Source organism: Kitasatospora sp. NPDC017646 (assembly GCF_044329365.1).
Classification (GTDB): Bacteria; Actinomycetota; Actinomycetes; order Streptomycetales; family Streptomycetaceae; genus Kitasatospora.
Map to the genome: position 1 here is coordinate 391,431 of NZ_JBIRJC010000002.1, position 56,361 is coordinate 447,791.

50 protein-coding genes, 1 pseudogene and 2 riboswitches (1 of these 53 cut by a window edge) are annotated in these 56,361 nt (G+C 72.6%); of the genes and pseudogenes, 25 read left to right on the forward strand and 26 right to left on the reverse strand.

The features are described from left to right. Window positions 1–238: 238 nt before the first annotated feature. Complete coding sequence (locus tag ACH4J0_RS04845; RefSeq protein ID WP_396236256.1) at window positions 239–1,000, reverse strand: 3-hydroxybutyrate dehydrogenase; 762 nt, start codon at window positions 998–1,000, stop codon at window positions 239–241. A 310-nt stretch (window positions 1,001–1,310) separates the two neighbouring features. Here ACH4J0_RS04845 and ACH4J0_RS04850 point away from each other — a divergent pair, with 310 nt between their 5' ends. Beyond that, window positions 1,311–3,218, forward strand: a complete 1,908-nt coding sequence (locus tag ACH4J0_RS04850) for a regulator (protein WP_396236257.1) — start codon at window positions 1,311–1,313, stop codon at window positions 3,216–3,218. A 215-nt stretch (window positions 3,219–3,433) separates the two neighbouring features. Here the strand turns inward: ACH4J0_RS04850 and ACH4J0_RS04855 are convergent, their stop codons facing one another. After that, window positions 3,434–4,765: an NAD(P)/FAD-dependent oxidoreductase gene (locus ACH4J0_RS04855; protein WP_396236258.1), complete on the reverse strand. Its 1,332-nt coding sequence runs from the start codon at window positions 4,763–4,765 to the stop codon at window positions 3,434–3,436. A gap of 429 nt (window positions 4,766–5,194) precedes the next feature. Further along, window positions 5,195–6,100, reverse strand: coding sequence for a TIGR01777 family oxidoreductase (locus tag ACH4J0_RS04860; RefSeq protein ID WP_396236259.1), 906 nt, complete (start codon window positions 6,098–6,100; stop codon window positions 5,195–5,197). A 65-nt stretch (window positions 6,101–6,165) separates the two neighbouring features. On the opposite strand from ACH4J0_RS04860, the gene ACH4J0_RS04865 reads away from it, so the two are divergent. Together ACH4J0_RS04865 and ACH4J0_RS04870 are read left to right on the forward strand one after the other, a co-directional pair. Continuing rightward, a complete protein-coding gene (locus ACH4J0_RS04865) occupies window positions 6,166–6,666 on the forward strand; it encodes a GNAT family N-acetyltransferase (protein ID WP_396236260.1) in 501 nt (166 codons plus the stop codon). A 145-nt stretch (window positions 6,667–6,811) separates the two neighbouring features. Further along, window positions 6,812–7,888, forward strand: a complete 1,077-nt coding sequence (locus tag ACH4J0_RS04870) for a DUF2510 domain-containing protein (protein ID WP_396236261.1) — start codon at window positions 6,812–6,814, stop codon at window positions 7,886–7,888. Window positions 7,889–7,892: 4 nt separating this feature from the next. Here ACH4J0_RS04870 and ACH4J0_RS04875 read toward each other — a convergent pair whose 3' ends face one another. From ACH4J0_RS04875 to cobU, 7 genes and pseudogenes are all read right to left on the reverse strand, one after another. After that, the gene (locus ACH4J0_RS04875; RefSeq protein WP_396236262.1) at window positions 7,893–8,411 is read right to left on the reverse strand and encodes a DUF4240 domain-containing protein; all 519 of its coding nucleotides are present in this window, start codon (window positions 8,409–8,411) and stop codon (window positions 7,893–7,895) included. Between the two features lie 134 nt (window positions 8,412–8,545). Further along, on the reverse strand, window positions 8,546–10,315 hold the full coding sequence (gene sucB / locus ACH4J0_RS04880; protein ID WP_396236263.1) for a 2-oxoglutarate dehydrogenase, E2 component, dihydrolipoamide succinyltransferase: 1,770 nt from the start codon (window positions 10,313–10,315) through the stop codon (window positions 8,546–8,548). Between the two features lie 66 nt (window positions 10,316–10,381). Next, window positions 10,382–11,770 carry a dihydrolipoyl dehydrogenase gene (gene lpdA / locus ACH4J0_RS04885; RefSeq protein WP_396236264.1) on the reverse strand — a complete coding sequence of 463 codons (1,389 nt, stop codon included), beginning with the start codon at window positions 11,768–11,770 and terminating at the stop codon, window positions 10,382–10,384. Between the two features lie 416 nt (window positions 11,771–12,186). Next, on the reverse strand, window positions 12,187–13,692 hold the full coding sequence (locus ACH4J0_RS04890; RefSeq protein WP_396236265.1) for a leucyl aminopeptidase: 1,506 nt from the start codon (window positions 13,690–13,692) through the stop codon (window positions 12,187–12,189). A gap of 258 nt (window positions 13,693–13,950) precedes the next feature. Beyond that, a complete protein-coding gene (locus tag ACH4J0_RS04895; protein WP_396236266.1) occupies window positions 13,951–14,742 on the reverse strand; it encodes an adenosylcobinamide-GDP ribazoletransferase in 792 nt (263 codons plus the stop codon). Between the two features lie 155 nt (window positions 14,743–14,897). Further along, entirely contained in the window at window positions 14,898–16,013 is a 1,116-nt protein-coding gene (locus tag ACH4J0_RS04900) for a nicotinate-nucleotide--dimethylbenzimidazole phosphoribosyltransferase (protein WP_396236267.1), read from the reverse strand. An 11-nt stretch (window positions 16,014–16,024) separates the two neighbouring features. Then, window positions 16,025–16,597 (reverse strand): annotated as a pseudogene (gene cobU, locus ACH4J0_RS04905) (bifunctional adenosylcobinamide kinase/adenosylcobinamide-phosphate guanylyltransferase); the annotation flags it as partial. 104 nt (window positions 16,598–16,701) lie between these two features. Here cobU and ACH4J0_RS04910 point away from each other — a divergent pair. Beyond that, window positions 16,702–16,902 (forward strand): hypothetical protein, encoded by a 201-nt coding sequence (locus ACH4J0_RS04910; protein ID WP_396236268.1) that lies wholly within the window; start codon window positions 16,702–16,704, stop codon window positions 16,900–16,902. A 40-nt stretch (window positions 16,903–16,942) separates the two neighbouring features. On the opposite strand, the gene ACH4J0_RS04915 is transcribed toward ACH4J0_RS04910, so the two are convergent. Beyond that, complete coding sequence (locus ACH4J0_RS04915; RefSeq protein ID WP_396236522.1) at window positions 16,943–17,683, reverse strand: class I SAM-dependent methyltransferase; 741 nt, start codon at window positions 17,681–17,683, stop codon at window positions 16,943–16,945. A 179-nt stretch (window positions 17,684–17,862) separates the two neighbouring features. After that, entirely contained in the window at window positions 17,863–18,462 is a 600-nt protein-coding gene (locus tag ACH4J0_RS04920; protein WP_396236269.1) for a DUF3043 domain-containing protein, read from the reverse strand. Window positions 18,463–18,776: 314 nt separating this feature from the next. On the opposite strand from ACH4J0_RS04920, the gene ACH4J0_RS04925 reads away from it, so the two are divergent. Beyond that, on the forward strand, window positions 18,777–19,571 hold the full coding sequence (locus tag ACH4J0_RS04925) for a PspA/IM30 family protein (protein ID WP_396236270.1): 795 nt from the start codon (window positions 18,777–18,779) through the stop codon (window positions 19,569–19,571). 40 nt (window positions 19,572–19,611) lie between these two features. Further along, window positions 19,612–19,911, forward strand: coding sequence for a hypothetical protein (locus ACH4J0_RS04930; RefSeq protein WP_396236271.1), 300 nt, complete (start codon window positions 19,612–19,614; stop codon window positions 19,909–19,911). Window positions 19,912–20,012: 101 nt separating this feature from the next. Here ACH4J0_RS04930 and nadA read toward each other — a convergent pair whose 3' ends face one another. Further along, window positions 20,013–21,197: a quinolinate synthase NadA gene (gene nadA, locus ACH4J0_RS04935; RefSeq protein WP_396236272.1), complete on the reverse strand. Its 1,185-nt coding sequence runs from the start codon at window positions 21,195–21,197 to the stop codon at window positions 20,013–20,015. A gap of 221 nt (window positions 21,198–21,418) precedes the next feature. Between nadA and ACH4J0_RS04940 the strand changes: the two genes are divergently transcribed. The 3 genes from ACH4J0_RS04940 to ACH4J0_RS04950 all read left to right on the forward strand — a co-directional run bounded on the left by ACH4J0_RS04940 (window position 21,419) and on the right by ACH4J0_RS04950 (window position 24,508). Then, window positions 21,419–22,342 carry an NADP-dependent oxidoreductase gene (locus ACH4J0_RS04940; RefSeq protein ID WP_396236273.1) on the forward strand — a complete coding sequence of 308 codons (924 nt, stop codon included), beginning with the start codon at window positions 21,419–21,421 and terminating at the stop codon, window positions 22,340–22,342. Window positions 22,343–22,491: 149 nt separating this feature from the next. Then, window positions 22,492–22,956 carry an Lrp/AsnC family transcriptional regulator gene (locus ACH4J0_RS04945; RefSeq protein ID WP_350749164.1) on the forward strand — a complete coding sequence of 155 codons (465 nt, stop codon included), beginning with the start codon at window positions 22,492–22,494 and terminating at the stop codon, window positions 22,954–22,956. 184 nt (window positions 22,957–23,140) lie between these two features. Further along, window positions 23,141–24,508: a pyridoxal phosphate-dependent decarboxylase family protein gene (locus tag ACH4J0_RS04950; protein WP_396236274.1), complete on the forward strand. Its 1,368-nt coding sequence runs from the start codon at window positions 23,141–23,143 to the stop codon at window positions 24,506–24,508. A gap of 59 nt (window positions 24,509–24,567) precedes the next feature. On the opposite strand, the gene ACH4J0_RS04955 is transcribed toward ACH4J0_RS04950, so the two are convergent. Then, window positions 24,568–25,431: a GNAT family N-acetyltransferase gene (locus ACH4J0_RS04955; RefSeq protein ID WP_396236275.1), complete on the reverse strand. Its 864-nt coding sequence runs from the start codon at window positions 25,429–25,431 to the stop codon at window positions 24,568–24,570. A 248-nt stretch (window positions 25,432–25,679) separates the two neighbouring features. Here ACH4J0_RS04955 and erpA point away from each other — a divergent pair, with 248 nt between their 5' ends. Beyond that, window positions 25,680–26,033: an iron-sulfur cluster insertion protein ErpA gene (erpA, locus tag ACH4J0_RS04960; RefSeq protein WP_030282750.1), complete on the forward strand. Its 354-nt coding sequence runs from the start codon at window positions 25,680–25,682 to the stop codon at window positions 26,031–26,033. 89 nt (window positions 26,034–26,122) lie between these two features. Here the strand turns inward: erpA and ACH4J0_RS04965 are convergent, their stop codons facing one another. Further along, window positions 26,123–26,818: a hypothetical protein gene (locus tag ACH4J0_RS04965; RefSeq protein ID WP_396236276.1), complete on the reverse strand. Its 696-nt coding sequence runs from the start codon at window positions 26,816–26,818 to the stop codon at window positions 26,123–26,125. Between the two features lie 90 nt (window positions 26,819–26,908). Next, complete coding sequence (locus tag ACH4J0_RS04970) at window positions 26,909–27,118, reverse strand: hypothetical protein (RefSeq protein ID WP_396236277.1); 210 nt, start codon at window positions 27,116–27,118, stop codon at window positions 26,909–26,911. A 285-nt stretch (window positions 27,119–27,403) separates the two neighbouring features. Here ACH4J0_RS04970 and ACH4J0_RS04975 point away from each other — a divergent pair, with 285 nt between their 5' ends. After that, window positions 27,404–28,381, forward strand: a complete 978-nt coding sequence (locus tag ACH4J0_RS04975) for a carbohydrate kinase family protein (RefSeq protein ID WP_396236278.1) — start codon at window positions 27,404–27,406, stop codon at window positions 28,379–28,381. Window positions 28,382–28,398: 17 nt separating this feature from the next. Here ACH4J0_RS04975 and ACH4J0_RS04980 read toward each other — a convergent pair whose 3' ends face one another. Further along, window positions 28,399–29,790, reverse strand: coding sequence for a cysteine desulfurase/sulfurtransferase TusA family protein (locus tag ACH4J0_RS04980; protein ID WP_396236279.1), 1,392 nt, complete (start codon window positions 29,788–29,790; stop codon window positions 28,399–28,401). A 383-nt stretch (window positions 29,791–30,173) separates the two neighbouring features. Between ACH4J0_RS04980 and coxB the strand changes: the two genes are divergently transcribed. The 4 genes from coxB (at window position 30,174) to ACH4J0_RS05000 (ending at window position 34,656) form a co-directional block, all read left to right on the forward strand. Further along, a complete protein-coding gene (coxB, locus tag ACH4J0_RS04985; RefSeq protein ID WP_396236280.1) occupies window positions 30,174–31,028 on the forward strand; it encodes a cytochrome c oxidase subunit II in 855 nt (284 codons plus the stop codon). Beyond that, complete coding sequence (gene ctaD, locus ACH4J0_RS04990; protein ID WP_396236281.1) at window positions 31,025–32,800, forward strand: cytochrome c oxidase subunit I; 1,776 nt, start codon at window positions 31,025–31,027, stop codon at window positions 32,798–32,800. Before coxB ends, ctaD begins: the two co-directional genes overlap by 4 nt. Then, window positions 32,800–33,219: a cytochrome c oxidase subunit 4 gene (locus ACH4J0_RS04995; protein WP_396236282.1), complete on the forward strand. Its 420-nt coding sequence runs from the start codon at window positions 32,800–32,802 to the stop codon at window positions 33,217–33,219. Before ctaD ends, ACH4J0_RS04995 begins: the two co-directional genes overlap by 1 nt. Window positions 33,220–33,426: 207 nt before the next feature. Continuing rightward, window positions 33,427–34,656: an Ig-like domain-containing protein gene (locus ACH4J0_RS05000; protein WP_396236283.1), complete on the forward strand. Its 1,230-nt coding sequence runs from the start codon at window positions 33,427–33,429 to the stop codon at window positions 34,654–34,656. Between the two features lie 51 nt (window positions 34,657–34,707). On the opposite strand, the gene ACH4J0_RS05005 is transcribed toward ACH4J0_RS05000, so the two are convergent. The 5 genes from ACH4J0_RS05005 to ACH4J0_RS05025 all read right to left on the reverse strand — a co-directional run bounded on the left by ACH4J0_RS05005 (window position 34,708) and on the right by ACH4J0_RS05025 (window position 39,515). Continuing rightward, window positions 34,708–35,079: a GntR family transcriptional regulator gene (locus ACH4J0_RS05005; RefSeq protein ID WP_396236284.1), complete on the reverse strand. Its 372-nt coding sequence runs from the start codon at window positions 35,077–35,079 to the stop codon at window positions 34,708–34,710. Between the two features lie 103 nt (window positions 35,080–35,182). Beyond that, window positions 35,183–36,841, reverse strand: coding sequence for a cytochrome bc complex cytochrome b subunit (locus ACH4J0_RS05010; RefSeq protein ID WP_396236285.1), 1,659 nt, complete (start codon window positions 36,839–36,841; stop codon window positions 35,183–35,185). Beyond that, window positions 36,838–37,890 (reverse strand): Rieske 2Fe-2S domain-containing protein, encoded by a 1,053-nt coding sequence (locus ACH4J0_RS05015; protein WP_396236286.1) that lies wholly within the window; start codon window positions 37,888–37,890, stop codon window positions 36,838–36,840. Before ACH4J0_RS05015 ends, ACH4J0_RS05010 begins: the two co-directional genes overlap by 4 nt. 8 nt (window positions 37,891–37,898) lie before the next feature. Continuing rightward, the gene (locus ACH4J0_RS05020; RefSeq protein ID WP_396236287.1) at window positions 37,899–38,708 is read right to left on the reverse strand and encodes a c-type cytochrome; all 810 of its coding nucleotides are present in this window, start codon (window positions 38,706–38,708) and stop codon (window positions 37,899–37,901) included. A 186-nt stretch (window positions 38,709–38,894) separates the two neighbouring features. Further along, entirely contained in the window at window positions 38,895–39,515 is a 621-nt protein-coding gene (locus ACH4J0_RS05025) for a heme-copper oxidase subunit III (protein ID WP_396236288.1), read from the reverse strand. 396 nt (window positions 39,516–39,911) lie between these two features. Here ACH4J0_RS05025 and ACH4J0_RS05030 point away from each other — a divergent pair, with 396 nt between their 5' ends. The 3 genes from ACH4J0_RS05030 to ACH4J0_RS05040 all read left to right on the forward strand — a co-directional run bounded on the left by ACH4J0_RS05030 (window position 39,912) and on the right by ACH4J0_RS05040 (window position 43,210). Beyond that, window positions 39,912–40,337 carry a hypothetical protein gene (locus tag ACH4J0_RS05030; protein ID WP_396236289.1) on the forward strand — a complete coding sequence of 142 codons (426 nt, stop codon included), beginning with the start codon at window positions 39,912–39,914 and terminating at the stop codon, window positions 40,335–40,337. 120 nt (window positions 40,338–40,457) lie between these two features. Next, window positions 40,458–41,534, forward strand: coding sequence for an anthranilate phosphoribosyltransferase (trpD, locus tag ACH4J0_RS05035; protein ID WP_396236290.1), 1,077 nt, complete (start codon window positions 40,458–40,460; stop codon window positions 41,532–41,534). Between the two features lie 132 nt (window positions 41,535–41,666). Continuing rightward, window positions 41,667–41,784: riboswitch (SAM riboswitch) on the forward strand. A gap of 52 nt (window positions 41,785–41,836) precedes the next feature. Continuing rightward, window positions 41,837–43,210, forward strand: coding sequence for an aminotransferase class V-fold PLP-dependent enzyme (locus tag ACH4J0_RS05040; protein ID WP_396236291.1), 1,374 nt, complete (start codon window positions 41,837–41,839; stop codon window positions 43,208–43,210). A gap of 23 nt (window positions 43,211–43,233) precedes the next feature. Here ACH4J0_RS05040 and ACH4J0_RS05045 read toward each other — a convergent pair whose 3' ends face one another. Beyond that, window positions 43,234–43,515, reverse strand: coding sequence for an Lrp/AsnC ligand binding domain-containing protein (locus ACH4J0_RS05045; RefSeq protein ID WP_030240061.1), 282 nt, complete (start codon window positions 43,513–43,515; stop codon window positions 43,234–43,236). 42 nt (window positions 43,516–43,557) lie between these two features. Continuing rightward, window positions 43,558–44,340, reverse strand: coding sequence for a rhomboid family intramembrane serine protease (locus ACH4J0_RS05050; RefSeq protein ID WP_396236292.1), 783 nt, complete (start codon window positions 44,338–44,340; stop codon window positions 43,558–43,560). A gap of 200 nt (window positions 44,341–44,540) precedes the next feature. Between ACH4J0_RS05050 and ACH4J0_RS05055 the strand changes: the two genes are divergently transcribed. From ACH4J0_RS05055 to ACH4J0_RS05080, 6 genes are all read left to right on the forward strand, one after another. After that, window positions 44,541–44,804, forward strand: a complete 264-nt coding sequence (locus ACH4J0_RS05055; RefSeq protein WP_396236293.1) for a hypothetical protein — start codon at window positions 44,541–44,543, stop codon at window positions 44,802–44,804. Between the two features lie 371 nt (window positions 44,805–45,175). After that, the gene (locus tag ACH4J0_RS05060; protein ID WP_396236524.1) at window positions 45,176–46,477 is read left to right on the forward strand and encodes an NYN domain-containing protein; all 1,302 of its coding nucleotides are present in this window, start codon (window positions 45,176–45,178) and stop codon (window positions 46,475–46,477) included. A 209-nt stretch (window positions 46,478–46,686) separates the two neighbouring features. Then, window positions 46,687–47,724: an NlpC/P60 family protein gene (locus tag ACH4J0_RS05065; protein WP_396236294.1), complete on the forward strand. Its 1,038-nt coding sequence runs from the start codon at window positions 46,687–46,689 to the stop codon at window positions 47,722–47,724. A gap of 337 nt (window positions 47,725–48,061) precedes the next feature. Next, window positions 48,062–48,213: riboswitch (cyclic di-AMP (ydaO/yuaA leader) on the forward strand. 10 nt (window positions 48,214–48,223) lie between these two features. Further along, complete coding sequence (locus ACH4J0_RS05070; RefSeq protein ID WP_396236295.1) at window positions 48,224–49,336, forward strand: NlpC/P60 family protein; 1,113 nt, start codon at window positions 48,224–48,226, stop codon at window positions 49,334–49,336. 226 nt (window positions 49,337–49,562) lie between these two features. Then, window positions 49,563–50,609 (forward strand): NlpC/P60 family protein, encoded by a 1,047-nt coding sequence (locus ACH4J0_RS05075; RefSeq protein ID WP_396236296.1) that lies wholly within the window; start codon window positions 49,563–49,565, stop codon window positions 50,607–50,609. Between the two features lie 35 nt (window positions 50,610–50,644). Next, on the forward strand, window positions 50,645–51,829 hold the full coding sequence (locus tag ACH4J0_RS05080; RefSeq protein ID WP_396236297.1) for a hypothetical protein: 1,185 nt from the start codon (window positions 50,645–50,647) through the stop codon (window positions 51,827–51,829). Between the two features lie 12 nt (window positions 51,830–51,841). On the opposite strand, the gene ACH4J0_RS05085 is transcribed toward ACH4J0_RS05080, so the two are convergent. After that, entirely contained in the window at window positions 51,842–53,197 is a 1,356-nt protein-coding gene (locus ACH4J0_RS05085; RefSeq protein WP_396236298.1) for a glycosyltransferase 87 family protein, read from the reverse strand. Window positions 53,198–53,429: 232 nt separating this feature from the next. Here ACH4J0_RS05085 and ACH4J0_RS05090 point away from each other — a divergent pair, with 232 nt between their 5' ends. Then, complete coding sequence (locus ACH4J0_RS05090; protein WP_396236299.1) at window positions 53,430–54,566, forward strand: glycosyltransferase family 4 protein; 1,137 nt, start codon at window positions 53,430–53,432, stop codon at window positions 54,564–54,566. Window positions 54,567–54,639: 73 nt separating this feature from the next. Here the strand turns inward: ACH4J0_RS05090 and ACH4J0_RS05095 are convergent, their stop codons facing one another. Further along, window positions 54,640–56,361: the 3' portion of an AMP-dependent synthetase/ligase gene (locus tag ACH4J0_RS05095; protein ID WP_396236300.1), read on the reverse strand. 72 nt of this gene lie beyond the right edge of the window; 1,722 of the gene's 1,794 nt are visible here — the last part of the coding sequence; its start codon lies off the right edge, out of view; its stop codon occupies window positions 54,640–54,642.

Sequence of the window (56,361 nt, forward strand, 5' to 3'; positions counted from 1 at the left end):
GTGCGGGTGGTGGGGCGTGGGGGGGCCGCCCTCCCCCCCCCCTGGTTTGGGGGGGGCTCCTCTCACCGGCCGCCCCGCGCCCCGCGGGGGCGCCGGCCCCCCGGGCCGAGGGGGCTCTTGTGCGCGGGAAACCGGCGGGTCCGACTTCCTGCGGCCCCTCGGATTCCCGAGGGGCCGCAGGGGCCGGCCCGCTCGTCGTCCTGTTTCCAGGTCGAATGCCCCAAGGACCGGCGGGAGATCAGTGCGCCGTCCAGCCGCCGTCGATGGGGAGGCTGGCGCCGGTGATGTAGGCGGCGGGTGGGGTGCAGAGCCAGAGGGCGAGTTGGGCGACTTCGGCGGGTTCGATGAGGCGCTTGACGGCGGTGCGGTCGAGCATGACGCGTTCGACGACCTCGTCCTCGGGGATGCCGTGGGCCAGCGCCTGGGCGGCGATCTGCTTCTCCACCAAGGGGGTTCGGACGTACCCCGGGTTGAGGCAGTTGCTGGTGACGCCGTGCGGGGCGCCCTCCAGGGCGACGGTCTTGCTGAGGCCCTCCAGGGCGTGCTTGGCGGTGACGTACGCGGACTTGAAGGCGCTGGCGCGCAGGCCGTGGACGGAGGAGACGTTGACGATCCGGCCCCACTGCCGCTCGTACATGTGGGGCAGCGTGCGGCGCAGGATGCGGAACGGGGCCTCGACCATGACGCGTTGGATGAGGGTGAAGCGCTCGACGGGGAACTCGTGCACGGGCGCGACGTGTTGGAGGCCGGCGTTGTTGACCACGATGTCGGCGTCGGCCGGCAGGGCGTCCACGGCCTCGGCGTCGGCGAGGTCCGCGACGATCGCGTGCCCGCCGATCCGGTCCGCGAGGTCCCGGGCCGGGCCTGCCGCGAGGTCGACGACGTAGACCCGGGCGCCGGCCCCGGCGAGGGCTTCGGCACAGGCCCGGCCGATGCCGGAGGCGGCCCCGGTGACCAGGGCCGTGCGGCCGTCGAGCGGGCGGGCGGAAGAGGTGTCCATGGCCGAGAACGGTAGGAATCCGGCGGCGCGGCTCCCATGTGGCGGACCGACACAGCAGGCCCGTCGGCCATGGCGGCAACCACTACGAGCCTCGATCGACGGTTCGACCCCGGAAGGCCAAACCCATCCTGACCTCGCTTCCCCACAATGGGCGCGGTTGCTTCACCCGTTCGGAGGATTGCTCGGTCAGATCCACCCATAGCGCCCGAATGCTCGCTACATTCACGCCGATTCCCGACAGGGGGCGCCGCCCCGGGCGAGCCGAAGTGCTGGTGGAGCCCGGTGCGACGTCCGAGAGGTGTTGACTGACATGCCCCAACGGCCTGCAACCGACAGCCCGGCGTACGGACCGCTCGACCCGCTCGGCCAGCGCCGAGGCCCGGTCGGCCGGGCCCTTCCGGACGCCCCCGACGCCCTGACCGCCGACACCCTGACCGGCGACACGCTGACCGCTGACAAGCTGACCGCGGACGCCCCGACCGCCGACGAACTGCGGCTGCCCGCGCAGGCCACACCCGCCCGGCACGAAGCCACCGCCGCCCCCGCGACCACCAGCGGCCACGGCAGCCACACCGGCCACTCCGGCCACTCCGGCCCGACGCCGCAGAACGGCCAGCTCGCCGCCCTGATCGAGGAGGCCGGCTTCTCGCACGCCGGACTGGCCCGCCGGGTCGACCAGCTCGGCCTGGAGCACGGCCTCGACCTGCGCTACGACAAGACCTCGGTCACCCGCTGGCTGCGCGGACAGCAGCCCCGCGGCGCCACCCCGGCGCTGATCGCCGAGGTCTTCACCCGCCGCCTCGGCCGCCGCCTCACCGCCCAGGACCTCGGTCTGGACGCCTGCGCCCCGGTCTACGCGGGCCTGGAGTTCGCCGAGACCCCGCAGGAGGCGGTGGACATCGTGGCGAGCATGTGGCGCAAGGACAACGGCCCCCAGTCCGAGCTGCGCCGGATCGCCTTCACCCCGGCCGGCCTGGTCGTCCCCAGCCGGGACTGGCTGATCGGCCGCACCGACGAGCGGGTCGCCCGGGACGGCTCCACCCTGGCCCGCCCGGACGCCGCCGGTCCACCCGGCACCGCCGCGGCACCGGCACCCACCGCCCCGGGCGCGCCCGTCCTGGGCCCGGCGCGAACCCAGCCCGTCGGCGGCCCGGGAGCCCTGGGAGCCCCGGGCACCCCCGGCGCCCGCAGCACCGCCGGAACCACCGGCACCGCCGCGACCATCGGCCGGGTGCCCACCCAGAGCCGCCGCCCGCCGGCCGTCGTCGAGCCGCCGTACACCGACCCGACCCGCGAGGCCCGCCCCGCCCTGCGGGTCGGCCGCGGCGACATCGCCGCCATCCGCGCCGTCGGCGACCTCTTCCGCGCGCTCGACCACGCCTACGGCGGCGGCCACGCCCGCCAGGCGCTGGTCCGCTACCTGGAGAGCGAGGCCGAGCCGATGCTGCGCGGCCGCTACGGCGAGCAGATCGGCCGGGCCCTGTTCGGAGCCGTCGCCGACCTGACCAGGCTGGCCGGCTGGACGTCCTTCGACATCGCCGCGCACGGCCTCGCCCAGCGCTACTTCGTCCAGGCGCTGCGCCTCTCCCAGGCTGCCGGGGACCGCGCGCTCGGCGGCTACGTCCTGGTGACGATGAGCCAGCAGGCCGTCCACCTGGGCCACGGCCGGGAGGCCGTCCAGCTCGCCCGGGTCGCCCAGCAGGGCGTCGGCACCGCCGTCCCGCCGGTGGTCCAGTCGCTGATGCACGCCGCCGAGGCGCGCGGGCACGGCCTGCTGGGCGACGTCCGCTCCTGCACCACCGCGCTGGTACGGGCCGAGCGCTCGCTCGCGGCCTCCCGGACGGGCGACGAACTGCCCTCCTGGGCGCGGTACTTCGACGAGGCCCAGCTCTCCGACGAGTTCGCCCACTGCTACCGCGACCTCCAGCAGTGGCGCACCTGCGCGCAGCACGCCGAGAAGTCGCTGCGGCTGCGCTCGCCCGCCTACGCGCGCAGCCGGATCTTCTGCCGGCTGGTGCTGGCCACCGCCCGGCTCGGCATGGGGGACCTCGACGAGGCCTGCACCACGGCCACCGACGCGCTGCGGGCGGCGGGGGAGATGCGCTCGGCCCGCTCGCTGGAGTACGTCCGGGACTTCCACCGCCGCCTCACCCCGTACCGGGGCAGCCAGGTGGCCCGCGCCTTCGAGGAGACGGCCCGCCAGGCGGGCGTGATCTGAACCGCGCCCTGCCGCCCGAAGGGCAACCGGGCCGGGAGCCCACCAGCTCTCGGCCCGGACCCCCGGGCGCCCCGGCACCCCGTCGGTCCGTCGCCGCGGCGGACCGCCCGCGTGCCCGCACCGGTCGGAGAAGTGCCCGGAGCACCGCCGGGAGCACCGGCCGGATCAGCGCGCGGAGCACCACCTGATGACCAGTCCGGTGAAACCGGCGCCCTTCAGGCCGCAGCCTCCGCCTCCCGCGAACCGGCCGGCAGCCCCAGGTCGCCCAGCACCGCCTGCGCCGCCCGCCGGCCGGAGACCAGCGCGCCCTGCACCGTGCTGGTGTCCCGGTGGTCCCCGGCGACGTACAGCCCGGCCAGCAGCCGCACCGGGCGGCGGGGGTTGTGCGGCGGCGGCATCGCGGGCAGGGCGTCCGGGACGTGCCGCACGCTGAGGAACTGCCAGTCCGCCGTCGAGGTGCCGTACAGCTCGGCGAGCCGGGCCCGGACGGCCGGTTCCAGCCCGGCCGGGCCGCCCGCGTCGAAGGAGCGCCGGCCGAGCACGGTGGTGGCGACCAGCGACTGTCCGGCCGGGGCGTAGGACGGGTGCAGCTCGCTGAGCACCAACGAGTGCGAGACCAGCGGTGGGTGCCCGTTCGGGCGGTCGGCGTCGAGCAGCAGGACGGCCTCGTTCAGTGGGGCGCGGTCGGCGGCGTGGAAGAAGGTGGTGACGGGGTGGAAGTCCGGCAGCCTTAGCCCTGGCAGCAGTTCGGCGGCGGAGCGGGAGTCGGTGGCGACCACCACGGCCTGGGCGCCGATCCGTCCGTGGGCGAGGGTCTCCACGCCGTCGGCGCCGATCGAGGTGACCTGCACCCCGGTCCGTACGGTGCCGGCGGGCAGTGCGGCGGCCAGTTGGGCAGGCACGGCCGCGATCCCGTCGGCGGGCAGACAGAGCCGGCCGCGCGCGTACGAGCGCAGCACCAGGCCGGCGATCCGGCTGCTGGTGCCGAGGGCCGGATCGCTGAGCAGGGCGCTGAGCAGCGGGCGCAGGAAGCCGTCGATGCTGCGCGGGGAGAGTCCGTGGCCGGTCAGCGCGCGGGCGGTGGTGGTCTCCGGGCGGCCCGGGAGCCGGCCGACCGGGGCGGTGGCGATCCGGCCGAGCCAGCTGCCGAGGCGGGCCTTGTCCAGCGGGCTGCCGAGCGGGGCCCGGAGTGCGGCCTGCCGGGCGGCGGTGAGCTGCGGGTCCCCGGCACGGTAGCGGCGGCCGGCGCTGTGCACGAGCACGCCGGGAGCGAGCGGGCGCAGGTCCAGGCGGTCGAGGTCGAGCGCCCGGCGCAGCTCGGGGAAGGCGGTGTTCAGCAGGTGGCTGCCGTCGTCGAGGCGGAAACCGTCCACTGCGCGGGTGGCCATGCGGCCGCCGATCCGGTCGGTGGTCTCCAGGACCTGAACGGTGAGGCCGCGGCCGGTGAGTGCGCGGGCGACGGCCAGGCCCGCGAGTCCGGCACCGACCACGACGACGTCCGGGTCGGACGGTCGCCGGGCGCGGCGGGTGAAGTCGTACGTGGGCACTGGGGTGCTCCCTCCCTGGTCCCGGGGCTCCGGCCGACGCAGGCAGCGGGGTGCCGGGACACGGTCCGAGGAAGGTGATGCCCAGTCAGTGTGACCATCAGACAAGCACGATGGGCTCGATGCGGGGGTCGGAAGGGGTTGTGCGGCACCGGGCGGGGGCGCGGTCACGGACAGTGCGCCGTGGCGGCCGGGTTGCCGGGCAGACGGGCGCGCACGGTCACCGGGGGCGTGCGACGCGCCCGCCGTGTGCTCCCGTGCGCCCCCTCCCGGAGACCCCTCCGGCTCCGCCCGGCATATGCCCCTGGCCAGGGCGAATGCCGTAGCGGGACTACGCAGGAAGGACCGTCACGGTGCCGCCCGGCAGCGCTTCGTGAAGCGACTCACGAAGCACTTCGCGCCGGGCCTGGCACGGTGCCGCCCGGAGTCGCCTCACAGCGCCGCCCGCACCGCCGAGTCCAGGTCGGGGTGCGCGAACCGGAAGCCCGCGTCCAACAGCCGCCGCGGCACCACCCGGTGGCTGCCGACCACCTCGACGGCCAGCTCCCCGAGCACCACCTCCAGCACGGCCTCCGGCACCGGGAACGGCGTCGGCCGCCGCAGCGCCCGGCCGATCGCCGCGGTCAGCTCCGCGTTGGTGGCCGGTTCCGGCGCGGTGAGGTTGAAGGCGCCGGAGAGGTCCTCCCGGTCGATCAGGAACCGCAACGCGGAGACCTCGTCGGCCAGCGAGATGTAGCTCCAGTACTGCCGGCCGCTGCCGAGCCGCCCGCCCAGACCCAGCTTGAACAGCGGGAACAGCCGTCCGCCCGCCCCGCCCGCGGCGGAGAGCACCATCCCGGTGCGCGGGTGGACGACCCGGATCCCGGCCCGTTCGGCCGGCCGCGCGGCGGCCTCCCACTCCAGGCAGACCTCGGCCAGGAAGTCGTCCCCGGCGGGGGAGTCCTCGTCGATCACCCGGTCGCCGGTCTGCCCGTACCAGCCGACCGCGGAGGCGCTGAGCAGGACCCGCGGCGGCTCCGCGAGCGCCGCCAGTGCCACCGCCAGCGTCTCGGTGCCGTACACCCGGCTCTCCCGGATCTCCCGCTTGTAGGAGTCCGACCAGCGGCGGTCGCCGACTCCGGCGCCGGCCAGGTGCACCACCGCCTCGACGCCGGCGAGCCCGTTCCGGTCGACCTCGCCGAGCAGCGGGTTCCAGCCGATCGCCGTGCTGCCGTCGGGCTGCGGTCCCGTCCTGGAACGGTGCCGGACCAGCCGCACCACCTCGTGGCCGTCCGCCAGCAGCGAGCGGACGAGCGCCGAACCGATCAATCCCGTGGAGCCTGTGACAGCGATGCGCATGGGCCCATCCTCGCAGTTCTCATCACCTGTCACCTTTAGCACGCGCCCCATTAGCATCACGCAGCATGACCCGCGATGACGATCTGACCATCCGCCCGGCCCGGCCCGAGGACGAGCACGGCCTCGCCGCGCTCAACCGCGCCTCCTGGTCCACCCTGTCCGACGTCTCCCCGCAGCCGGCCGCCGAGGACGGGGTCTTCGACGAGCGGCACACCCCCGAGCAGTACCTGCTCGCCGTCCTGGACGGCCGGATCGTCGGCTACGTCCGCCAGGTCCCGGCAACCCGGCTGGCCGCCAACCGGCACGTCCGGCAGATCCAGGGCCTGGCCGTCCACGACACGGTGCGCGGCCGGGGCATCGGCCGGCGGCTGGTCGAGGCGGCCTGCGCGCAGGCCCGGGCCGGGGGCGCCCGCAAGCTCGGCCTCCGGGTGCTCGGCTGGAACGCCCCGGCCCGTCGGCTGTACGAGAGCTGCGGCTTCGTGGTCGAGGGCGTGCTGGCCGAGGAGTTCCTGATCGACGGCCGCTATGTGGACGACGTCTGGATGGCCCGCCGGCTCACCGACTGAACCGGCGCCGAACCCGGACCGAAGCCGCGCCCGACCCGCACCGAACCCGCCCCGCAGAAGACTGACGCCGCATCAGGACGGGCGCTGCAGAGTCGTGACGTACCTGCCCTGTCTGGAGCGGCACGCCGCCGGGTACCGTACGCCCGTGAGCAACTCGACGCCTCCCGGGTGGTACCCGGTCCCCGGTGCGGACGGCGCGCCCGGTCACGAGCGCTGGTGGGACGGCAAGGCCTGGACCAACGACGTCCGGCCGCTCCAGGGCGGCGCCGGACAGGTCGCCGACGCGCCGACCCAGACCTGGCAGCCCCCCACGCCGCAGCACCAGCAGCAGCCCGGCCACGGCTACCCGGCGCAGAGCGGCTCACCCGCCCCCGGCTACGGCTACCCCGGCCAGGACGCGGCCCAGGGCCCCGGCTACGGCTACCCCGGCCAGGCGCCGTACCCGGGCCAGCCGCCGTACCCCGGCCAGGAGGCCTACCCGGGCGCGGCCTACGGCTACCCGCCGCCGACCGGCTCCGGGCGGAACAGGACCGGCGTGGTCGTCGGCATCACGGTCGCCGTGCTGGCGGTGGGCGGGATCATCGCCGGACTGGTGCTCAGCAACGGCGGCGACCCGAAGGCGGACCCCACCCCGAACCCCACGGTCACCGTCACCCAGAGCGACAGCCCCTCGCCGAGCCCCACCCCGACCCGGACCAGCCCGACGCCCAAGCCCGTCCCGTCCCTCAAGAGCACGGTCCCGGACCCGCAGCACGCGATCACCGTCCCGGTGTTCGACGGCTGGGACGCCGCGACCAACTCCGCCCACTCCACCGTCTACCTCGGCAGCGGCCGCTACTCCTGCGCCGACGGCAACTCCTGCATCCGCGGCCAGTTCTCGATCGAGAAGGACACCGTCCAGGGCGACACCCCCAAGGGGGCCGCCGACGCCGCGATGCCGGCCTACGCCGGGACGATCTTCAGCGGGATCACCTCCCATACCGACTCCGGCTCCGGCTACGTCAGCGTCGCCGGCGTGCTCGGCTACGCCACCCGCTGGCACGTCCGCACCTCGGACGGCACCCAGGGCTACGTGCTGCTGGCCGCCGTCCCGGCCAAGGGCGGCGGCTACGTGGTCTTCGAGGGCGGCGTGGACGACGATCCGGCCGCGCCGGACGTCTCGGTGCTGGACCAGATCCTCAAGGGCATCAAGCAGGACGGCTCCTCCGGCAGCAGCACCTGAACCGCTACTGGTCGCCGTAGCGCTCCCAGAGCTTGGGGAAGCGCTTCGCCATGACGTCCGGGTCCTCGAAGTCCAGTGGTGCCCCGGACGGCCGCCCCGCCTGCCGCCCGCCCACGTCCGGCAGCGGCAGGCCGGTCAGCTGCTCGTACGCCTCGTCGGCGGCGTAGCCGAGGTCCTCGGCCTCGCCGTCCTCCTCCTCGTCGAACTCCGGCAGCAGGTCCGCCAGGTCGTCCGGTTCGGCCAGCCCGCCCTCGAAGACCTCCCTGCCCTGGCCGATCAGCCAGCAGCGGAAGTAGTCGAAGGTCTCCTCGGAGGCGCCGTCCAGCAGCAGCTGGGCCGCGCCCCACAGGTCGTGGCGGTAGGCGCGCTGGAACCGGGCCTCGAACAGCCGGGCGAAGTCGATCACGTCGTCCGGGGTCAGCTGGACGAGGCGCTCCACCAGCCGCTCGGCCTGTTCGTCGGGATCGCCGTCGGCGGCCTCCCAGGTGTCGTCGATGATCTGCCAGAAGTCGGTCTCGTCCATCACCGCTCAAGCATCCCTGTTCCGCCGCCTCCACGCATGCCATGACCCGGCGGAAAGCGCACCCCGGAACGGCGGAACCCCGCGTCGTCCGGGGACGGCGCGGGGTTCCGTAGGCTGTGTCCAGCCGTGCTGCCCTACAGGCCGAGCTCGACCTCGAACTCGCCGGCCTCCAGGATCTCCTTGACCGCGACCAGGTAGCGGGCGGCGTCGGCGCCGTCCACCAGGCGGTGGTCGTAGGAGAGCGACAGGTAGGTCATGTCGCGGATGCCGATGGCGGTGCCGCCGTCGGCCTCGATGACCACCGGGCGCTTGACGGTGGCGCCGATGCCCAGGATGGCGGCCTGGTTCGGCGGCACGATCACGGTGTCGAACAGCGCACCGCGCGAGCCGGTGTTGCTGATGGTGAAGGTGGCGCCGGACAGCTCGTCCGGGGTGATCTTGCTGTCGCGGACCTTGGCGGCCAGCTCGGCGGTCTTCTTCGAGATGCCGGCGATGTTGAGGTCGCCCGCACCCTTGATGACCGGGGTCATCAGACCCTTCTCGGAGTCCACCGCGATGCCGATGTTCTCGGAGTCGAAGTAGGTGATGGTGCCCTCGGCCTCGTTGATCCGCGCGTTGACGACCGCGTGGACCTTCAGCGCCTGGGCGGCGGCCTTGACGAAGAACGGCATCGGGGAGAGCTTGACGCCCTCGCGGGCGAGGAAGCCGTCCTTGGCCTTGGCGCGCAGCGACATGATCTTGGTGACGTCCACCTCGACCACGCTGGTCAGCTGCGCCTGCTCGTGCAGGGCCTTCATCATGTTGTCGCCGATGACCTTGCGCATGCGGGTCATCTTGACCGTCTGACCGCGCAGGGCGGACGGCGCGGCGGCGGCCTTCGGCGCGGCGGCCGGGGCGGCAGCGGCGGCCGGGGCCGGAGCGGCCTTGGCGGCCTCCGCGGCGGCGATGACGTCCTGCTTGCGGATGCGGCCGCCGACGCCGGTGCCGGCGACGGAGGACAGCTCGACACCGTGCTCGGCGGCGAGCTTGCGCACCAGCGGGGTGACGTAGGCGTCCCCGCTGTCGGCCACCGGGGCGGCCGGAGCGGCCGGGGCGGCAACCGGGGTGGGCGCGGCCGGAGCAGCAGCCGGAGCCGGGGCCGGAGCAGCGGCGACCGGAGCCGGAGCCGGGGCGGCGGGGGCGGCCGGGGCCGGAGCGGCAACCGGAGCCGGGGCCGGAGCGGCAACCGGAGCCGGAGCCGGGGCGGCAGCCGGAGCCGGGGCAGCGGCCGGGGCGGCAGCGGCGGCACCCGGGGCACCGATCAGCGCGAGCTGGGCGCCGACCTCGGCGGTCTCGTCCTCGCCGACCAGGATCTTGACGACGACACCGGCGACCGGCGACGGGATCTCGGTGTCGACCTTGTCGGTCGAGACCTCGAGCAGCGGCTCGTCGACCTCGACCGTCTCACCCTCGGCCTTCAGCCAGCGGGTGACGGTGCCCTCGGTGACCGACTCGCCCAGCGCGGGCAGCAGCACCGGGGTGGCGTCGCCGGCCGGAGCAGCCGGAGCAGCCGGGGCCTCGGCGGCCGGAGCCGGAGCGGCGACCGGAGCCGGGGCGGCGACCGGAGCCGGGGCGGCCGGAGCGGCAGCCTCGGCAGCCGGGGCGGCGGCAGCGGCCGGGGCGCCCGAGCCGTCGTCGATGACCGCCAGCTCGGCGCCGACCTCGACGGTCTCGTCCTCGCCGACCTTGATCGAGGAGAGGATGCCGGAAGCCGGAGCCGGAATCTCGGTGTCGACCTTGTCGGTCGAGACCTCGAGTAGCGGCTCGTCGACCTCGACACGCTCACCCTCGGCCTTCAGCCAACGGGTGACGGTGCCCTCGGAAACGCTCTCGCCCAGCGCGGGCAGTGTTACTGAGACCGCCATGGTTTCAGCGACTCCTATCAAGTCTTGCGTACGGGAAGTACTGGAAACGGGGGGTGGTGGGCGCGATCAGTCGTGCGCGTGCAGCGGCTTGCCGGCCAGCGCCAGGTGCGCCTCGCCCAGGGCCTCGGACTGGGTCGGGTGGGCGTGGATGAGCTGCGCGACCTCGGCCGGCAGGGCCTCCCAGTTGTAGATCAGCTGGGCCTCGCCGACCTGCTCGCCCATGCGGGCGCCGACCATGTGGACGCCGACCACGGCGCCGTCCTTGACCTGGACGAGCTTGATCTCGCCGGCGGTCTTCAGGATCTTGCTCTTGCCGTTGCCGGCCAGGTTGTACTTCAGGGTGACGACCTTCTCCTTGCCGTACAGCTCGACGGCCTTCGCCTCGGAGATGCCGACGGAGGCGACCTCCGGGTTGGAGTAGGTCACGCGCGGGACGCCGTCGTAGTCGATCGGCACCGGCTTGAGGCCGGCCAGGCGCTCGGCGACCAGGATGCCCTCGGCGAAGCCGACGTGGGCGAGCTGCAGGGTCGGGGCGAGGTCGCCGACGGCCGAGATGGTGGGCACGTTGGTGCGCATGTACTCGTCGACCAGGACGTAGCCGCGGTCCATCGCGACGCCGTTCTCCTCGTATCCCAGGCCGGCCGAGACCGGGCCGCGGCCGATGGCGACGAGCAGCAGGTCGGCGTCGATCTGCTTGCCGTTCTCGGTGGAGACACGGACACCGGTCTCGGTGTACTCGACGCCCGAGAAGCGGGCCTTCAGCTCGAACTTGATGCCGCGCTTGCGGAAGGCGCGCTCAAGGAGCTTGGAGGAGTTCTCGTCCTCCAGCGGGACGAGGTGCGGCAGCGCCTCGACGATGGTGACGTCGACGCCGAAGGACTTCCAGACCGAGGCGAACTCGACGCCGATGACGCCGCCGCCCAGGATGACGGCCGACTTCGGGATCCGGTCGAGCTTGAGGGCGTGGTCCGAGGAGATCACGCGGTTGCCGTCGATCTCCAGGCCCGGGATCGAGCGCGGCACTGAACCGGTGGCCAGGACGATGTGGCGGCCTTCGATGCGCTGGCCGTTCACGTCAACCGAGGTCTGCGAGGAGAGCTTGCCCTCGCCCTGGATGAAGGTGACCTTGCGGGACGCCACCAGGCCCTGGAGACCCTTGTACAGGCCGGCGATGACGTCGTCCTTGTACTTGTGGACGCCGTTGATGTCGATGCCCTGGAAGGTGGCCAGAACGCCGAACTCGGCGGCCTCCTTCGTCTCGTCCGCGATCTCGGCGGCGTGCAGCAGGGCCTTGGTCGGGATGCAGCCGCGGTGCAGGCAGGTGCCGCCCAGCTCACCCTTCTCGACCAGGGCAACGCTCAGACCCAGCTGAGCGGCGCGGAGCGCCGCGGCGTAACCGCCGCTTCCGCCTCCGAGAATGACTACGTCGAAAACGGTGCTGGCGTCGTTCGCCACGTCACGTCCTCCATGCAATGGGGTGGGTCGCCGGGCCGGTCGCGGTCCGGTGGGTCGGAAGCCTTTGTGGGGCGCCCAGTCGTGCCGGAAATACATCTTCGCACTTGTTCGCGGTGGCTGATGTCCGGGCCCACCCCAGGGGTGTTCCAAGGAGCGGTCACCGGGGCGGGAACACCCTCGACGGAAGGGCATCATCGCAGCTCAAGGCCTTGTTGGCAGCCGCCGGACGGGCGTCTTCCGCGCGGTTGGCCACGGCCTCTTCCGCTGTGCGGAACAAAGTTTCGCCAGTGGCGAACAGAGGTGCGGTGGGCCGTCCCCGCCTACTCGCAGGTAACCCGCGGGAACGCCGACGGGGGCCCGGCGCGTGTGCACCGGGCCCCCGTCGGGGCTCAGGTCCGCGGGGACCGGGGCCGGGATCAGGCCTTGCCGTTGGCAGCGGTCTGCTCGGCGAAGCGGACCAGGGTGCGCACCGCGCTCGCGGTGCCGCCCTTCGGGGTGTAGCCGAACGGCGCGCTCTCGTGGAACGCCGGGCCGGCGATGTCCAGGTGCGCCCAGTCGATGCCCTCGGCCACGAACTCCTTGAGGAACAGGCCGGCCACCAGGCCGCCGCCCATCCGCTCGCCCATGTTGGCCAGGTCGGCGATGGTCGAGTCGGTCATGCCCTTCTTGAGCTCGGCCGGCAGCGGCATCGGCCAGGACTGCTCGCCGACCTCGCCCGCGAGGGCGTGCAGGTTCTCGCGCAGCTCGTCGTTGTTGGCCATCACGCCGAAGGTGCGGGTGCCCAGGGCCAGCACCATGGCGCCGGTCAGGGTCGCCACGTCGACGATGACGTCCGGGTTCTCCTCGCCGGCCTTGACGATCGCGTCGGCCAGCACCAGGCGGCCCTCGGCGTCCGTGTTCAGCACCTCGACGGTCTTGCCGCCGTACATGCGCAGCACGTCACCCGGGCGGGTGGCCGAGCCGGACGGCATGTTCTCGGCCAGCGCCAGCCAGGCGGTCACGTTGACGGCCAGGCCCAGGCGCTTGGCGGCCACCACGGCGGCGAACACGGCGGCGGCGCCGGCCATGTCGCACTTCATGGTCTCGTTGTGGCCGGCCGGCTTCAGCGAGATGCCGCCAGAGTCGTAGGTGATGCCCTTGCCGACGAAGGCCAGCGAGGCCTTCGCCTTCGGGTGGGTGTAGGCCACCTTCACCAGCCGCGGCGGGTTGGTCGAGCCGTTGCCGACGCCCAGCAGGCCGCCGAAGCCGCCCTTGGTCAGCGCCTTCTCGTCCAGCACCTCGACCTTGAGGCCGTGCTCCTTGCCGGCCGCCTGGGCGATCGCGGCGAAGCTCTTCGGGGTCAGGTCGTTCGGGGCGGTGTTGACCAGGTCGCGGGCGCGGTTCATCTCCTCGCCGATCGCGGCGGCCCGCTCCACGGCGGCCTTGGCGTCCTTGCTGCCCTTGCGGACGGTCAGCACGACCAGCTCGCCGACCGGCTCCTTGCCGTTGCCGTTGCCCTTGTAGGTGCCGAAGGCGTACGAGCCGAGCAGGGCGCCCAGCGCGACCGCCTCGACCTCCTCCGCGGACTCGGCCGGCAGGGTCAGCGCGGCCTTCTTCGCGCCGGCCAGGGTGCGGGCGGCGGCACCGGCGGCGCGGCGCAGCGCCTCCAGCTCGTAACCGTCCTCGGCCGCCTCGCCGAGGCCGACCGCGAGCACGAGTGCGGCCTTCAGGCCGGCGGGGGAGGCCACCTTGACGGTCTCGCCCTCGGCGCCGGTCGCGCCCAGGGTGCCGAGGACCTCGGCCAGCTTGCCCTCGAACGCCTCGTTCACGGCCTCGGCGCCGGGGGCCAGCACAATGCCCTTGGGGCCCTTAGCGACACCGACCACCAGGGCGTCCGCGCGCAGAGAGGCGGCGGAGGAGGTGCTCACAGACAATGCAGTCACGTAATGCGTCCTGTTCTTTCGCGGTCCACGGCCGGTCGCGGCGTGACTGCCGCACCGGCGCAACCCGCCGTCGCAGGCCGTCCGCCGGCGGCCCCCGCGGTTCCGGGCCCCCTGGCGCGCGCGTCCGCCGGCGGCGGCCGCGCACACCAGAGGCCCCGGCTCCTCGGTGCGCGCCGGGCGGGCAGGACCTGCCACGGTGCAGGGCTGCGGTGCTTCACGCATGGTAGTCCGCATGGTGGGATCACGCGCCGCCCGGTGTCAGCCGAGCAACGCCAGGGCGAACAGCGTCCCGGTCGCGGCGGTTTCCGCCATCGCGCCGAGCACGTCCCCGGTGATCCCGCCGAACCGGCGGACACACCGTCGGAGCAGCAGTCGGGCACAGCCCGCTCCGAACACAACGGCCAGAGGCAGGCGCAGGGCTGACCACCCGTCGAACGCTCCGCACGCGGCCAGGGCGAGCGCCGCGAGGGCCGTCCCGGCGGCGGCCCCGGCGGGCGGTACGGTGCCCGCGACCATCGCTCCGAGTCCGCCCGGACGGGCGGCCGGAACGGACCGCAGGCAGCCCCAGGCGAGCGCGCACCGGGCGGCCACCGCCGAGGCGAGCACCGCGAGCGCGCCGCGCGGCACCGAGTGCCCGAACTGCCCGGCCAGCGCGGCGACCTGCGCCAGCAGCACCAGGACCAGGGTCAGGACACCGAACGGCCCGATGTCGGACTGCTTCATGATTTTCAGCGCGTCCTCGGCGGGCTTGCCGCTGCCCAGCCCGTCGGCGACGTCCGCCAGGCCGTCCAGGTGCAGCCCCCTGGTCAGCGCGGCCAGTGCCCCCACCGCCGCCACCGCCCCGAGCGGCCCGCCCGCCCGCCAGGCCACCAGCGCCCCCGCCCCGGCGGCGATCGCGCCCAGGACGGCCCCGACCACCGGAGCCGCCGTCATCGCCCGGCCTCCCGCAGCCCGGTCCCACCGCTCCACCCGGACCCGCAGCACCGACAGAGTCCCGAACGCGAACCGCAGCCCCTCTCCCCACGTGACCCGCTCGCCGCCGTCGGCCATCGCTCCCACTCCTCCACCACACCGCACCGACCGACGCCCGAACAGACGGAATCCCCGCGCCCCGGAAGGGACGCGGGGACCGCGCGAAGCCGAAGCCACGGCCCCGGAGCCCGACCACCGAGTCGAGTACCGGAGCGTCCGACTCCCGCCCCGTGCTACAGCTTCCGCAGCAGGTCGGCCGCCGAGGGCAGCTTCGGCTGCTCCCTCGGCGCCGACGGCACGAACGGCTGCGGTGCCTCGTCGGCGAGCGCGTCGCCCGCCGCCTGGAGCAGCGGCAGCGCGAGTACCGCGCCGACGCCTTCGCCCACGGTGATCCCCTGGTCCTGCAGCGGCGTCAGGGTCAGCCGGTCGTACGCCTTCGCCTGGGCCGGCTCGCCGGTGGACTGTCCGGCCCGCCACCACTCCGGCGCACGGAAGGCGATCCGCTGGGCGACCAGCGCGCAGGCCGAGGAGACGACGCCGTCCAGCACCACCGGCAGCCGTCGGACGGCCGCCTGGAGCAGGAACCCGGTGATGGCGGCGAAGTCGGCACCGCCGGTGGCGCCGAGCAGCGCCAGCTGGTCGCCGAGCACCGGCCGGGCCCGCCGCAGCGAGTCCCGGATGGTGGCGCACTTGACCATCCACACCCGGTCGTCGATGCCCGAGCCGCGCCCGCAGACCGCGGCCGCGTCCGTGCCGCACAGCGCGCCGACCAGCACGGCGGCCACCGTGGTGGAGCCGACGCCGAGGTCGCCGAGCAGCACCAGGTCGGTGCCGGAGTCGGCCTCCTCGTCGGCCACGGCCATGCCGGCCCGGAAGGCCCGTACGGTCTCCTCCGGGGTGAGCGCGTCCTCGATGTCGATCCGGCCGGAGCCGCGCCGGATCCGGTGGGCGACCACGTCGTCCGGGAAGTCCGCGGGGTCGGCGTCCACCGCGACGTCGACCACCCGCAGGTCCGCGCCGTAGCGCGCGGCCAGCCGGGCGACAGGCGCGGAGCCGTCGAGCACCGCCCGCACCCGGGCCGCGGTGCCGCCCTGGGCGGGCAGCCGGGAGACGCCGAGCGCGGCCACGCCGTGGTCGGCGGCGAACAGCAGCACCTTGGGCGCCGAGACGGGCCGCACGGGGGAGCGCCCCTGTACGGACGAGAGCCAGCTGCCCAGCTCCTCCAGCTTGCCGAGGCCGCCGCGCGGCCGCCCGGCCTCCTGCCAGCGCTCCTCGGCGGCGCGCCGGGCGCTGTCGTCGGGGCGCTCGACGAGCGAGGAGAACGTATCGAGATCCACGGTCGTGTCCATCGTCGGGAAGGCTACACGCCACAGGTGTGCGGGCTGGGCTTGACCGTCAGAACCTGTCCGGCGACGACCAGGAGCACCTGCTCCGAGGCGTCCGCCACGGCCATGTTGAGCCGGCCCAGGGCGTCTCGGAACCGGCGGCCGGCGGCGGTCGCCGGGACGACGCCCATGCCGACCTCGTTGCTCACCGCGACGACCGCCCGCCCGGTGGCCGCCCAGGCCGCGGCCAGCGCCTGGCAGCGGCGCTGCACCGCCGCCTCGGCCCCGTTGGCCCACGCTTCGTCGTCCCAGGCGCCGCACTCGTCCATCACGGCGGTCAGCCACAGCGCCAGACAGTCGATCAGCACCGGGGCCGGGTCGTCGGTGTCGGCCAGTACGGCCTCCAGCTCGCAGGTCTCGACGGTGCGCCAGCTCGCCGGTCGGCGGTCCCGGTGCAGCGCGATCCGCTGGGACCACTCGGCGTCGCCGTCGCGGGTGCCGCCGGTGGCCACGTACAGGACGTCGGGGCGGTCCGCGAGCAGCTGCTCGGCGCGGGTGGACTTGCCTGAGCGCGCGCCGCCGAGCAGCAGCGTGCGGGGGAGCGGTGGGTGGGTCGCCATGGCGACCATCCTGCCGGACAGGCATACGGAAGATCGGGCCGGGCAAGCTATGGTGCGCAGCACATGGGCAGCGTCAGTGGGAGGAGCCGGGCATGGTCTGGACGTGGCGGTACGAGAAGGCGGACGGCAGCGCGGTGACGTCGAGCCTCGGCCAGGAGGAGTTCGCGGGCCAGGGCGACGCCGAGACCTGGATCGGGGAGACCTGGAAGCAGCTCGCCGAGGAGGGCGTGGACACCGCGGTCCTGCTGGAGGACGGCGCCAAGGTCTACGGGATGAGCCTGCACGAGGGCTGAGCCCCACCGCCACTGCTCGGAGGGGAGGGGCGGACTACCGCTACTTCGCCCCGATCACGTGCAGCAGCGCCGCGACCTGCCGGTACGGGTCGGTGCGGCAGGCCCGGTCCTCGGCCTCCAGCAGCTGGGCCAGCTGCCGCCCGTCCACCGGCGGGGCGGCGTCGTCGGGGGCGTTGTCGGTGAAGACCCGGACGCCGTACCAGTGCCGCAGCGGCACCGACACCTCGGAGAGGGTGACGGACAGGTCGGCGAGCCGGTCGGCGCGGGCGGCCAGCCCGAGCCGGTTGTAGTACCGGTCGCTCTCGAAGGCGTGCAGGGCGGCCCGCCAGTCCCCGGCGGCGGCGGGCCGCAGCGCGAGCGCGTCGCGGTTGCGGACCAGCAGCGAGAGCAGCCCGCCGGGCGCCAGCAGCCGGGCCAGCGAGGCGATCATCGGGTCCGGGTCGGGCAGGTACATCAGGACGCCGTGGCAGAGCACCACGTCGAAGCTGCGCGGGCCGAACCAGCGCCCGCACTGGTGGCCGTCGCCGCTGAGCAGCTGCATCCGGCCGCGCACCTCGGGCGGTTCCTCGGCGAGCGCCCCCTGGGCGACGCCGAGCGCGACCGGGTCGGAGTCGATCCCGGTGACGTAGTGGCCGGCCCGGGCCAGTCGCAGGGCCTGGGTGCCCTGCCCGCAGCCGATGTCGAGGACGCGCTGCGCGGTGCGGCCGGCCAGCTGCTCGGCGAGCTGCCGGGAGACCAGCTCCTGCCGGACGAAGTTGCGGAGCCCGCCGAGCCGGTCCAGCCAGGCGCCGGTGCCGCCGGCGAAGGAGCCGCTGCGGGAGGGCAGCCGGCGCTCCTGGCCGAGCCGGTCGTGGCCGCCGTCGCCCTGTCCGGGGAGCGTGCCGCCCTGCCCGGGAAGTGCGTAGAGGCCGGGCCCCTCCCAGGACGGCGGGGCCCAGCCGGAGTCCACCGGTTCGGCGGTCAGGGCTTCTCCCCGCGCCGCACCTGCGGCTTGGGCAGGCGCAGCCGGCGCATCTGCAGGGTGCGCATGATGCCGTACGCGACCACGCCGCGGGTGTTCTGCCCGGCGAAGCGCTCGCCCAGCTGCTTGCGCAGGCCGAAGCCGAGGCGCACGAAGTCCAGGATCACCAGGACGAAGAACAGCAGGAACAGCAGCGTGGACAGCAGCTGCAGGGCGGGCACCTTGATGATGCTCAGCACCAGGATGACCACGGCGGCCGGCAGGAAGAACTCGGCGAGCGACCAGCGGGAGTCCACGTAGTCGCGGGCGAACTTGCGCACCGGGCCCTTGTCACGGGCCGGCAGGTGGCGCTCGTCGCCGTCGATCAGCGCCTGGCGCTGCTTCTCGCGCTCGGTCCGCATCCGGTCGCGGGCCTGGCGGGAGGCCTCCTTGCGGTCCTTGGGCACCGTGACCCGGGTACGCCGGTTGGCCTCGGCCTCGCTGCGCTTGGGGGTGGGGCGGCCCTTCTTGGCCTGCGGGTGGCGGGCCTGGGGCGTCTCGTCCTGCTTCTCCAGCACGGTGGCGGAGGCAGCGGCATCATCTGAACGGCGTCGGAACACACCCCCAGCGTACGGGGTGCGGCGCCGCGACCACGGGTCCCCTCGGACCCAAACGCATATCGATCCGTCCGGCGCGTCCCGAACCGGGCTTCCCGGCCCCTTCCCGTAGGGGATCAGTCGGATGGAGTATGGGGAGGATGAGAGGCGGATCCACCCCGGGGATGAGGATCTGCCGCTGGTCGCTGTAGCAGTCTTGTTGCAGGCAGGTGCACTGCGGCGACGGGCTCGCTGCACATACACTCGTCGTGTCTGGTAACGAGATCAAAACCGCAGGCCGGAGAAGGGGGCACCCGAGGCCCATGAGCGACGGAATCATGAAGCGTATGGGGCTGATCTTCCGCTCCAAGGCGAACAAGGCCTTGGACCGGGCGGAGGATCCCCGTGAGACGCTCGACTACTCCTACCAGAAGCAGCTCGAACTGCTGCAGAAGGTACGGCGTGGCGTCGCGGATGTCGCGACCTCGCGCAAGCGCCTGGAACTCCAGCTGACCCAGCTCCAGCAGCAGTCCGCGAAGTACGAGGACCAGGGCCGCAAGGCGCTGTCCCTCGGCCGCGAGGACCTCGCGCGCGAGGCGCTGACCCGCAAGGCCAACATGCAGTCCCAGATCAACGACCTGGAGACGCAGTACCAGGCCCTGCAGGCCGAGGAGGAGAAGCTCACCCTCGCCTCCCAGCGCCTCCAGGCCAAGGTGGACGCCTTCCGCACCAAGAAGGAGACCATCAAGGCCACCTACACCGCGGCGCAGGCCCAGACCCGCATCGCCGAGTCCTTCTCCGGCATCTCGGAGGAGATGGGCGACGTCGGCCTGGCCATCCAGCGGGCCGAGGACAAGACGGCGCAGATGCAGGCCCGGGCCGGTGCGATCGACGAGCTGCTGGCCTCCGGCGCGCTCGACGACGCCAGCGGTCTCGGCCGCAAGGACGACATCGAGGCCGAGCTGGAGCGGGTGGCCGGCGGTTCCGACGTCGAGCTGGAGCTCGCCCGGATGAAGGCCGAGCTGTCGGGCGGCCCCGCCGCCGGTCCGGCCGCGATCGAGCAGGGCAAGCCGGCCCAGCAGCCGCAGGACGCGCACCCGCAGGACACCCCGCGCATCAACTACAACAAGTGACCTCAGCTCGACCCCCACGAGGACCAGGGAGACGCACGGCATGATCATGAGGGTCATGGGTGAGGGGCAGTACGAGGTGGGCGAGGACCACCTGAGCCTGCTCAACCAGCTCGACGACGAGCTGCTCACCGCGGTGGAGTCGGGCGACGAGGAGACCTTCCGCCAGGCCTACGGGAAGCTGCTGGATGCCGTGAAGCAGTACGGCACCCTGCTGCCGGACGACTCGCTGGAGCCGTCCGAGCTGATCCTGCCGAGTGCCGAGGCCACCCTCGACGAGGTCCGCGCCCTGCTGCTCTCCGAGGGCGAGGGCGTGGTCCCGGGGTTCCCCGAGTACGACTAGGCCCCGCGGCCGCTGCCAGACGAAAGGGCGGGTCCCCTCCACCGGAGGGGACCCGCCCTTCGTGTCCGCGGTGTGCGCGTCGTCCGCGCGGCGCGGCCGGACTACGGCAGGGCCAGCATCCGGTCCAGCGCGGCCTTGGCGTACTTCTCGGTCTCCGGGTCGACGGTGATCACGTTCGGCACCCGGCCCTCGACCAGCGACTCCAGCGCCCAGACCAGGTGCGGCAGGTCGATCCGGTTCATGGTCGAGCAGAAGCAGACCGTGCGGTCCAGGAAGACGATCTCCTTGTCCGGGTGGGCCTTGGCCAGCCGGCGGACCAGGTTCAGCTCGGTGCCGATGGCCCACTTGGAGCCGGGCTCGGCGGCGTCCAGGGCCTTGATGATGTACTCGGTCGAGCCCACCATGTCGGCGGCGGTGACGACCTCGTGCTTGCACTCGGGGTGCACCAGGACGGTCACGCCGGGGATCCGCTCGCGGACGTCGTTCACCGAGTCCAGGCTGAACCGGCCGTGCACCGAGCAGTGGCCGCGCCAGAGGATCATCTTGGCGTCCCGCAGCTGCTCGGCGGTCAGGCCGCCGTTCGGCTTGTGCGGGTTGTAGAGGACGCAGTCGTCCAGCGAGAGGCCCATGTCCCGCACCGCGGTGTTGCGGCCGAGGTGCTGGTCGGGCAGGAAGAGCACCTTCTGGCCCTGCTCGAAGGCCCACTCCAGGGCGCGCTGGGCGTTGGAGGAGGTGCAGATGGTGCCGCCGTGCTTGCCGGTGAAGGCCTTGATGTCGGCGGAGGAGTTCATGTACGAGACGGGGACGGTCACGTCGGCTATGCCGGCGTCGGTCAGCACGTCCCAGCACTCGGCGACCTGCTCGGCGGTGGCCATGTCGGCCATCGAGCAGCCGGCCGCGAGGTCGGGCAGCACGACCTGCTGCCGCTCGCCGGTCAGGATGTCGGCGGACTCGGCCATGAAGTGCACGCCGCAGAAGACGATGTACTCGGCCTCGGGGCGGGCCGCGGCGTCGCGGGCGAGCTTGAAGGAGTCGCCGGTGACGTCGGCGAACTCGATGACCTCGTCGCGCTGGTAGTGGTGGCCGAGGATGAAGACGCGGTCACCGAGCGCGGCCTTGGCCGCCCGGGCGCGCTCGACGAGGTCGGGGTCGGAGGCCGGGGGGAGGTCACCCGGGCACTCGACGCCGCGCTCGCTGTTCGGGTCGGCCTCCCGGCCGAGCAGCAGCAGAGCGAGCGGCGTCGGAGTGGGGTCGACGCCGTAGGTCTCGGTGATGGTGGTGGTCACGGGCGGGTGCCCTTCTGTGCGGCCGAGCTAGCGGTGGGGCCTTTTCGTCTATCTGACGCTATCTATTCTAACCGCTTAGCGTCAGAGTGACGATGGCCATCCTGTCGATGTGACGAGAACCGCTCTGTGAAACGGGTCCCCGGCGGAGCCGGATAGGCCATTTTGGGGGTGCCGGGCGTGGCCGAATCGATATTTCGAAGCCCCGGGGTATGGCTGGGCCCATGAAAGCAATCGCGATCAACCGCTACGGCGGCCCCGAGGTGGTCGAGTACACCGACCTGCCGGACCCCAAGGTCGGGCCCGACTCCGTGCTGGTGCAGGTCCGGGCGGCCGGGGTGAACCCGGTGGACTGGAAGGTCCGGGACGGCGCCCTGGACGGACTGCTGGACGTGCACTTCCCCCTGGTCATGGGCTGGGACGTGGCGGGAGTCGTCCGCGCGGTCGGCGGCGGGGTGACGGAGTTCGCCCCCGGCGACGAGGTGTACGGCTACGTCCGCAAGGACGCCGTCGAACACGGCACCTACGCCGAACTGGTCTCCGCCCCGGTCCGCACCCTGGCCCGCCGCCCCGCCGCGCTGGACTGGGCGCAGGCCGGCGGCCTGCCGCTGGCCGGGCTCACCGCGCTGCAGAGCCTGAAGGCCCTGCGGGTCGGGGCGGGCGACACGGTGCTGGTGCACGCCGCGGCCGGCGGGGTCGGCCACCTGGCCGTCCAGATCGCCCGGGCCCGCGGCGCCCGGGTGATCGGCACGGCGGGCGAGCGCAACCACGACTACCTGCGCGGTCTCGGCGCCGAGCCGGTGACGTACGGCGAGGGCCTGGCCGAGCGGGTCCGGGCGCTCGCCCCGGACGGCGTGGACGCGGCCCTCGACCTGGTCGGCCGCGGCGCCGTCCAGGTATCCGCGGGCCTGGTGGCCGACCCGGGCCGGATCGCCTCGATCACCGACTTCGGGGTCAAGGCGCTCGGCGGCCACTACGTCTGGGTCCGCCCGGACGCGGCGGGCCTGGCGGAACTCGCCGCCCTCGCCGACGACGGCCGACTCACCGTCACCGTCGCCTCCACCTTCCCGCTGGCCCAGGCCGCCTCGGCCCAGGCCCTCAGCGCCGAGGGTCGTACGAGGGGGAAGATCGTCCTCCTGGTCGACTGACCGCCGTCCTGCCGCCATCCGTCGGCGGTGAACTCGTTCAGGTCATCCGCCAGAATGGGTGGCGAACCGTTTGGGCAGCGGCGTGGCAGCACCGGCCGCCGCCGGAACGCCCCCTCGACCCCCCGCACGACCCGTGGAGCCCCGCACCGATGACCAGCAGCCGAGCGCACGAGGTGATCGGGGCCGACCTGGACGAGACCGACCGGCAGCTCCTCGCCCGCCTCGGCAGCGACGGCCGGGCCTCCTACGCCGAGATCGGTCTCCAGGTGAACCTCTCCGCCACCGCCGTGCGCCGCCGGATCGACCGGCTCCGGGCGCGCGGCGTGGTGCGGGGCTTCACCGTGGTGCTCGACCCGGCCGTGCTCGGCTGGCAGACCGAGGCCTTCGTCGAGGTCTACTGCCGCGAGCGCACCGCCCCCGAGGAGATCCTCGCCAGCCTGCGCCAGTTCCCCGAGGTGGTCGCCGCCTGGACGGTCACCGGCGACCCGGACGCCCTGGTCCACCTGCGGGCCGCCGACACGCGCCACCTGGAGGCCGTCATCGAGCGCATCCGGCGTGAGCCCGGCGTCCAGCGCAGCCGCTCCTCGGTGGTCCTCTCCCAGCTCATCGGCTGACCGGAACACGGCTACGCAGGAATCCTGCGCGGCCCCGCCCGAAGACGCTCGAATCCTGCCTGACCAGCCGCGATCGGACGCGCGGCGAAGCACCGCCGCTGCCTACGCTGATCACGTCCGGTCAGTGCGGTGAGGCGTCCCGCGGACCGGATCCCACCCGACACCCACAGCCGAGAGGACAGCCGTGTCCGCAGCACCCGACCGCATGCACCGGCCCGACAACGAACTGGTCGACCTGGTTTTCGACTACATGCGGGAGCGGCTGCAGTACGACCCCGTCCCGCTCGACCACCCCGGTGACGGCGAGCACCTGCGCACCCAGCTGGCCGGCCTGCTCAACCAGGACGGCAACGACCCGGCCGACGTCCTCAAGCTGTACGACCACGAGCTGTCCCGCGCGGTCATCTCCGCCGACAGCCCCCGCTACCTGTCCTTCATCCCGTGCGCCCCGACCAAGGCCGCGCTGCTGTTCGACATGGTCGTCTCCTGCGCCTCCCTCCAGGGCATCTCCTGGCTGGAGGCGGCCGGCGCCATCGCCGCCGAGAACCAGGTGCTGCGCCTGATCGCCGACCGGGCGGGGCTGCCCGCCTCGGCCGGCGGCTGCTTCGTCTCCGGCGGCTCGGCGGGCAACCTCTCCGCCCTGGTGGTCGCCCGCGACACCGCCCGCCGCCGCCTCGGCGTGGGACCGGAGGCCCGGCTGCGGATAGCCGTCGCCGACCAGGTGCACTCCTCGGTCAAGAACACCTTCAACATCATCGGCGTCGAGGCCTTCAAGGTCCCGACCGTCAACCGCCGGTTCACCGGCGAGGCGCTGCGCGCCGCCCTGGCCGCCGACCCCGACCCGGAGACGGTGATCGCCGTCGTCGGCACCGCCGGCACCACCAACGAGGGCATCGTCGACGACCTGGCCGGCCTGGCCGAGGTCGCCCGCGAGCGCGACCTGTGGTTCCACGTGGACGGCGCCTACGGCGGCGCGGGCCTGTTCGCCCCGTCGGTGCGCGAGCGCTACGACGGCATCGAGCACGCCGACTCGTTCGTGGTCGATCCGCACAAGTGGCTGTTCGCCCCCTTCGACTGCGCCGCGCTGATCTACCGCAACCCGCAGCTCGCCCGCGCCGTGCACACCCAGGACGCCTCCTACCTGGACGTCCTGCACACCGAGGGCGACGAGTGGAACCCCACCGACTACGCCTACCACCTGACCCGGCGCGCCCGCGGCCTGCCGCTCTGGTTCTCGCTGGCCGTCCACGGCGTGCAGGCCTACACCGACGCCATCGAGACCGGCCTCCAGCTGGCCCGGGACACCGCCCGGCTGATCCGCGACACCGAGCACCTGGAGCTGCTGTTCGACCCGCAGCTCTCCGCCGTCTGTTTCAAGCGCACGGGCTGGACCAACGACGACTACTACCGCTGGTCGCAGCAGCTGCTCGCGGACCAGATCGGCTTCGTCACCCCGACGGGCTGGGACGGCGAGACGGTCGCCCGCTTCGCCTTCCTGCACCCGGGCACGACCATGGAGATGGTCAGGGAGATCCTGGACACCATGGCCTGATCGAGGCCCCGTCGTCCGTGCGGCCCCCATCGGTCCTCCGACGGGGGCCGCACGCGTTCCTACAGGAACGCCCCGCTCGGCAGGTACGGGGTCGGCGGCCGCATCCCGCGGACCCCGACGAAGCCGCTGGTCTCCGGCGTCAGCCCGACCTCCAGCCCGACGTCCAGCGCCCACTCCTGCTCGGCGGTCAGGTACTCCACCCGCGCCTCGACCCCGTCCGGCACCCGGGCCAGCGCCTCGCGCAGCAGCCGGGCCGCGATCCGCTTGCTGGTCGCCGCCAGCAGCCGCACCACGCCGCCGTCCCGGTAGCAGTAGCCGCTGCCGGCCAGCGCGTCGGCGACCAGCAGCTCCTCGAAGTGCCCGAGCATCAGCTCGTGGTCCGGACCGTGTGCGGACCCGCGCAGCCGGCGGTCCACCGAGTCCAGCAGGTGCAGGTGGCGGGTGTTGCCGGGGTGCACCGGTATGTCGCCCGGGTCGATCAGTCCGTCCCGGTCCACCCGCCCGGTCAGCCGCATCGCGGGGTGCAGGGTGAACCCGGCCAGCCGGTAGCGGCGGGCCGCGGCCGGGGAGTCGGAGGCGCAGACCATCCCGCGCAGGCACCCCCGGGCGTGGGCCAGCGCCCGCTCGAACAGCAGCCGCCCGACCCCCCGGCCCCGGGCGGACGGCCGGACCGCGAACAGCGAGGGCATCCACAGGCCCTCGCGGCGCATCGACAGCACCACCCCGACCGCCTGCCCGCCGCTCTCCGCCAGCCAGCAGCCGCCGGGATCGGTGCGCGCCAGATGCCTGGTCCTGGCCAGGTGCAGCGGCGTCGGCACCGGTGGCCGCGCGGGGTCGTCGGACGGTGCGGCGAACGCGGTGAAGGACAGCTCCTGGACGGCCTCCGCGTCCGCTGCGGTGTCCCTGACCTGGCGAAGGATCATGCCGACCATCCTGGCGTCCGGGGCGCGGCCGTGGGGCCCGTTCACCCGGATCCATGACGCGGGCGGTGACCCGTCCTCCCCGGTTGTGCGAGCATGGGGAGCGTATGGGGACGCGGGTGGCACACCCGGCCCACGGAAGATCCGCCGTCGAACAGGCCGCAGAAATCCATCGCCGTCCGGGAAATGAAACCGGACGGTCGTTGGTTGGCACTGGCGGCAGACCGTCGTCAAAGACCGGGAGAAAGCAGATGACCGTCCAGGACGAGACCACTGTCGAGAGTGGCATCCTCCTCACCGATGCCGCCGCGGCCAAGGTCAAGGCCCTGCTGGAGCAGGAAGGCCGCGAGGACCTCGCGCTGCGCGTCGCCGTCCAGCCCGGTGGCTGCTCCGGCCTGCGCTACCAGCTGTTCTTCGACGAGCGCTCGCTCGACGGCGACGTGGTGAAGGACTTCGGCGGCGTCAAGGTGGTCACCGACCGCATGAGCGCCCCGTACCTGGGCGGCGCCACCGTCGACTTCGTCGACACCATCGAGAAGCAGGGCTTCACGATCGACAACCCGAACGCCACCGGCTCCTGCGCCTGCGGCGACTCCTTCAGCTGAGCCGAAGGCTCACTGAGCGAGACGCGGTGAGGCGGCCCCGGGGATCTCCCCCGGGGCCGCCTCTCGCGTTCCACCGGTAGGACAGGCCCTCACCGCGCCGCGCCGTCCGGCGTCACCGGGTCCGGTCCCGCGTGGGCGTCGCCCTCCAGTGGCACGTCCTGGCCGCTCGTCCGGTCCACCACCGTCCGCCCGGCCAGGGGCGAGCGCAGGTCCACGGACACGGCCTGCCGCTTGGCCATCGCCGTGCAGACGTGCCCCGGCTGGACCGTCGGCGGACCCGGCACGATCACGACGCCCACCTGACCTGGCTGGGACTCGTCCGCCTTCACCGCGTACGTGCTGCAGATCCCGCCGAAGAAGTAGACGGTCAGCTTGTTGGTGCCGTCCAGCCGGTAGCTGACCGGAGGCCGCACATTGGGGTTGGCCGCTCCGGTACCGGCCGGGTCCGGCTCGCCGGGCGCGATCCCGTTGACCGGGGGGGTGGCCGCCGCCGACGGCCGCCCGGGGGCGGGCTCGGCCGGGGTCGGGGACCAGCCGGTCGGCGCCTGGCCCGACGGGCTCGCGGTCGCGGCCCCCGCGGACGGCGAACCGGAGGCCGCCGGGGCCTGCGGGGAGGCGCTCGCCGCGGCCGGGGAACTCGCGGAGGCCGTCGCGCTGCTCGCCGCCGCGTCCCCGGAGCCCTTGCCGTCCCCGTTGCAGCCGGCCAGGGCCACCACCGCCGCCAGCGCGGCGACCGCCAGGGCAACCGCCCGCCGACCACGGCGGGGCATCGTCTGCAGATCCATGTGCACATCCTCCCGAGGGCTCAGCGGCGCCGCCTCCTCGGCCGCTCCGCGCGGATGTGACGTGCCCCGGTCGGATCCGGTTCCCCGCCCCTACATGCCGTACTCGGCCATCCCGGCGACCAGTCGCTGTGCCCCGGACGGCACCCGGACGCCGACGGGCGCGGGGGCGGTCGGCTCCGGACCGGCCGCCACCTGGGGCCAGAACCGGCGCAGCCGTCGGGAGGAGCTGACCAGCGCGTCGAGGGTCTCGCCGTCCGCGTCGGCCCGCAGGGCGGTCAGCGGGGAGTGCTTGGGCATCATCGGGCATCGCTCCGATCCAGGACCGTGGCCGCACCGCCGCCACGGTCGCCGACGGGCCCCGCCCGGTCCGGCGGAGCTCCTGCGGCCGACCCTAGGCCCGGCCCCGGGGGCCCACCAGTGCTACCCGTAGGTAGTACACGTTCGAGGGGCCGGGGTGCCACCATGGCCGGGAGGACGGTGGCGGCAGCTTGCGCACCTACTCTTGTTGGGGGGCCGTCCCGGACCGGTACCGTGGGTGGGTTCATCCGTGCCCGCTGGCCCTGTTGCCATCCTGAGGAGACCTCCGTGCGTATCGCCGTCGCCGGCTCGATCGCCACCGACCACCTGATGACGTTCCCCGGTCGGTTCGCCGACCAGCTCGTCGCCGAGCAGCTGCACACCGTGTCGCTGTCGTTCCTGGTCGACGCCCTGGACATCCGCCGCGGCGGGGTCGCTCCGAACATCTCCTTCGGCATGGGCGTGCTCGGTCTCCGACCGATCCTCGTCGGCGCCGCAGGTGCGGACTTCGCCGAGTACCGCAGCTGGCTGGAGCGCAACAACGTGGACTGCGAGTCCGTCCACATCTCCGAGACCCGGCACACCGCCCGCTTCATGTGCACCACGGACGAGGACCACAACCAGATCGCCTCGTTCTACACCGGTGCCATGGCCGAGGCACGCAGCATCGAGCTCAAGCCGATCGCCGACCGCGTCGGCGGCCTCGACCTCGTCCTGGTCGGCGCCGACGACCCCCAGGGCATGGTCCGCCACACCCAGGAGTGCCGCACCCGTGGCTACGCCTTCGCCGCCGACCCCTCCCAGCAGCTGGCCCGCCTGGACGGCGACGACATCCGCGAGCTGGTGGACGGCGCCTCGTACCTGTTCACCAACGAGTACGAGGCCGCGCTGATCGAGACCAAGACCGGCTGGGACGCCGAGGAGCTTCTCACCCGCGTCGGCACCCGGATCACCACCCTGGGCAGCAAGGGCGTCCGGATCGACCGCAAGGGCGAGGCCCCGATTCTGGTCGGCTGCCCGGTCGAGGACGCCAAGGTCGACCCGACCGGCGTCGGCGACGCCTTCCGGGCCGGCTTCCTGGCCGGTCTGTGCTGGGACCTCGACCTGGAGCGCGCCGCCCAGCTCGGCTGCATGCTCGCCACCCTGGTGATCGAGACCGTCGGCACCCAGGAGTACGAGCTGCGCCCGACCGCCTTCCTGAAGCGCTTCGAGGCCGCCTACGGCGCCGAGGCCGCCGCGGAGATCCGCGCGCACCTCGCCAAGTAGTCCTCCGCGCGCTCCGGTCAGGAGCGGCGCCTCACGAGGTAGGCCGAGCCCCGGTCGCCGCCGTAGTCGGCGGCCGGGACCTCGCCCGCGTACTCCTGCCCGCGCATCCAGCACCAGGCCGGCACGTCCAGCCGGGCCGCCTCGTCGTCCGACAGCACCGCGACCGTGCCGCCCACCGGCACCTCGCCGATCCGCTTCGCCAGCTCGATCACCGGCAGCGGACACCGCTTGCCCAGCGCGTCGACGACCAGCAGCGACTCCGTGGCGCCCGCGGGCGCGCGCAGGTCCAGCCCGAGCGGTGCCCGGACGCCGGCCACCAGCTCCGGGAGCACGGCGAGGAAGCGCTCCACGTCCGCCTCGGCCACCCCGTACGGCAGCGAGACCCGGACGTTCCCCTCGGTGAGCACCCCCATCGCGGCCAGCACATGGCTGGGCGTCAGGGTGGAGGAGGTGCAGGAGGAGCCGGAGGAGACCGCGAACCCCGCCCGGTCCAGCTCGGTCAGCAGCACCTCGCCGTCCACGTAGAGGCAGGAGAAGGTGACGATGTGCGGCAGCCGCCGCACCGGGTCGCCGACCACCTCCACCTCGGGCACCAACTGCGGCACCCTGCTGCGGATCCGCTCCACCAGCGCGTGCAGCCGGGCGTTCTCCCGCTCGGCCTCGGCCCGTACGGCGCGCAGCGAGGCGGCGGCGGCCACGATCGCCGGGACGTTGACGTAGCCGGGCACCCGCCCGCCCTCGCGCTCGTCGGCCGGCAGCGGCGACGCGTACCGGACGCCCTTGCGGACGGCGAGGATCCCGACGCCGGGCGGCCCGCCCCACTTGTGGGCGCTCGCGGTCAGCAGCGACCAGCCCGCCGGCACGTCCACCCGTCCGACGCTCTGGGCGGCGTCCACCAGCAGCGGCACCCCGGCCCCGGCGCAGAGCGCGGCCACCTCGCCGACCGGCTGGACGGTCCCCACCTCGTGGTTGGCGCTCTGCAGCGCGGCCAGCGCGGTGTCGGTGCGCAGCAGGGCGGCGAAGGCCGCCGGGTCGACCCGGCCGGCGCGGTCCACCGGGGCGACCGAGACCTCGCCGCCGCCCGCCTCGTGGCGTTCGGCGACGTGCAGCACGCTGGAGTGCTCCACCGCGGAGTGCACCAGGTGCCCGCCGCGCCGCCGGTTGCCGGTGAGGGCGCCCAGCAGGCCGAGTTGGACGGCCTGCGTCCCGCTGGCGGTGAAGGAGATCTCGTCGGGCCGCGCGCCCAGGACGGCGGCGACCGTCTCGCGGGCGGCGTCCAGCAGCATCCGGGCCTGCCGGCCGGAGCGGTACAACCGGGCCGGATCGGCCCAGCCCTCGTCCAGGGCGGCGGTCAGGGCCTGCCGTGCGACGGGGTGCAGAGGGGCCGTCGAGGCCACGTCGAAATACACGGTCACATTTAACGGCACGCATTCGACGACACACCCGGAAGCCCGCTGCTCCGCTCGGATTGCTCACCGGCCGTCAGTCGATCATCCCGAATGTCCGCTTCGTCCGGTGCGGACGGACCGTCACCCACCTTGTTCGAGGTCATCCCCCGATCGGGCGTACGGACCTCGAATGCCTACGATGACCTGCGGCGCAGCCCCTGTCGGGCCTGATCGGGCGACCGGGCGGCGCGTTACCGGGGGCTGCCCGTCAGGAGCGCATAAGGCTGGAGTAGGGTTTGGCCCGCATAAGCATTCAAACCGTGCCCGTGGACGGGTCGCCGGAGGGGCTCACACTCCCCTCCCGGTGCGACGCGAAGGCGGGCGAGACTTCGGGAAGGCGCTACGTGAGTCCCAACGGCTCCGACCGCTCGCCGCGGCGCACGATGCGGCGGAAGCTGCCTCAGGCGCTGGCACTGGGCCTCGTCATCGCGACCGCCACCGGCTGCTCGGCCAACGACCTCCCCAGGCTTGGCCTCCCGAGCCCCGTCACCAAGGAAGGGCCCATGGTCCTCCAGATGTGGCAGGGCTCCTGGATCGCGGCGCTGGTGGTCGGCGTACTGATGTGGGGTCTGATCATCTGGAGCGTGATCTTCCACCGGCGTAAGCGCACCGGTGTGGAGATCCCCCCGCAGACCCGGTACAACGTGCCCATCGAGGCGCTCTACACCGCGGTCCCCATCATCATCGTCTCGGTCCTCTTCTACTTCGTCGCCCGCGACGAGGCGAAGCTGACGCAGGTCTCCGCGAAGCCGCAGCACTACGTCAACGTGGTCGGCTTCCAGTGGAGCTGGGCGTTCAACTACGAGAACACCGAGACCCCCGACCCGGCCAACAAGGACGCCGCGTACGACGTCGGTACGCCCAAGGACGCTCCGACGCTCTGGCTGCCGGTCAACGAGACGGTGCAGTTCCGGCTCACCTCTCGTGACGTCATCCACGACTTCTGGCCCATCAACTTCATGATGAAGATGGACGTCGTGCCGGGCGTGGTGAACAAGTTCGAGGTCACCCCGACCGTCAAGGGCGAGTACAAGGGCAAGTGCGCCGAGCTCTGCGGCGTCGACCACTCTCGCATGCTGTTCAACGTCAAGGTCGTCGATCGCGCCGACTACGACAAGCACCTGGCCGACCTTCGTGCCAAGGGCCAGAACGGCGCGGTGCCCTCCGGCGTCATCACCATGGGAAGTGAAGCGAAGTGACCATCCTCAACGAGCCCGCCGCGGCCGGCGGGGGCGCCGAGGCCGTCACGGTCGGGGCGCAGCGGACCCGGAAGCCGGGTTCGACCATCATCAAGTGGCTGACCACCACTGACCACAAGACGATCGGCACCCTGTACCTGGGCACGTCGTTCGCCTTCTTCCTGATCGGTGGCATCCTCGCCCTGGTCATGCGTGCCGAGCTGGCTCGTCCCGGGACCCAGATCCTGTCGAACGAGCAGTTCAACCAGGCGTTCACGATGCACGGCACGATCATGCTGCTGATGTTCGCGACGCCGCTGTTCGCGGGCTTCGCGAACTGGATCATGCCGCTGCAGATCGGCTCCCCGGACGTGGCCTTCCCGCGTCTGAACATGTTCGCGTACTGGCTGTACCTCTTCGGTTCGAGCATCGCGGTCTGCGGCTTCCTGACCCCGAACGGCGCGGCCGACTTCGGCTGGTTCGCCTACTCCCCGCTGTCGGACGCGGTGCACTCGCCCGGCGTCGGCGGTGACATGTGGATCATGGGTCTGGCCTTCTCCGGCTTCGGCACGATCCTCGGTGCGGTCAACTTCATCACCACGATCATCTGCATGCGCGCCCCGGGCATGACGATGTTCCGGATGTCGATCTTCGTCTGGAACGTCCTGCTGACCTCGGTGCTGGTCCTGCTGGCCTTCCCGGTGCTGGCCGCCGCGCTGTTCGCCCTGGAGGCGGACCGCAAGTTCGGGGCGCACGTCTTCGATCCCGCCAACGGCGGGGCGATGCTGTGGCAGCACCTGTTCTGGTTCTTCGGCCACCCCGAGGTGTACATCATCGCGCTGCCGTTCTTCGGCATCGTGTCGGAGATCATCCCGGTCTTCAGCCGCAAGCCGATGTTCGGCTACTCCGGCCTGATCGCGGCCACCATCGCGATCGCCGGTCTGTCCGTGACGGTGTGGGCGCACCACATGTACGTCACCGGACAGGTGCTGCTGCCGTTCTTCTCCTTCATGACCTTCCTGATCGCGGTCCCGACCGGTGTGAAGTTCTTCAACTGGGTCGGCACCATGTGGAAGGGCTCGCTGAGCTTCGAGACGCCGATGCTCTGGACGGTCGGCTTCCTGGTCACCTTCCTCTTCGGTGGTCTGACCGGTGTCCTGCTGGCCTCGCCGCCGATCGACTTCCACGTCTCGGACTCGTACTTCGTCGTCGCCCACTTCCACTACGTGGTCTTCGGCACCGTCGTGTTCGCGATGTTCGCCGGCTTCCACTTCTGGTGGCCGAAGATGACCGGCAAGATGCTGGACGAGCGTCTGGGCAAGATCACCTTCTGGACGCTGTTCTTCGGCTTCCACACCACCTTCCTGGTGCAGCACTGGCTGGGTGCGGAGGGCATGCCCCGCCGTTACGCCGACTACCTGGCCTCGGACGGCTTCACCACCCTGAACACCGTCTCGACCATCGGCTCCTTCGTGCTCGGCCTGTCGATCCTGCCGTTCCTCTACAACGTCTGGAAGACCGCCAAGTACGGCGAGAAGGTCACCGTGGACGACCCGTGGGGCTTCGGCCGCTCCCTGGAGTGGGCGACCTCCTGCCCGCCGCCGCGGCACAACTTCCTCACCCTGCCCCGGATCCGCTCCGAATCCCCGGCCTTCGACCTCCACCACCCGGAGATCGCCGCGCTGGACTACCTGGAGAACCACGGCGAGCCGGCCAAGCACCTCGCCGGTGTGACCCCGGCGAAGTACGACGCCCCGAAGCTGGGCAAGGGCAAGCAGGAGGGTGACGCCTGATGAAGGAACAGGGAAAGATCTTCCTTGGCCTGTCGGTCTTCGTGCTGGCGATGGCCATCACCTACGGCCTGTGGACCAACAACGCGAGCGGCCCGGGCCTGGAGGCCGCCGGTACCACCGCGTTGTTCCTCGCCTTCGGTCTGTGCGCCTTCATCGGGTACTACCTCGCCTTCACCGCCCGTCGGGTGGACAGCGGCGCTGGTGACAACCCCGAGGCCGAGGTCGCGGACGACTCCGGCGAGCTGGGCTTCTTCGCCCCGCACAGCTGGCAGCCGCTGTCGCTGGCGCTCGGTGGCGCGCTCGCCTTCCTGGGCGTGATCTTCGGCTGGTGGCTGATGTTCTGGGCCGCCCCGATCATCCTGATCGGCATCTTCGGATGGGTCTTCGAGTTCTACCGGGGCGAGAACCAGAACCAGTAGGTTCCCGCTTCCCGACCACAGGGCCGGTCCTCCCGCACGGGGGGACCGGCCCTGCTGCGTCCCCGGGGTGAGGGCCTCACTCACCCGGGTGAACGGAGGGTCGCTCGGATGTCGCTCGATCCGGGCCGTTCCTACGATCTGATCAATCGTGCGAATAGTGCAGACCCCTCGGAGGCGGTCATGGCCGACAGGCGCGGAATCGCAGGTATGGGCAGCATCTCGCTGGCCCTGGCAGTGCTGGCCCCGCTGGCCGCCTGCACGTCGGGGGACGACGAATCCTCCGGACCGCACCGGATCGATGCGGCTCCACTCGTCCACCTCTCGGCCGAGGGCAAGGTCGACCCCTCGAAGCCGGTCACCGTGACCGCCAGGGAGGGCAGCCGGCTCACCGACGTCACCGTGGTCGGCCCGGACGGCCGGGTGGTGGCCGGCAAGCTCGCCGACGACCAGCGCAGCTGGCAGACCACCGGGCGGCTGAAGGCCGACACCGCGTACGCCGTGCGGATCTCCGCCGACGACGGGAAGAACGGCCGCGGCGACACCACCCAGAACTTCAGGACCCTCGCCGCCCAGCGCGTGCTCACCGCCAAGCTGGGCCCGGACTCCTCCGGCAGCGGCGTCTACGGCGTCGGCCAGCCGCTCACCGTGCAGCTCTCCGAGGCGGTGAAGGACCCGCACGCCCGTCAGGAGGTGGAGAGCGCGCTGACCGTGACCTCCCAGCCGGCCGTCACCGGCGCCTGGTACTGGGTGGACGACAAGAACCTGCACTTCCGCCCGCAGGAGTACTGGCCGGCCGGCACGACCGTGTCGCTGGCCTTCGACGACACCGGCAGCCGGATCGCCGACGGCCTCTACGGCGGCGACCGCAGCTCGCTGCGGCTGCGGATCGGCGCCCGGGTCGAGTCCGTGATCGACGCGGCCGCCCACGAACTCACCCTCAAGCGTGACGGCGAGGCGGTCAGGACCATCCCGGTCACCACCGGCAAGCCCGGCTTCGACACCCGCAACGGCATCAAGGTGGTGCTCGGCCAGGAGCGCTCGGTGCGGATGAGCGGCGAGACGATCGGCATAGCCGCCGGCAGCTCGGAGGCCTACGACCTGAACGTCGAGTGGGCCACCCGGGTGACCTGGAGCGGCGAGTACGTCCACGCGGCACCCTGGTCGGTCGACTGGCAGGGCGTGGACAACGTCAGCCACGGCTGCACCGGCATGAGCACCGACAACGCCAAGTGGTTCTACGAGAACACCCGGGTGGGGGACCTGGTGACGGTGGTGAACAGCCGTGGCGCCACCATGGAGTCCTTCGGCAACGGCTTCGGGGACTGGAACGTCTCCTGGGCCGACTGGGTGAAGCACAGCGCCCTCGGCAAGCCCGTCAGCACCACCGTCCCGGCCGCCCAGGCCCCCGCCGCCGGGATGATGCGCCCGGAGGTCTGATACCGGCTCCGGGCGCCCGAGACGGGCGGGCGCGCGCTACGGCTCGGGGGGTCAGGCCTCGGGGTAGGTCACGCCCAGGGCGGTGACGACGGCGGCCAGGGCGTCCGGGTGGGACAGGCCCAGTCGGCTCGCGCGCTCGGCGTACTCGGTGGCGGCCTCGGCCGCCAGCCGGTGGGCGGCGTCACCGGTGGCGGCGATCAGGGTGCCGCGCCGGCCGTGGGTCTCCACCACGCCGTCCGCCTCCAGCTCCTTGTAGGCCCGGGCGACCGTCCCGGCGGCCAGCCCCAGCTCCTCGGCCAGCGCCCGCACGGTGGGCAGCCGCAGCCCGGTTGCCAGGGCTCCGGAGCGGGCCTGCTCGGCGATCTGGGCGCGGATCTGCTCGTACGGGGGAGTGGCGGCGGCGGGGTCGACGGACAGCTGCACGGGTGGCTCCTGGAAGCGGTGCGGGGACGAGAAAGCCCGAGGGCCGCTGACCAGACGAACTCTGGTCAGCGGCCCTCGGGGTGACGCGGGGGTGCGTACGGGATCAGTGGTGGCCGTGGCCGCTGGTGATCTCGTGGTGCTCCTCGGCGGTGGGCTTGGGGATCTGGCTGCCCTCGCCGTAGAAGCCGCGGGAGAGCTTGGCCCGGGTGCGGGTGAGGGCGCCGGCCTTGCGGGCAACGCCGTTCTCGTCCGTCTGGGCCGGCAGCTCGATCGGCTGGTTCTGCTCGTGCGCCGTGAGCGTGTGCAGGTCCTTCTGCGGCAGCTGGGCGTGCACCTCGACGTACTCGCCGTGCGGCAGGCGCTTGATGACGCCGGTCTCGCGGCCGTGCAGCACCTTCTCCTTGTCGCGGCGCTGGAGGCCGAGGCACCAGCGCTTGGTGACGATGAAGGTGATGACCGGCACCACGAAGAAGCCGGTGCGCACGAAGTAGGTGATCGCGTTGAGCGACAGGTGGAAGTGCGTGGCGAACAGGTCGTTGCCACCACCCACCAGCAGGACCAGGTACAGGCTGATCCAGGCGGCACCCAGGGCGGTGCGGACCGGGGCGTTGCGCGGGCGGTCCAGGATGTGGTGCTCGCGCTTGTCGCCGGTGATCCAGCCCTCGATGAACGGGTAGACCGCGATCGCGACCAGCACCAGCGGGAAGATCATCAGCGGGATGAAGACACCCAGGTTCAGGGTGTGGCCCCACAGGCTGATCTCCCAGCCCGGCATGACGCGGATCAGGCCCTCGGAGAAGCCCATGTACCAGTCGGGCTGGGCGTCGGTCGACACCTGGTCCGGACGGTACGGGCCGTACGCCCAGATCGGGTTGATCGTGGCGATCGCCGAGACTGCGGCGATGATGCCGAAGACGAGGAAGAAGAAGCCACCGGCCTTGGCCATGTAGACCGGCATCAGCGGCATGCCGACGACGTTCTTCTCGGTCTTGCCCGGGCCCGCCCACTGGGTGTGCTTGTGGTAGAAGACCAGGATCAGGTGCGCCACCAGCAGGCCGAGCATGATGCCCGGGATCAGCAGGACGTGGATGGTGAAGAACCGCGGCACGATGTCGTGGCCGGGGAACTCGCCCCCGAACAGGAACATCTGGATGTAGGTGCCGACCAGCGGGACGGCGAGGATCGCGCCTTCCATGAAGCGGATACCGGTACCCGACAGCAGGTCGTCCGGCAGCGAGTAGCCGAAGAAGCCGTCGAACATGCCCAGGACCAGCAGCAGGAAGCCGAAGACCCAGTTGATCTCACGCGGCTTGCGGAACGCGCCGGTGAAGAACACGCGCATCATGTGCACGAGCATCGCGGCCACGAAGACCAGGGCGGCCCAGTGGTGGATCTGGCGGATCAGCAGACCGCCGCGGATCTCGAAGCTGATGTCCACCGTCGAGGCGTACGCCTCGGACATCCCGATGCCCTTGAGCGGCACGTACGAGCCGTTGTAGACGACCTCGGCCATCGACGGCTTGAAGAACAGCGTCAGGTAGACACCGGTCAGGATGATGATGACGAAGGTGTAGAGGCAGATCTCGCCCAGCATGAAGGACCAGTGGTCCGGGAAGATCTTCCGCAGGTTGGCCTTGGCGAGGGAGTAGATCCCCAGCCGGCCGTCCGTCCAGTCAGCCGCGGCCTCCCACTTGTTGGCGGGGTTGGCACGCGTGCTGGAGGGCTTGGCGGCACCGGTCGTGGTGCTGCTCGCGCTACTCATCGAGCACGCTCCCAGAAGCTCGGGCCGACAGGCTTCTCGAAGTCGCCGGTGGCGACCAGGTTGCCCTTGTCGTCAGTGGTGATCTTCAGCTGCGGCAGCGGGTGGCCGGCCGGGCCGAAGATGACGCGCGCGCCGTCCGACAGGTCGAAGGTCGACTGGTGGCAGGGGCAGAGCGCGTGGTGGGTCTGCTGCTCGTACAGGCTGATCGGGCAGCCGACGTGGGTGCAGATCTTGGAGTAGGCGAGGATGCCCTCGAATCCCAGCTCCTTGGACTTGTCGTCCTTGATGTCCTCCGGTGCGATGCGCACCAGCATCAGGGCGTCCTTGGCGATCTGCTGCTGGAAGTCCTCGCTGTGGGTGGACAGACCCTCCGGCATGGCGAAGGTCAGCGAGCCGACGCCGATGTCCTCGGGCTTCATCGGCTGCATGGTGTTCATGTTGATGAGCGCCAGCGGCTTGGCCGGGGTCGCCTCCTTCCAGCCCGTCTCCTGGAGCTTCTTCTCCGGCAGCGGGCCCAGGTCGCGGAGCAGGACCACGCCGGAGAGCGGGACCAGCGCCATCGACCCGATGAGGGTGTTGCGGATCATCTTGCGGCGACCGAAGCCGGACTCGGCGGCACCGGTCTTGAACTGCTCGATGACGTCAGCGCGGACCTCGTCGGAAGCCTCGATCGGGTGACGCTCGGACGGCATCTCGACGTCCGACATCAGGGTGCGGGCCCAGTGGACCGCGCCCGCGCCGATCAGGAACAGTGCGACGCCCAGGGTCAGGCCGAGCGCGAAGTTCAGCGCGCTGACGTGACCCAGCGGGAAGATGTAGACGATCTTGTCCGGGTCGATGGCCACGTACGAGGCGATGAAGCCGACGGTGGCGAGCATCGAGACCACGAACATCAGCGAGACCTGGCGCTCGGCCCGCTTGGCGGCCCGCTCGTCGATGTCGGTGCGACGGGGCTCGTGGGCCGGCAGGCCCGGGTCGGCGAACGGGTTGCCGTGGTCGGCCACCTCGCCGGCGGAGCCGTGCGGCTCCGGGAGCTTCTCTTCTGACATGTCGTGGCTCATGACTTCTTGGCCTTGGTGGTGTGGGCGGCGACCCAGATCGCGACCGCGATGAGCGTGCCGAGGCCGAAGATCCAGCCGAACAGGCCCTCGGTCACCGGACCGAGGCTGCCCAGGGTGAGACCGCCGGGGTTGGGCTCATCGTTGGTGGTGTGGCGGACGAAGGCCACGATCTGCTTCTTCTGCTCCTCGGGCATGGTGCTGTCCGGGAACGACGGCATGTTCTGCGGGCCGGTCTGCATGGCCTCGTAGATGTGCTTGGCGTCCACGCCCTCCAGCGACGGGGCGTACTTGCCCTTGGTCAGGGCACCGCCCTGGCCCGCGAAGTTGTGGCACTGGGCGCAGTTGGTGCGGAACAGCTCGCCACCCTTGGAGATGTCATCGGGGTTGGTCGAGTTGTACTGCTCCGGCTTCGGAGCGATCGGGCCGGGGCCGAGCGAACCGATGTACGCGGCGAGCTGGTCGATCTCGCCCTGGGTGTAGATCTTCGGCTTGCGCGGCACCTGGGCGCCGGGCTGCTGGGCCGGCATGCGGCCGGTGCCGACCTGGAAGTCGACGGCAGCCGAGCCGACGCCGACCAGGCTCGGACCCTCGCTGCTGCCCTGGCCGTTGATGCCGTGGCAGGAGGAGCAGCCGACGGCGAAGAGCCTCTTGCCCTCATCGATCGCGAGCGACTGCGCGGCGACGTCGGCCTGCGCCTTGTCGGCGGGCGCGAACGCGGCGTACAGCCCCCCGGTTGCCGCCAGGGCGAGAAGTAGGACGACCAGCGCCGCCAATGGGTGGCGCCGTCGTGCGGAGAGCTTTTTCACGGAATAACCCCGGTGTCAGGATCTGGTCGACTGGTGGGTGCACCCGCGGCCGGTCTGGCCGGCACGAGGCTGCCTGTCCAAGGCTGCGCGCGCGGTCGGTCGGTGGGAGCGTCGGCACCGGCAGAAGCGGCCCGTCGCCGGTGAGGGCGGGGGCCGCAGCCGGTGGCCAGCGACCTGATCAGCTGGTTACTTGATCAGGTAGATGGTCGCGAACAGGCCGATCCACACGACGTCGACGAAGTGCCAGTAGTAGGACACGACGATCGCGGCGGTGGCCTGCTCGTGCGTGAAGCGCTTGGCTGCGTACGTCCGTCCCAGGACCAGCAGGAAGGCGATCAGACCACCCGTCACGTGCAGACCGTGGAAGCCGGTGGTCAGGTAGAACACCGTGCCGTACGGGTCGGAGGACAGCGAGAGGCCGTCGTTCTTGACCAGCTCGGTGTACTCGTAGACCTGGCCGCCGATGAAGATCGCGCCCATGAAGAACGTGAGCATGAACCACCCGCGGAGCTTCTTCACGTCACCGCGCTCGGCGGCGAACACGCCGAGCTGGCAGGTGAGCGAGGAGAGCACCAGGATGGTGGTGTTGACCGAGGAGAACGTCACGTTGAGGGCGTGCGCCTTCTCGGCCCAGAACTCGGCTCCCTTGACGGAGCGGAGCGTGAAGTACATCGCGAAGAGGGCCGCGAAGAACATCAGCTCGGAACTGAGCCAGACGATCGTTCCGACGCTGACCATGTTCGGTCGATTGACCGATCCGTGCGCGTGCCCGGTTTCTGTTGCTGTTGCTGTCGCCACGACGGACATTATGTCGGTCCCTTATTCCGTCTTCACGTCGGGGGGTGTCCCTCGGAGTGTCCGGTGCGTGCGGTATGCCCGCTTGGCGGGCGGCGGGGTGCCCGTACGGGGGCTGAGCAGCGGCGTGTCCCTTTTCTGACGGTTCCTCGGAGGGCCCGCTACCCCGTTGCCCGGCGCGCCGTTGCACGGACGGCGCAGTGCCGGGGTGTAGGGGAGGGGGGAGCCGCGTCCGCCGTCCGGGTGGACCGGGAGGGTCCGGGTGACGGGCCGTCCTCCGGGTGGGTGAGCCACGGGCGGGGCGGCTCGGGGGGGAACGTGCGCGAGGGGGACCGGCGACGGGGGAAACGGGAGTAGCATCCGGATCAGGTGAACGTGGTCCGGATCACACTTGAGGGAGCAGGGTTCATGGCGTACACGACCGACGAGACGCTCACCGTCCTCGTCTACAGCGACGACCGCAACACCCGCGAGCAGGTGCTGACGGCGCTCGGCCGTCGGCCCGCCGAGGATCTTCCGGAGCTGTCCTACCTCGAGTGCGCGACCACCCCCGCGGTGATCAGGGCATTGGAGAAGGGGGGCATCGACCTCTGCGTGCTGGACGGCGAGGCGGTTCCGGCCGGCGGGCTGGGCCTCGGGCGCCAGCTCAAGGACGAGATCTACGGCTGCCCGCCGGTGCTGGTGCTGATCGGCCGGCCGCAGGACTCCTGGCTCGCCGCCTGGAGCCGGGCCGATGCCGCGATCTCCCACCCGGTGGACCCGGTGGCGCTGGCCGGGGCGGTCGCCACCCTGCTGCGGGCACGGCTGGCGAAGCGGGCCCCGGTCGCGCGCTGAGCGGTGCCGTCTCAGTACTGGAGATGACAGGGGTCCACGTACCCCGCCGCTCGATAGGCTGGCTCCATCCGTACGGACGTCCCTCGGCACCGGGGGAACCGACAACAGCTGGAGTCAGCCATGGTGAACGTGAACCCTGCGAACGGTGGTACCGACCCCGCGCAGGTGGTCCGCACCTGGCCGGACCTCCTGGCGGCGTTGTTGAAGGGGGAGGACCTCGACCGCTCGTCCACCGCGTGGGCGATGGACCGGATCATGAGCGGCGAGGCGTCCCCCGTCCAGGTGGCCGGGTTCATGGTGGCGCTGCGGGCCAAGGGCGAGACGGTGGACGAGATCGCCGGCCTGGTCGACGCGATGTACGAGCACGCCGAGCCGCTGGACATCCCCGGCCCGGCGGTCGACATCGTCGGCACCGGCGGCGACCGGGCGAAGACCGTCAACATCTCCACCATGTCGGCGATCGTCGCGGCGGCCGCCGGGGCCAAGGTGGTCAAGCACGGCAACCGGGCCGCCTCCTCCTCCAGCGGCTCCTCGGACGTGCTGGAGAAGCTGGGGGTGGCGCTGGACCTGTCGGCCCGGCGGGTGGCCGAGGTGGCCGAGGAGGTCGGGCTCACCTTCTGCTTCGCGGCGAAGTTCCACCCCTCGATGCGGCACGCCGCCACCGCGCGGCGGGACCTGGGGGTGCCGACCGCCTTCAACATCCTCGGCCCGCTGACCAACCCGGCGAAGGTCACCTCGCACGCGATCGGCTGCTTCGACACCCGGCTCTCCGGGCTGATCGCCGGTGTGCTGGCCCGGCGCGGGGCGACGGCGCTGGTGTTCCGCGGTGACGACGGGCTGGACGAACTGACCATCACCACCACCTCGCGGGTGTGGCTGGTGCGCGACGGGGTGGTCACCGAGACGACCTTCGACCCGCGGGACGTCGGCATCGAGCTGGTTGGCATCGAGGCGCTGCGCGGAGCCGACGCCGCGTACAACGCCGAGGTCGCGCGCCGGATGCTGGCCGGGGAGCGCGGGCCGGTGCGGGACGCCGTGCTGCTGAACACGGCGGCGGCGCTGGTCGCGATGGACCTCGGCGACGCGCCGCTGACGGAGCAGCTCGCGGCGGGCATGGCGCGGGCGGCCGAGGCGATCGACTCGGGCGCTGCGCAGGAGCTGCTGCGGCGGTGGTCGGAGGCCACCAGCCGGATCTGAGGCGGTGGTTGAGGGCCCGTGTCGCGTCGTCGGCACGGGCCCGAGCGCCTTGGAGGCGAGCGGGCGGGAACGCCGTCCGGATGGTGGATGCCTGTTTGACCGTCCGACGCACCCGACCTAGAGTCTTCGCCAGGTCATGAGTGACAGCGTCAAGCCCCAGCTGGCTGTCCGGCAACCCTCCGTCCGTGGCGGGGTGCCCTGGGTGAGGACCGGGTCGCCGGGCAAGCCGTCCGCGCGACAAGCGCGGACACCGGACGACGAGCACTCCCGGGGTCCCTTGCCCCCAGAAGGAGTGTGTCCCCATGTCCGTCTCCGTTGACCTCCACGCCCCGCTCGCCGTTCTCGGCCAGGACGTCCAGGTGCCGCTCGCCAGCGGCGAGAAGGTCGGTTACGCGGCACTCGACTACGCGGCCAGCGCGCCGGCGCTCCAGCGGGTGTGGGACGACGTCGCCGCCTACGCGCCGTACTACGGCAGCGTGCACCGCGGCGCGGGGTACCTGTCGCAGCTGTCCACCGACCTGTTCGAGCAGAGCCGCCGGACCGTCGCCGACTTCCTCGACCTGCGCGGCGGCGACCAGGTGGTCTTCACCCGCGCCACCACCGACTCGCTCAACCTGCTGGCCGCCGCCGTCCCGGCCGGCACCCGGGTGTTCGCCTTCGAGACCGAGCACCACGCCTCGCTGCTGCCCTGGGCGCACGCCGGACTGGAGGTCAGCTACCTGCGGGCGCCGCGCTCGCGGGCCGAGGCGGTGGCCGCGCTGGAGGCGGCGCTCGCCGCGGCGTCCGAGGGGCCGAAGCTGCTGTGCGTCACCGGCGCCTCCAACGTGACCGGCGAGCTGTGGCCGGTCGCCGAGCTGACCGCGACCGCGCACCGGCACGGCGCCCGGGTGGTGCTGGACGCCGCCCAGCTGGCCCCGCACCACCGGGTCTCGGTGCGCGAACTGGACGTCGACTGGATCGCCTTCTCCGGCCACAAGCTCTACGCGCCGTTCGGCGCCGGGGTGCTGGCCGGGCGGGCGGACTGGCTGGACGCGGCGGAGCCGTACCTGGCCGGTGGCGGGGCGACCCGGACGGTGGCCCGGGAACCGGACGGCTCGGTGGCGGTGCAGTGGAACACCGGGCCGGCCCGGCACGAGGCCGGCTCGCCGAACGTCATCGGCGCCTACGCGATCGCCTCGGCCTGCCGGGCGCTGACCGAGGCCGGCTTCGACGCGCTGGAGGCCCGGGAGCGGCAGCTGGTCGAGCGGCTGACGGCGGGGCTGGCGCAGATCCCGGAGGTCAGGGTGCTGAACCTGTTCGGCGAGGCCGGCGACATTCGGAGCAGCGCCCGGGTGGGCGTGCTGTCCTTCGTCGTCCGCGGCTGGAACAGCTCGCACTTCTCGGCCGCGCTGTCCGCCGAGTACGGCATCGGGGTGCGCGACGGGCTGTTCTGCGCCCACCCCCTGGTGCGGACGCTGCTCGGCGACGAGGAGGTGGCGCCGTCCGAGTGCGGGGCGCCGGAGCCCTCGCTCCCGGGGGAGCGCAGCCTGAACGCGATCCGGGTGAGCTTCGGGGCCGGGACGCCGGACGAGCACATCGAGCGCTTCCTGACCGCCGTCCGCGAGCTGGTCACCGACGGCGCGGCGTGGAACTACCGCAACGAGGGCGGCCGTTGCGTCGCCGACAGTCGGCGCTGAGGCACGGCCCGTGGGCCAGACGGCTACTCGTCCAGGCCGAGGGCGAAGGCCGCTTCCAGGTCGTGCTGGGAGTAGGTACGGAAGGCGATCTGGGTCTCGGTGTGGGCCACGCCCGGGACCTTGTTCAGCCGACCCGGGATGACCTCGGCCAGGTCGTCGTGGCGGCGCACCCGCACCATCGCCACCAGGTCGTAGCCGCCGGTCACCGAGTACACCTCGCTGACGCCCTCGATGGCGGCGATGGCCTCGGCGATCTCCGGGATGCGGTCGACACTGGTCTTGATCAGGACGATGGCGGTGATCACTGTTTCGGGCTCCTTCGTGGGGTGCGGCCAGCGTATCGGGCCTCAGCCGGGGCGTCTCGAGGGGTGTCCGACCACGGTGCAGGCGTACAGGAAGCCGGCCGAGAAGCCGATCACGTGCACCAGGTAGGCCACCCCGGGACCGGCCGAGTGCACCGACCACCACTGCAGCGCGAACCAGAGGCCGAGCACCAGCCAGGCGGGGAAGCGCAGCGGGAGGAAGAGGAGCAGCGGGACCAGGGCGGTCACCCGGGCCCTCGGGTGGAAGCGCAGGTAGGCGCCGAGCACGGCGGAGATCGCGCCCGAGGCGCCGATCAGGACGCGGGTGGAGTCGGGCGAGTGCGCCTCGGCGAGCGCGAAGCCGTACGAGGCGAGGCTGCCGGCGGCCAGGTAGAAGAGGAGGTACCTAACCCGGCCGACCCGCCGTTCGACGGTGGGGCCGAAGACGTGGAGGAAGAGCAGGTTGCCCAGCAGGTGCAGCCAGCCGGCGTGCAGGAAGAGCCCGGTGAGGGCGGAGACCGCCGGGCGCTTGCCCGGGGTGGGGGCGGCGGGGCAGCCGGGGACCGGGTCGGGGCCCTCGGCCAGCTGCTCGGCGGTGAGCGGGTGGCCGGTCAGCAGCTCGGCGGGGACGGCGCCCCAGCGCTGCTCGTACCGCTGCTCGGTACAGACCTGGGTCAGGCCGGTGCCGTACATCGGGTTGAGGCCGGCGGCCGGGCCGAGCAGGAAGACCAGCGTGTTGACCGCGATCAGGGCGTAGGTGACCGCCGGGGCGGGCACCGCCGGGCGGCCGCCCCGCGCTTCGGTCTGGCCGGGAGCCACGAGCGCCATGCGGCCAAGCATCCCTCCGCGCGCGGCGGGTGACACGGCGGTTTACGGCAGGTGGACTAGCCACCGTGTTCCGGCAACCGGTGGTCGGGGTGGTTGCCCCAGGCAATAGGCTTGGGGCGGGCAATCCCGTCTCCCGCCGCCGACGCCGGGGCTCCGGGGGGAGCGCCTAGCCACCCAGGGACCGGCCGAGAGGATCCCCGATGACTGTCCCCGCACTGACCGCCGAGACGCGCTGGCGCTGCACGCTGTGCGGCAACCTCACCCGCTTCGACGTGACCCGCACCGCGAGGGTGACCGAGTTCCTGCACTTCGACCTGGCCGGCGAGTCCGCGGTCGAGGAGACCGAGGTGCTCAGCGAGACGATCGAGTCGGTGCGCTGCCGCTGGTGCAACGCGGTGGACCAGGTCGAGCTGGTGGCCCGCCCGGGTGCCGAGGGCGCGGAGGCCCCCGCCGAGCAGGGCTGATCCCGCCGGTGCGGTGGGCGGTGCGCGACGCGGCCGTCCACCGCACGGGACAATACAGACAAGACGCACGGAGCGTGACGACAGGGACGGCCGTGGGCCGCACCCGCTGGACCAGGATCGGAGCCGAGGACGTGGTGGACGCAGCGAGGGAGCCCGGCGAAGCGCAGGGGCTTCAGCCCGCTGCGCAGGCACCGGAGCCGGCCGCCGGGACGGTCCCGTCCGAGAGCGCTGCGCCGGAGGGGACCGCGGCAGGGGCCGCTGCCTCCGGCGGCGGTGATTCCGCTGCCGCTGCTTCCGAGGCTGCTGCCTCCGAGGCTGCTGCTTCTGGCGCCGCTGCTTCGAACGCCGCCGCGGAGCGCGCCGCCGAGAAGCTGGACCGGCCGCTGCCGGAGGGCGTGCGCCGGCGCGTGGTCGGGCTGGCCTCGGACGCGCTGGGTGGCCTGGCGACCGCGGAGCTGCCGCAGAGCCTGCGCCAGTACGTCAAGTTCACCCCGGCGCGGCGGACCAAGTACGCGGCCACCGCGCTGGCGGCGGCGCTGGAGTCCGAGCCGGCCTTCCGGGTGCGGATAGCGGAGCGGCTGCGGCTGGGCCAGCCGGATCTGGTGAAGGCGTTGGAGTCGGGCACCGTCCCCGGCGCCGCCGATCCGATGGACGTCGCGGCCGCCGCCTACCTGGTGCGCTCGGCGGGTTGGAGCCGGCTGGTCGCCGAGGCCGGCGAGGAGGCCGAGCGGGCCGGCGCCGAGGACGCGGCGGCGGAGGCCACCCGGCTGGTGGAGAAGCTGCAGGCCGAGCTGGCCGAGGTCCGGGCCGCGGCGCGGGCGGACCTGGACCGTCAGCGCGCGGAGTTCGAGGGCGTCCGGCGGGAGGCCGAGTCGCTGCGCAAGAAGGTGCGGTCGCTGGAGAGCGACACCCGCCGGGCGCAGGCCGAGACCCGGCGGGTGACCGGGGAGCTGGAGGCCGCGAAGGCGCAGGCCGCGGCGGAGCGCAGTGCGGCCGAGGGCGAGGCCCGGCGGCTGCGGCACCGGGTGTCCGAGCTGGAGAACGCCGCCGAGCAGGGCCGCCGGTCGGCCCGCGAGGGGCGCAGCGTCGAGGACATGCGGCTGCGGCTGCTGCTGGACACCGTGCTGCAGTCGGCGCAGGGCCTGCAGCGCGAGCTGGCGCTGCCGGTCTCCCAGATCCGGCCGGCGGACACGGTGGAGGCGGTGGTGCCGGGGGCGGCCTCGCCGCACGACGTGGCCCGGCGCGGCCTGGCCGAGGACGATCCGGCGCTGCTGGACCAACTGCTGGCGATCCCGCAGGTGCACCTGGTGGTGGACGGCTACAACGTGACCAAGACCGGGTACCCGACGCTGCCGCTGGAGCAGCAGCGGATCCGGCTGCTGGGCGGGCTGGCGATGCTGGCCCAGCGCACCCAGGCGGAGGTCACCTGTGTGTTCGACGGGCAGGACCTGGACGTGCCGGTCATCATGGCGCCACCGCGCGGGGTGCGGGTACGGTTCAGTCGGACCGGGGAGACCGCGGACGAGCTGATCCGCCGTCTGGTCCGGGCCGAACCGCAGGGCCGTCCGGTGGTGGTGGTGTCCACCGACCGGGAGGTCGCGGAGGGCGTGCGGAAGGCGGGCGCGCGCCCGGTGGCCTCGGTGCTGCTGCTGAACCGGCTGGCCCGGCCCTGACCGCTCCGGCGGACGTGACGCCTGGTCAGTGCCCGTTTCGGGTGCTTTTCGCGGGGGTGTGCGGATCCGGTGAAGTGAGGGTGGGAACCGGCGTTCACACCTTCGGGGGAGTGGCAAAACGGATAGATCTTCACTAGGGTCTGGCGTCAAACCTATTTTCCGGAATCTCACCCGAACAGGTGAGTCCGATGGAAGAAGGAGCCGGTCCCTTGGCCTCCCACCGCCGTCCCAAGCAGCCGAGCCGCGCGCGGGTCTCCGTGCTCACCGCTGCCGCTGCGACTGCGGTCGCCCTCTCCGCCCAGGTGGCCGCGCACGCCGCGCCGCAGCCGAACACGTCCGACGTCAAGGCGCAGATCGACCAGCTCCAACAGGAGCAGGAGCAGGCGGCGGAGAAGTACAACGGTGCCAAGGAGCGCGCCGACCAGCTCCGCAAGCAGGCCGACCAGCTGCAGGACCAGGTGGCCCGCAGCCAGGACCAGATGAGCCAGCTGCAGACCGGCCTGTCCCAGGTCGCGGGCGAGCAGTACCGCACCGGTGGCATCGACCCGTCCGTCCAGCTGATGCTCTCCTCCGACCCGTCCGGCTACCTGGACAAGGCGTCGAGCGTCCAGCAGGCCAGCGAGAGCCAGACCGAGGCGCTCAAGGGCCTGCTCGACCAGCAGCGCCGGCTGGACCAGGAGAAGGCCGAGGCGGCCGCCGTGCTGGCCTCGCTGGACTCCACCACCAAGGACCTCAACCAGGCCAAGGCGGACGTCAACACCAAGCTGAAGGCCGCGCAGGACCTGCTGAACTCGCTCAGCGCCGCCGACCGGGCCGCGCTGAAGGCCCAGCAGCAGCAGGACGACCGCGCCTCGCGCGCCGCCGCCCGGGTCGACCTCAGCAGCCTGCCGCCGGCCAGCGGCTACGCGGCCGTGGCCGTGGCCAAGGCGATGAGCAAGCAGGGCTCGCCGTACGTGTGGGGCTCCACCGGGCCGAACACCTTCGACTGCTCGGGCCTGATGGTCTGGTCGTACGCCCAGGCCGGGGTCTCGCTGCCGCGCACCTCGCAGGAGCAGGGCAACGTCGGTACCCGGGTGCCGTCGCTGGACCAGGCCCAGCCCGGCGACCTGGTGATCTACGGCAGCGACCGGCACCACGTCGGGATGTACATCGGCAACGGCATGGTGGTCCACGCGCCGCACACCGGCGACGTGGTGAAGGTGATGAAGGCCGACGCGATGCCGATCAACACGATCCGCCGGGTCTGACGGCCCGACACGCCGGGCGGTCGACCCCGGCCCTGTGATCCGCGCCACCTCCCGATCCGGGGGGTGGCGCTTCGGGTTCGCCCGCTCCTCGTCCGCCCGGTGAGCGTCGATCAGCTTTGTGTGCAGCGGCGATCACGATCAGTCATTTTCACAAAAGAACATGGGCACTCTTCCATCTTTTTTCTGACAAGGATTTGAACGGATCACGGTTCAGTTACTAGGGTCGTGCCCCGAACCACCGCACTGTCGATCACCCAGCCCGGGTGGCGGCGGTGGTTTCCGTCGAGTTCGCGAAACAGCGGGGCGGTCGAAGCGACTGCCCGACAGGGGAGCCCAGTGGTCGGGGGCGCTGCGGAGCGGAGCCGGGGAACCACGTTCCTCCGGGGTGAATCGGCGCCAGGTCGGCCGTTGGTGGGCCGTGAGGCGTCGTAGGGCATGCTTCCGGCCCGAACCCGTCAGCTCACCCGGTAGGCGGAGTAGGAAGAAGGAGTCCGCCTTCGTGGCGTCCCATCGTCGTCCCAAGCCCGCCAGCCGCGCTCGCGTCTCGATCCTGACCGGGTTCGCCGCCGCGGCCGTCGCCCTCTCCGCGCAGACCGGCGCGCACGCCGACCCGCAGCCGACCAAGGACCAGGTCAAGGAGCAGGTCGACCAGCTCAACGAGCAGGCCGAGCAGGCGACCGAGAAGTACAACGCGGCGCAGGAGAAGCAGCAGGAGCTGGAGAAGCAGGTCTCCGGCATGCAGGACCAGGTGGCCCGCCAGCAGGCGCAGGTGACCGACCTCCAGGGCGGTCTCGCCGAGATCGCGGGCGAGCAGTACCGCAACGGCGGCATATCCCCGACCGTCCAGCTGATGTTCTCCTCCAGCCCGGACAACTTCCTCAACCAGGCCGGGGCGCTGAACCAGGCCGGTGACACCCAGAAGAACCAGCTGAAGCAGCTCCAGGACCAGCAGCGCAAGCTGGACCAGGACCGCACCGAGGCGCAGGGCAAGCTCGCCGAGCTGGAGTCCACCACCCAGCAGCTGAAGTCCTCCAAGGAGGACGTCCAGAACAAGCTGAAGGCCGCCCAGGACCTGCTCAACACGCTGACCGAGCAGGAGCGCCAGGCGATCAAGGCGGCTGAGGACAAGGCCGCCGCCGACGCCAAGGCCAAGGCGGACGCCGCCGCGAAGGCCTCCCAGTCGTCCGGCTCCGACCGTGCCTCGCGCGACAGCGGCCGCACCGACCTCGGCTCCTCGCCGGTCACGATCGCCCCCGGTAGCTCGCACGGCGCCGCCGCACTGGCCGCCGCCGCGACCAAGGTCGGCAGCCCGTACGTCTGGGGTGCCACCGGCCCGGGCTCCTTCGACTGCTCCGGCCTGATGGTCTGGGCGTTCAACCAGGCCGGCGTGTCGCTGCCGCGCACCTCGCAGGAGCAGGCCGGCGCCGGCACCCGGATCGGCACGGACCTCTCCCAGGCCCAGCCCGGCGACCTGCTGATCTTCTACGGCGACGCCCACCACGTCGGCATCTACGCGGGCAACGGCCAGGTGCTGCACGCCCCCAAGCCGGGCGCCTCGGTCCGCTACGAGGCCGTTTCCAACATGCCGCTGGCTTCCATCGTGCGGGTCTGATCGCACATCGGCGTTCACGGGCCCGGCCCTCCGTCACGGAGGGCCGGGCCTGCGGCTTTTCCGGGGACTCGCTCCGATGTCCGAATAGGGCTCAAATATTCGGGTCCGGAGGGGTTTGGACTCACTTGCCCGGACTCGCTAACGTCTGCCACCGGACTCCCGCTCGACGGCCGCCCACCGGGGCGCGGCCGCGGGGCCGTGCCGCAGGACTGGAGCCGCTGCCGCCATGCCCGTGCACCGCCCTTCCCAACTGCTCGCCCGTGCGCTGGTACTGACCGCGGCCGCCACCACGGCCCTGGGCGTGGCGACCGCCGGAAGCGCCCAGGCCGCTCCCCGGGCGCCGGACGCGTCCGAACGCAAGGACGTCAAGGCGCAGGTCGAGCAGCTGTACGACGAGGCCGAGCAGGCGTCGGAGAAGTACAACGCCGCGCAGGAGGCGCAGAAGCGGCTCCTGGCCGAGACCGCGAACCTCCAGGGCGAGGTCGCCGCCGCCCAGGAACAGTTCAACCAGCTGCGCGGGGACCTGGCCACGGTGGCCGGGGCCCAGTACCGCGGCGGCGGGATGACCCAGACCGTCCAGCTGATGCTCGCCACCGATCCCGGGGCCTACCTCGACCGCGCCCGCACCCTCGGCCAGGCCGCCGAGCGGCAGCAGGAGACGCTGCACGAGCTGGTCACCCGTCAGCGCCGGCTCGACCAGCGTCGCGCCGAGACCGCGGCCAAACTCGCCGAACTGGACCAGGCCCGCCGGTCGCTGGCCGAGAACAAGCAGCAGATCCAGCAGCGGCTGGCCGCGGCGCAGAAGCTGCTCAACGGCCTGGGCGCCGCCGAGCGGGCCAGGATGGCCGCCCAGGACGCCCGGGAGGCCGAGCAGCGCGCCACGCGCGGCACCGACCGGCTGGACCTCGGCACCGCCCCGCCGGCCTCCGAGCGCGGGGCGGCCGCGCTGGCCGCCGCGGTGCGGATGATCGGCTCGCCGTACGTCTACGGAGCCACCGGACCCCGTGCCTTCGACTGTTCCGGTCTGATGTACTACAGCTGGCGGCAGGCCGGAGTGACCCTGCCGCGGACCTCGCAGGCCCAGGCGTACGCCGGGCAGCGGATCAGCCTCTCCGAAGCACGGCCGGGAGACCTGGTGATCTTCTACCGGGACATGCACCACGTCGGGATGTACGCCGGCGGCGGGGTGATGGTGCACGCCCCGTACCCGGGTGCCAAGGTCCGGTACGAGAGCGTCAACTCGATGCCGGTCTCGGGGGTGGTCCGGCTCTGAGTGCGACGACTCCGGGCCCGGCGGACACACACCCGATGGACGCGGCCGGTCGCGTGCTGTCCCGGCGCGGTGCGCTGCTGCTGGCGGCGGGTGGGCTGGCCCAGCTGTCCCTGCCCCCGGCCGCCCCGACGGCGCCGCCGGACGGGCGGGCGGCCGACCGGCGCGCGGAGGTGGCCGGGCTGCTGGCGGAGCGGGCGCGCTCGCTGCCCGTCTGGTCCGGGCTCACCGGGGCCGGGGCGACGTACCGCAACCTGGTGCTGTCGCCCGAGCAGGGGGCCCCGGCGGCAGGCGGGCCGGACCGGCTGACCGCGTCCGTCGAGCTGGCGGTGCGGATCGCCGGGTACGACGAGTACCCCGTGGTGTACCCGCGCCGGATCGAGCTGGTCCGGGACGGGGGCGGCTGGCGGGTCGATCACGAGGAGGGCACCGACGGACCCCCGGCGCCGTGGGACCTCGGCCCCGCCCGGACCGCCCCGGGCGCCCGGTGCCTGGTGCTCGGCCTGGCCGGCGGGCCCGACCCGGCCGGTCTGGTCGCGGTGGGGGACCAGGCGGTGCCGGCCGTCAGCGCGGTCTGGGGCGACGGCTGGGCCGGCCGGCTGCTGTTCGAACTGCCCGCCACCGAAGCGCAGTTCGCCCGGCTGCTGGAGGCCGACCCGGCGGGTTGGACGGGCATGGCGGCGGTCACGGTGGCCGCCCCCGGCGCGCCCTGGCACACCCCGGCGGACCGGGTGGTGATCAACCCCGAGGCGTTCGGGCGGCTCAGCGACTTCGGCCGGCAGGTGGTGGTCACCCACGAGGCCACCCATGTCGCGACCCGGGCCGACACCCGGGCCTGGACCCCGCTCTGGCTCTCCGAGGGCGTCGCCGACTGGACCGCCTACCGCGAGTCCGGCCGCCGCCCGCAGCAGATCGCCCCCGAGCTCACCCGGGACGTCGTCGCGGGGAGGCTGCCCACCGCGCTGCCCGACGACGGGGACTTCGCGGCCGGCGCCACCGGCATCGCCCAGGCCTACGAGCAGGCCTGGCTCGCCTGCGACCTGATCGCCCGCCGGTACGGGACCGAACGGCTGGTCGCCTTCTACCGGGCGGTCGGCGCGGCCGACGGCCAGGGCGAGGACCGGGAGCGCCGGACCGACCGGCTGCTGCGCGGGGAACTGGGCGTCGGCCTGGCCGAGTTCACCGGGCTCTGGCTGGCCGAGGTGCAGGCGTTGAAGAGCTAGCCGGGGCCCGTCTCAGCGCCCGGCCGGGTGGTCGATGCCGTCCAGCAGGTCCTGCTCGTACGCGATGCCCGGACGGACCGGGTAGGCGGGGGCGGGCGGCAGTGCGGCGGGTTCGGACAGCACCACGGTGGGCGGCAGGGGCGCGGCGGCCCGGGTGGAGCGCCAGAGCCGGATGGCGGAGAGCACGGTGGCGGTCAGCAGCAGCAGGTTGCGCAGGCCCAGCACGGTGATCGCCAGCGGCTCGCTGTTCAGGACCTGGGTGAACATGGTCGGGAACTCGAGCAGGGTGAGCGGGCAGGCGAGCAGGATCAGCAGCGCCACCGGCCGCTGGCTGGTGCCGCGCACGGTCAGGCAGACCGCCGCCACGCCGATCAGCCAGACCAGGTACTGCGGGCTGATCACCCGACTGGTCACCACGAAGACCAGCAGCGTGCACAGCGCCGCGTCGTACATGGTGGCCGCGTTGCGGCGGCGGGCGGTGAAGCGCCACAGCAGCAGCCAGAGGAAGCCCAGCACGGTGCCGGCCATCATCACCTTGCTGACCACGCTGACCCACGGCCCGAGCATCTCGGGGGAGCCGTAGTTCATGGTGACCCTGCCGTTCCAGCCCCCGGCGATCCGGGCCAGGTGCAGCGGCAGGGCGCCGACCGACTCGACCTCGATGCCGCGGTCCTTCTGGAAGGCCAGGAAGCCGAAGGCGCCGTTCATCCCGGCCGCGAGCAGGAAGCCCACCGAGACGGCGGTGGCCGCGGCCAGCGTCCAGGAGCGGCGGGTGCGGCGGCCGGACGGGGTGCCGATCAGGCCGAGCAGCGGCCAGACCTTGACGATGCCGCCCAGGCCCAGCAGCAGTCCGCCGACCGCCGGGCGGCGGATCAGGGCGAGCAGGCCGGCCAGGGCGAGCGCGGTGACCAGGAGGTCGAAGCGGTTGTAGATCATCGGGCCGAGCAGCGGCACGCCGACCACCCACATCCAGGCGCCGGTCAGCGCCCGGCCCCGGCGCAGGCCGGTGCGGACCAGCAGTGCGGCCGCGGCGGCGTCGGCGATGCCGCAGATCACCCAGAACGAGGTCAGGTACGACCAGGGCAGCAGGCCCGGCAGCAGGATCACCAGGGCGGCGCCGGGCGGGTACTGCCAGGTCACGTCGTCGAACGGGAAGGTGCCGGTCTGCAGCACGCCGTACCAGGCGTGGTAGATCATCCAGACGTCGGCCGTGACGTCGCCGCCGGGCGACTTCAGCACGCCGGTCATCAGCAGCACCAGCACGGTGCGGGTGGCCACCCAGGTCGCCCCGAGGGCGGCGAGTGCCCCGAGCGGGCGGCCGAGGCGGCCGCGCGAAGTACCGGACTCGGTGGCCGGGGCCAACTCCACTGCGCTCCCTCGTTCGTCTCGACGTCCTCACCGGAGGCGTCGTGCTGACGGACGCCCGGGCCGCCGCGTCCGCGGCCCTGGGGCCGGTCTCCGGACCCACGTACTAGGACTGGCCCGGGGGTCAAACGGTTGCCGTGTGCGGTTCCGTTCCCGGCGGCTCATGGTGTTGACCTATCGTACGGATCACCCAGCGGTACACCGAGCACCCCCCGACCGAGCGAGCCGTGGCCTGATGCACAGAACCTTGATCGTCACCAATGACTTCCCGCCCCGCCCGGGAGGCATCCAGGCCTTCGTGCACAACATGGCGGTCCGTCAGCCCGCCGGGAGCGTCGTGGTGTACGCCTCGACCTGGCGGGACGGCACCGAGGTGCGGCGCTTCGACGCCGAGCAGCCGTTCCCGGTGATCCGGGACCGCACGAAGGTGATGGTTCCCACACCCCGGGTCACCCGGCGGGCGGCCGAGATCCTGCGCGCGGAGAAGTGCGACTCGGTCTGGTTCGGCGCCGCCGCCCCGCTCGGCCTGATGGCGCCCGCGCTGCGCCGGTCCGGGGCCGGGCGGCTGCTCGGCATGACCCACGGCCACGAGGCCGCCTGGGCCCAGCTGCCGGGCTCCCGGCAGCTGCTGCGGCGGATCGGCGCGGGCACCGACGTGCTGACGTACCTCGGCGAGTACACCCGCTCGCGGATCGCCGCCGCGGTCGGGCCGCGGGCCGCGGCCCGGATGGTGCAGCTGCCGCCGGGCGTGGACGAGTCGACCTTCCACCCGGCCTCGGGGGGCGCGCAGGTACGCCGGCGGCTGGGGCTGGCGGACCGGCCGGTGGTGGTCTGCGTCTCCCGGCTGGTGCCGCGCAAGGGCCAGGACACCCTGATCGAGGCGATGCCGCAGATCCTGGCGGACGTGCCGGACGCGGTGCTGCTGATCGTCGGCGGCGGACCGTACCGGGCGGACCTGGAGAAGCTGGCGGAGGCCAAGGGCGTACGGGCCTCGGTGCGGTTCACCGGCTCGGTGCCGTGGGAGGAGCTGCCCGCCCACTACGGGGCCGGGGACGTCTTCGCGATGCCCTGCCGGACCCGGCGCGGGGGGCTGGACGTGGAGGGCCTGGGGATCGTCTACCTGGAGGCCTCGGCGACCGGCCTGCCGGTGGTCGCGGGGGACTCCGGCGGGGCGCCCGACGCGGTGCTGGAGGGCGAGACCGGGTACGTGGTGCCGGGCGGCTCGGCCGCGGCGGCCGCGGAGCGGATCGTCCGGCTGCTGGGGGACGAGGAGCTGCGGCGGCGGATGGGCGAGGCCGGGCGGCGCTGGGTGGAGCGCTCCTGGCGCTGGGACCTGCTGGCCGGGCGGCTGACCTCGCTGCTGGCGGCCTGAGGCCGGCGCGTTCGGGAACGTGGACGGGCCCCGCCTCCCCGGGAAGGGAGGCGGGGCCCGTCCGTGCCTGTGGCTACTTCCGGTAGAGCGCCTCGACCTCGGCGGCGTAGTCCTTGAGCACGACGTTGCGCTTGAGCTTGAGCGAGGGCGTCAGGTGGCCGCTCTCCTCGGAGAACTCGGTGTCCAGCAGGCGGAACTTCTTGACCGCCTCGGCGTGCGAGACGGCCGCGTTGCCGTCGTCCACCGCGCTCTGGAGGGCGGCCAGCAGGTCCGGGTCGTCGGCGAGCTCGGCGACGGTGGCGGTGGCGGGCTTGCCGTTGAGCTCCTTCCACTTCGGGAAGAAGTCCGGGTCGATGGTGATCAGGCAGGCGATGAAGGGCTTACGGTCGCCGACCACCATGACCTCGCCGACCAGGGCGTGGGCGCGGATCCGGTCCTCGATCACGGCCGGGGCGACGTTCTTGCCGCCGGCGGTGACGATGATCTCCTTCTTGCGGCCGGTGATGGTCAGGTAGCCCTCGGAGTCCAGCGAGCCGAGGTCACCGGTGGCCATCCAGCCGTCCTTGAGGGTGTCGGCGGTGGCCTGCGGGTTGTTCCAGTAGCCGGTGAAGACGTGCGGGCCCTTGAAGTAGACCTCGCCGTCCTCGGCGATCCGGACGGAGGCGCCGGGGACCGGCTGGCCGACCGTACCGATCTTCGGCTTGTCCCACGGGTTGAAGGCGGTGGCCGCGCAGGTCTCGGTCAGGCCGTAGCCCTCCAGGACGGTGAAGCCGATGCCCCGGTAGAAGTGGCCGAGCCGCTCGCCGAGCGGAGCGCCGCCGGAGATCGCGTGGGTGGCCCGGCCGCCGAGGGCGGCGCGCAGCTTGCTGTAGACCAGCCTGTCGAACAGCGCGTGCTTGAGCCGCAGGACCAGGCCCGCGCCGCCGGCGTCCAGCGCCCGGCTGTAGGCGATCGCGGTCTCGGCGGCCTTGTCGAAGATCCTGCCCTTGCCGTCGGCCTGGGCCTTGGCGCGGGCGGTGTTGTAGACCTTCTCGAACACTCTGGGCACGCCCAGGATCAGGCTCGGCCGGAAGGCGGCCAGCTCGGCGGTGACGTCCTTGATGTCCGAGACGTGGCCCAGCTTGATCGGGGCCATCGCCGGGGCGATCTCGGCGATCCGGCCGAGCACGTGGGCCAGCGGCAGGAAGAGCAGGACGGAGCTGTCGCCGGTGCGGAACAGCGGGGCCAGGCGCTCGACCACGTTGCCGCACTCGGCGAGGAAGTTGCCGTGGGTCAGCTGACAGCCCTTCGGGCGGCCGGTGGTGCCCGAGGTGTAGACGATGGTGGCGATGTCGTCGGGGCCGGCGATCGAACGGCGCTCGTGCACCGTCGCGTCCGGGACGTCCCGGCCGGCCTCGGCCAGCGCGGCGAGCGCGCCGCCCTCGATCTGCCAGGTGTGCTCCAGCGCCGGCAGCCGGTCGCGGACCTCCCCGACCACCTTGACGTGCTGGTCGGTCTCGGTCAGGACGGCGACCGCGCCCGAGTCCCCGAGGATCCACTCGACCTGCTCGGCGGAGGACGTCTCGTACACCGGCACGGTGATCGCGCCGGCCGTCCAGATCGCGAAGTCCAGCAGCGTCCACTCGTACCGGGTGCGGGACATGATGCCCACCCGGTCGCCGGGCTCGATGCCCGAGGCGATCAGGCCCTTCGCGGCGGCGTGCACCTCGGCGAGGAACTGGACCGAGGTCAGGTCCTGCCAGCTGCCGTCCACCTTCCGGCTGAGCACCGCGACGTCCGGGTGCTCCTCGGCGTT

What these genes read in the sequence shown, in the direction of transcription:
- ACH4J0_RS04970 (WP_396236277.1), bottom strand. Translation starts at nt 27,118, where the DNA reads ATGATGCCCAAGCACTCCCCGCTGACCGCCCTGCGGGCCGACGCGGAC.
- ACH4J0_RS04850 (WP_396236257.1), top strand. Translation starts at nt 1,311, where the DNA reads ATGCCCCAACGGCCTGCAACCGACAGCCCGGCGTACGGACCGCTCGAC.
- ACH4J0_RS04865 (WP_396236260.1), top strand. Translation starts at nt 6,166, where the DNA reads ATGACCCGCGATGACGATCTGACCATCCGCCCGGCCCGGCCCGAGGAC.
- ACH4J0_RS04930 (WP_396236271.1), top strand. Translation starts at nt 19,612, where the DNA reads ATGATCATGAGGGTCATGGGTGAGGGGCAGTACGAGGTGGGCGAGGAC.
- ACH4J0_RS04895 (WP_396236266.1), bottom strand. Translation starts at nt 14,742, where the DNA reads ATGGCCGACGGCGGCGAGCGGGTCACGTGGGGAGAGGGGCTGCGGTTC.
- ACH4J0_RS04945 (WP_350749164.1), top strand. Translation starts at nt 22,492, where the DNA reads ATGACCAGCAGCCGAGCGCACGAGGTGATCGGGGCCGACCTGGACGAG.
- ACH4J0_RS05000 (WP_396236283.1), top strand. Translation starts at nt 33,427, where the DNA reads ATGGGCAGCATCTCGCTGGCCCTGGCAGTGCTGGCCCCGCTGGCCGCC.
- ACH4J0_RS04845 (WP_396236256.1), bottom strand. Translation starts at nt 1,000, where the DNA reads ATGGACACCTCTTCCGCCCGCCCGCTCGACGGCCGCACGGCCCTGGTC.
- ACH4J0_RS04910 (WP_396236268.1), top strand. Translation starts at nt 16,702, where the DNA reads ATGGTCTGGACGTGGCGGTACGAGAAGGCGGACGGCAGCGCGGTGACG.
- ACH4J0_RS05015 (WP_396236286.1), bottom strand. Translation starts at nt 37,890, where the DNA reads ATGTCAGAAGAGAAGCTCCCGGAGCCGCACGGCTCCGCCGGCGAGGTG.
- ACH4J0_RS05040 (WP_396236291.1), top strand. Translation starts at nt 41,837, where the DNA reads ATGTCCGTCTCCGTTGACCTCCACGCCCCGCTCGCCGTTCTCGGCCAG.
- ACH4J0_RS04860 (WP_396236259.1), bottom strand. Translation starts at nt 6,100, where the DNA reads ATGCGCATCGCTGTCACAGGCTCCACGGGATTGATCGGTTCGGCGCTC.
- ACH4J0_RS04940 (WP_396236273.1), top strand. Translation starts at nt 21,419, where the DNA reads ATGAAAGCAATCGCGATCAACCGCTACGGCGGCCCCGAGGTGGTCGAG.
- ACH4J0_RS04925 (WP_396236270.1), top strand. Translation starts at nt 18,777, where the DNA reads ATGAAGCGTATGGGGCTGATCTTCCGCTCCAAGGCGAACAAGGCCTTG.
- ACH4J0_RS05030 (WP_396236289.1), top strand. Translation starts at nt 39,912, where the DNA reads ATGGCGTACACGACCGACGAGACGCTCACCGTCCTCGTCTACAGCGAC.
- ACH4J0_RS05080 (WP_396236297.1), top strand. Translation starts at nt 50,645, where the DNA reads ATGGACGCGGCCGGTCGCGTGCTGTCCCGGCGCGGTGCGCTGCTGCTG.
- ACH4J0_RS04900 (WP_396236267.1), bottom strand. Translation starts at nt 16,013, where the DNA reads ATGGACACGACCGTGGATCTCGATACGTTCTCCTCGCTCGTCGAGCGC.
- ACH4J0_RS05075 (WP_396236296.1), top strand. Translation starts at nt 49,563, where the DNA reads ATGCCCGTGCACCGCCCTTCCCAACTGCTCGCCCGTGCGCTGGTACTG.
- ACH4J0_RS04955 (WP_396236275.1), bottom strand. Translation starts at nt 25,431, where the DNA reads ATGATCCTTCGCCAGGTCAGGGACACCGCAGCGGACGCGGAGGCCGTC.
- ACH4J0_RS05055 (WP_396236293.1), top strand. Translation starts at nt 44,541, where the DNA reads ATGACTGTCCCCGCACTGACCGCCGAGACGCGCTGGCGCTGCACGCTG.
- ACH4J0_RS05025 (WP_396236288.1), bottom strand. Translation starts at nt 39,515, where the DNA reads ATGTCCGTCGTGGCGACAGCAACAGCAACAGAAACCGGGCACGCGCAC.
- ACH4J0_RS05090 (WP_396236299.1), top strand. Translation starts at nt 53,430, where the DNA reads ATGCACAGAACCTTGATCGTCACCAATGACTTCCCGCCCCGCCCGGGA.
- ACH4J0_RS04995 (WP_396236282.1), top strand. Translation starts at nt 32,800, where the DNA reads ATGAAGGAACAGGGAAAGATCTTCCTTGGCCTGTCGGTCTTCGTGCTG.
- sucB (WP_396236263.1), bottom strand. Translation starts at nt 10,315, where the DNA reads ATGGCGGTCTCAGTAACACTGCCCGCGCTGGGCGAGAGCGTTTCCGAG.
- erpA (WP_030282750.1), top strand. Translation starts at nt 25,680, where the DNA reads ATGACCGTCCAGGACGAGACCACTGTCGAGAGTGGCATCCTCCTCACC.
- ACH4J0_RS04875 (WP_396236262.1), bottom strand. Translation starts at nt 8,411, where the DNA reads ATGGACGAGACCGACTTCTGGCAGATCATCGACGACACCTGGGAGGCC.
- ACH4J0_RS04965 (WP_396236276.1), bottom strand. Translation starts at nt 26,818, where the DNA reads ATGGATCTGCAGACGATGCCCCGCCGTGGTCGGCGGGCGGTTGCCCTG.
- ACH4J0_RS05010 (WP_396236285.1), bottom strand. Translation starts at nt 36,841, where the DNA reads ATGAGTAGCGCGAGCAGCACCACGACCGGTGCCGCCAAGCCCTCCAGC.
- trpD (WP_396236290.1), top strand. Translation starts at nt 40,458, where the DNA reads ATGGTGAACGTGAACCCTGCGAACGGTGGTACCGACCCCGCGCAGGTG.
- ACH4J0_RS05050 (WP_396236292.1), bottom strand. Translation starts at nt 44,340, where the DNA reads ATGGCGCTCGTGGCTCCCGGCCAGACCGAAGCGCGGGGCGGCCGCCCG.